Raw genomic sequence first — 55209 nt, 5'->3', positions numbered from 1 at the left:
AGTCGAGGTCGAGGAAGCCGTCGGCGTCGTGGCGTTCCTCGACCTCGTCCGCGGTGACGATCCAGGGGCCGATCGAGGTGGCGAAGTCCTTGCCCTTGGCCGGTCCGAGGCCCACCTGCATCTCGCGGGACTGGAGGTCACGGGCCGACCAGTCGTTGACGATCGTGTAGCCGAAGATCGCCGCGCGGGCCTCCTCCTCGGTGAGCGACGAGCCGCCGCGGCCGAGCACCACGCCGACCTCCAGCTCGAAGTCGAGGGCGCGGCAGGTTGCCGGTCGCGGGATGGGCGCGCCAGGGCCGTAGAGGGCGTGGGGGTTGGTGAAGTAGAACGTGGGCGCGTCGTACCACGCCTCCGGGACGCCGACCGCGTGGTCGATGCTCCGGCGCACCCCCTCGACGTGGCTCTCGAAGGTCACGAAGTCCCGGATGCTCGGCGGCTTGTAGGGCAGCTCGAGGGACACCGCGGCCAGGGGTACGCCGGGCCCGGCGAGCGCCGCCGCGCCGAGCTCGAGCGCCCGGCCGAGGCCGAGCGCGACCATGTCCCCGACGGAGTGGCCGGGCACCTCGTGCACGAGCCCGGCGGCCACCACCGCGGCGTACGCGCGTCCCTCGTGGCTGACGGTCGCCAGCCTCATGTCGCCAGCCTCATGACGGCCGCGTCGCGTCGGCGATGCCCTTGTGGGACACGTGTGCGGTCAGGCCGCCGTCGATGACGATCTCGGCGCCGTTGTAGTAGGCCGCGTCGTCGGAGACCAGGAAGACGATCGTCGGCGCGATGTCGGCGGGCACGCCCACCGGCCGAGCGGGATCTCGGCGAGCGCGGCCTCGGTGAACGCCGGTGAGGCCGAGGCCATCAGCGGGGTGTCGACGAGGCCGGGCATCACCGCGTTGACGCGGATGCCGCGCTCCCCGAGCTCCAGCGACGCCGTGCGGGTCAGGCCACGCAGCGCCCACTTGCTCGAGGTGTACGCCACGGCCGCGTGGCCGGCCATCGCGGCGACCGAGCAGATGTTGACGATCGAGGAGCCCGGCCGCATCAGTGGCACCAACGCCTGGATGCCGAGCATCGGCCCGGTGACGTTGATGTCGAAGGTGCGCTGCCAGGCGTCCAGCGAGACGTGGGGCAGCCGCTCGCGGGCGGCGACGCCGGCGTTGTTGACCAGCGCGTCCACCCGCCCGTGCACCGAGTCGATCCGGGCCGCCAGCGCGGCCCACTCCTCCGGGCTGCGGACGTCGAGGTGCCGGTAGTCGACGGCCAGCCCGTCGGCGGTGAGCTTCTCCGCCAGGACCTGCCCCTCCTCGTCGAGGACGTCGGTCGCGAGCACCGTCGCGCCCTCCCGAGCCAGCGCCTCCACCTCCGCCGCACCCTGCCCGCGGGCGGCGCCGGTGACGACGACGACCCTGTTGTCGAGCCTCATGGCTCAGACCGGCGGGGCGACGAAGACGCCCTTGTCGGGGGTTCGTTGAACGAGTCCCGGGCGATGATCTCGGACATCGGGTCGGCCGTGCCCCAGATGTCCTGCGTCATCGGGTCCGCGATGTCGTAGAGCGAGGGGTGCCACTCGTCGGTCTCGATCTTCGCGAGCTCGGTGGTGTACTCCATCGTGTTGCCGCTCGGGTCGAGGAAGTAGGTGAACGTGTTGTTGCCGGCGTTGTGACGACCCGGGCCCCAGATCTTCTTGATCCCGGCACGCATCACCCGACCGGTGCCGCGCATGTACTCGTCGAGGCCGCGCATCTCGAACGACACGTGGTGCACGGAGGTGAACGGACCCTTCGCGATGGCGAAGCTGTGGTGCCAGTCGTTGCACCGCATGAAGTGCATCATCTCGCCCATGTGCTCGCTCCAGAGCGTGTCGGAGAGCTTGAAGCCGAGCACCCCTGCGTAGAAGTCCCTGGTCCGGTTGGGGTCCTGGCTGTTCATCACCGCGTGCGAGATACGGACCGGGATGGCCTCTCCCTCCTCGATCGCCCGGTGCTGACGCGTCTCCACGTCGGCCGAGATCTCGACGGTCCGGCCGTCCACGTCGAAGAACCGGAAGCCGTACCCACCGCCGGCGGTCTGCAGCACGCCGGGCTCGCTGACGAGCTGGACTCCTCCGGTGCCGAGCTTCTGCGCGAGCGCGTCCACGGCCTGCGGGCTCTCGGCACCGAAGGAGATCAGGTCGAGGCGCTTGTCGTCCGTGCCGCGGAGGCGGACCACGTACTGCTCCGGGGAGCCCTCGGCGGCGAAGTACGACAGGTCGCCGTCCTTGCCGACCTCGGTGAGGCCCCACGTGTCCTTGTAGAAGGTGCGCTGCGTCTCGAAGTCGGGCACGGCGAGGTCGACGTGCCGCAGGTGGGTGATGCCGTGCTCGTTGAGGTGACTCATGGTTGCTGTTCCTTCTCTTGTGGCGGGGTGCTCAGCCGAGGACCGAGCCGCCCCCGTCGACGACGATGTTGGTGCCGCTGATCCACGAGGACTCGTCGGAGGCCAGGAAGATCGCGGCGTTGACCACGTCCTCGGGACGGCCGTGCCGTCCCAGGGGGATGCGGTCGAGGACGACCCCGGGGAAGCGTTCCGACGGGTCGGCCAGCAGTGGTGCGGTGTTGGGGGTCTCGGTCATGCCCGGGCTGATCACGTTGGCGCGGATCCCGTGCGGCCCGCCCTCGACCACCAGCTGCTGGGTCAGGGCGATGACGCCGGCCTTGGCGCTGGCATGGGCGTTCTGCGACATGAACTCCACGCCGCGCAGCGCCGCGATGGAGCCGACGTTGACGATCGAGCCGCCGCCGTACGCCTTGAGGTGCGGCCAGGCGGCGCGCACCGTGTAGTAGACGAGCGAGAGCTCGTTGCGCATCGTGAAGTCCCACTCCTCGACGGTGAGCTCGTCGATCGCGCCGAAGCGCTGGGTCGAGGCGTTGTTGTAGAGCACGTCGATGCCGTCGTACGTCGCCACCGCGGTGTCGACCCACTCGCGCGCGGCGGCCGCGTCCCCGAGGTCGACCCCACCCATCACGGTGATCTCGCCGCCCTCGGCGCGGACCAGCTCCTGGGTGCGGGCAGCGCCGTCCTTGTCGAGGTCGCAGCCCACGACACGGGCGCCCTCGGCCGCGAACATCCGCGCCGCGGTCACCCCCATGCCGCCGGCGACGCCGGTGATCAGCGCGATCTTGCCGGTGAGGCGCCCGGTCATCGTGCCGCTCCCGCGGACGTGCGGTCGAGCAGCTCGACCAGGTTGCCCTCCGGGTCGGCCACGTAGGCCATCCGCACCCCGGGCTCGGGTGAGGGCCGCGGCGACATCCGGTCGGTGGCGCCCGCGACGACCAGGGCGGTGTACGCCGCGTCGACGTCGGGCACGTCCAGCGCCAGGTGACCGAAGCCGCGGGTGAGGGCGGCGTCGACGGGGTTCGCGGCCTGGGGCCCGGCGGCACTGCCCGTCCGGTGCAGCAGCTCGATCGCCCACCCGTCGGGGTGGCGCAGCATCGTGCCGCGGAAGTCGACGTGGTCGAGGGCGAACTCGAGCTCCACCGTCAGGCCGAGCTGGGCGCAGTACCACTGCCGCATGGCTTCGAGGTCGCCCACGGCCAGGCCGACGTGGTCGAGCGTGCCGGTCATGCGACCACCACCGTCCGGACGTTGGTGAACTCCCGGACGCCCTCGGCTGACAGCTCGCGGCCGTAGCCGCTGCGGCCGGTGCCGCCGAAGGGCAGCCGCGGGTCGGAGGCGACCGGGGTGTTGACGAAGAGCGCCCCGGAGCGGATCCGCCGGCCCACGGCCAGCGCGTGCTCGGCCTGGCCCCACACCGACGCGCCGAGCCCGAAGTCGGTGTCGTTGGCGAGCTCGACGGCGTGGTCGTCGTCGCGGGCACGGACGACGGCGGCGACCGGGCCGAAGGTCTCCTCGGCGAAGGCAGCCATCCCGGGCAGCACGTGGTCGAGCACGGTCGGCTCGACGTAGCAGCCCGGCGCGTCGACGGCACGCCCACCGGTGACCAGGGTTGCTCCCTCGGCGACGCTGCGTTCGACCTGCGCGAGCAGGGCGGCGCGGAGGTCAGGGCGGGCCATCGGCCCCATCGTGGTGGCCGGGTCGGCGGGGTCGCCGAGCCGCAGCATCGCGACCTGCCCGACCAGCAGCGAGAGGAACTCCTCGGCGACGGCGTCGTGCACGATGAAGCGCTTGGCCGACACACGGCTCTGTCCGGCGTTGCCGAAGCGGGAGCGTGCGGCGGCTGCCGCAGCTGCCGTCAGGTCGGCGTCGGCGAGCACGACGAAGGGGTCGGAGCCGCCCAGCTCGAGGACGCTCTTCTTGACCGCGGCGCCGGCCGCGGCCGCGACCGCGGCGCCGGCCCGCTCGCTGCCGGTGAGGGTGACCGCGGCGACCCGGGGGTCGGCCACGACCCGCGCGCTCACCGCGGCGACCTCGTGCGGCGCGACGACCAGCGCGCGGAACAAGCCGGAGGGGGCACCGGCGTCGGCGAAGAGGTCCTCGATCGCCAGGGCGCAGCCGGTCACGTCGGGGCTGTGCTTGAGCAGCGCCGCGTTGCCGGCGGCCAGCGCCGCGCACGCGAAGCGGAGCACCTGCCAGAACGGGAAGTTCCACGGCATCACCGCGAACACGACGCCCAGCGGCTCGTAGGACAGCCACGAGCGGGAGGCGCCCGAGAGCACCTCGTGGTCGGCCAGCCAGCCGGGGGCGAGCTCGCCGACGACGGCGCAGTTCCAGGCGCACTTGTCGACCTCGGCGAGCGCCTCGGTGACCGGCTTGCCCATCTCGGCGGTGATCAGCGCGGCGTACTCCTCGCGACGCTCGGTGAGCAGCTTGCCCACGCCGCGCAGCAGGGTCAGCCGCTCCTCGAGCGCGGTGGTCCGCCAGGCCTCCGAGGCGGCGTACGTCGACGCGAGCGCGGACTCGACCGCGGCGTCGTCGTGGCCGGCGTACCGGCGCAGCTCCCGGCCGGTCGCGGGGTTGCGGGTGACGACCTCGGTCATGCCGACACCGCCGTGACGTCCGGCCGCACCCGCCGACGGGCGGGGACGCTCGCGGGCACGTCCTCGGTCGCAGCGACGACGGTGTTGCGGATCGAGCCGAGCCGCTCGATGGCCATCTCGACCACGTCCCCGACCTGCAGCGGCGGGGGCGTCAGCGCTCCGGTGCGTCCCCACGACTCGGCCAGCGCCCCGGAGGCGCAGGTGCCGGAGGCGAGCACCTCGCCGGCCTTGACCCACGACGCGCGGGAGGCGTGCGAGACCAGCTGCTCGAAGGACCAGCCCATGTGGCCCGACCGGTCGGCGCCGAGCTCGACTCCGTTGACCCGCACCGCCATCTCGAGGTCGAGGAAGCCGTCGTCGTCGCGGCAGTCCTCGAGCTCGTCGGGGGTGACGACCCAGGGGCCGATGGTGGTGGCGAAGTCCTTGCCCTTGGAGGGACCGAGCTTGAGCCGCATCTCCTTGCCCTGCACGTCCCTGGCCGACCAGTCGTTCATCACGCAGTAGCCGCCGATGGCCTCCCGGGCCTGGGTCGGCGTCACGTTGCGCACGTCGCGGCACACGATCGCCGCGATCTCCAGCTCGAAGTCGAGGCGCTCGGTGTCCGGCGGCATCGCGACGTCGTCGTGGGGCCCGGTCACCGCATGGGGTGCCATGAACAGGAAGACCGGGGCGTCGTACCACTCCTCCGGCGTCCCGGCGTTGCCCTGGCCACGCTCCATCCCCTCCACGTGGGCCTCGAAGGTGAGGAAGTCCCGCATCGCGACCGGGTAGACCGGCGGCAGGAGGACCACCTCGTCGGGGTGCAGGCCGTCACCCTGAGCGGCCACGTCCGCAGCGGCCTCCCGCTCGTCGCGGTCCGCGGCGAGCAGGGCGACGAGCTCGGTGCCGTCCGCGAAGGGGTGGATCGACCAGCCGGCCCCGTCGCCCAGCACGAGTCCCACGTGCCTGGTCGGGTCCGGCTCGCCGAGTCGGCGGAACGCGGCCAGTCTCATCCCAGCTCAGCCGATCGTCTCGAAGAAGGCGCGCTCGCGGCTGGCCAGCACGGGGATGGCCTGCCCGAGCGCATACTCGCCGAAGTGCTCGGACGCACCGTGCGCGGCGTACGCCGTCTCGTCGTCGTAGACCTCGAAGAGGCGGAAGACGGTCGGCTCGGCCGGGTCCTGGTAGGCCTGGTAGAAGCGGTTGCCCGGCTCCATCCGCGAGGGTGGGGTCAGCTTCTCGATCGCGTCCAGGACGACGTCCTCCTTGCCGGGTTGTGCGGTCCAGGTGGCGCTGACGACGTAGGCCATGGGTTCTCCTCGAAGGTGGTGTCTCAGTGGTGGCGCCATCACGCTAGGTCGCCGCGCGACCCCGGGGGAAAGAGCGGACGTCGATGGTTGGCATCACTCCGATCGGGGTTCCGGAGTGCCGGGACCGGGGGTTTCCTGTGACGGACCACACAGGCGGCCAGTCCGGTTCGCCACCGAGCTCCAGGAGTGACCATGACGTCCCTGACCACCCCGAAGCGGAAGACGGCGCTGGCCGCCGTGGCCGCCGGGAGCCTCATGCTCCTCGCCGCCTGCGGCGGCAACACGCAGCCCGCCGCCGGCGCCGACCCGAGCTCCGGCTCCGGCTCCTCGTCCAAGAGCATCGCCTTCTCACCCCTGGGCCTGCAGATCCCGGCCATGCAGGACCTCTCCAAGGGCGTCCAGGGCTACGGCCAGAGCAAGGGCTACACGGTCACCGTTCAGGACCCGGCCCTCGACCCGCAGAAGCAGTCCACCGACCTGCAGAGCGTCATCGAGTCCGGCAAGGTCGGCGGCGCGTGGGTCATCGCCGTTCAGCCGTCGGCGCTGTCGGCCCTGGTCAAGACCGCCCAGCAGAAGAAGGTCGCGCTGCTGCTCAACGGCGTGCCCGCGGACTACGGCCTGTCCGGCATGCAGCCCGGCATCACCTTCGACCAGATCGACTACGAGGCCCAGGGACAGGCAGCCGGCGAGGAGCTCGGCAACTGCATCAACGACAAGCTCGACGGCAACGCCCAGGTGCTCTTCGAGGAGTCCTCGCCCGGCACCGCCGGCAAGGACCAGTACGAGGGTGCGGTGAAGAAGGCCCTCGCCGCAACGGCCCCAGGCGCCAGCATCGTGGCCACCACCACGGTGACCGAGCGGGCCAAGGCGCAGACCGACGTGGGCAACGCACTGCAGGGCCACCCCGACATCAAGGCCGTGTTCGGCCAGAACGACGAGGGCGCGCTCGGCGCGATCGGCGCCTTCGCCTCGGCGGGCAAGGACCTGCCCTGCGTGACCGAGACCGGCGGCAACGACGAGGTCCTCCAGGCCGTCAAGGACGGGAAGATCTACGCCGTCGTGGCGCTGCAGTTCGCCGAGGACATGACGCAGTCCTTCGACACGCTGACCGCGATGATGGCCGACCCGACCAAGGACGGCCAGCAGCTCACCGTGCCGCAGAAGGTCATCAAGGCCGGGAGCTGATCGTGACCATGACGACCCCCGCCACCACTCCCGATCAGGCCGCCGCGGCCGCCCCCGACACCGGTGCCGCGACCGGTGCCGAGACCGGCCCCGAGGCGACCACCGTCCCCACCGGGCACGAGATGCCGCGCACCATCACCGCGCTGGTCTTCGTCCGCGACCGCGGGATCTTCATCCTGTGGGGACTCCTGATCGCGTTCTTCGCGTTCTGGTGCTCGCCGTACTTCTTCACCACCGACAACGCCATCCTGGTCGCGAATGCCGGGGCGCTCACCGCCCTCTTCGCGGCCGGGGTCGGCATCGGCGTGATGACCGGCGTGCTGGACCTCTCGCTCCCGGGCACGGCGGCCTTCGCCAGCTGCGTCTGCGGCTGGCTGCTCACCCACGGGGCGAGCACCTGGGAGGGCCTCGCCGCGGGCATGGTGTGGGGTCGTCGTGGGCCTGGTCAACGGGTTCATCGCCCTGCGCGGCTTCAACCCGATCATCATCACCATCGGCACGCTCTCGGTGCTGTCCGGTCTCGCGGCGGTCGTGGCGGGGGGCTACACGTTCCCCGGCCTGACCCAGCTGGAGTTCATGGGCACGCACCGCTACTTCAACGTGCCGGCGCCCGTCTACGTCGTCGCCGTCGTCTACCTCGTCGGCACGGTCTTCCTGACCCGCACCCGTGACGGGATCCGGCTGATGGCCGTCGGCGGCAACGCCGAGGCCGTACGCCGGGCTGGCATCCACAGCAGCCGCTACACGGTGCTCGGCTTCGTGATCTCGGGCCTGCTCGCCGCACTCGGCGGCCTGGTCACCACCGCCGTCGTCACCGAGGCCAACCCGGCCGCCAGCCCGTCGATCATCTTCACCGCGCTGACCGCGGTGGCGCTGGCCGGCGTCGCGCTGACCGGCGGGCGGGGCAGCCTGCCCCGCGTCCTGGTCGGAGCGCTGATCCTGGCCACCATCTCCAACGGCCTGACCATCCGCGGCATCCAGCCCTACTGGGCCACCGTCGTGACCGGCGCGCTGCTGCTGGGCTCGCTGCTCTTCGAGCGGGTCATCCAGGCCAGCGTCTCCAAGCGGCTGATGGCCACAGCCAACCTCTCCGTCCACCAGAAGAAGGTCTGAGATGACGACGACCCCTGTCGGGACCCCGGCCCTCGAGCTGCGCGGCGTCGACCTCCACTACGGCTTCGTCCGGGCGCTCGACCAGGTCGACATCCACGTCCTGCCCGGCGAGGTGGTCGGCCTCCTCGGCGACAACGGCGCCGGCAAGTCCACCCTGCTCAAGGTGATGTCCGGGGCCCACCGCCCCTCCGCCGGCACGATCCGGGTGCGGGGCGAGGCGAAGACCTTCCACGCCCCGAGCGACGCCTCGTCCGCCGGCATCCAGATGGTCTACCAGGACCTCGCGCTGGTGGAGGCCCAGGACATCTCGATCAACCTCAACCTCGGCGAGGAGAAGCTGCGCCGCGGCCCGCTCGGCTGGCTCGGCTTCGTCGACCGCAAGGCGATGCGCAAGAGCTCCGAGGCCGAGCTGGAACGCCTCGGTGTCCGCACCGCCCCGATGAGCCGGCCGGTCGAGATGCTGTCCGGCGGCCAGCGCCAGGTCGTCGCCCTGGCCCGCAGCGCGATCCGGGTGAACGGCGAGTCGCAGGGCGTGCTGCTCCTCGACGAGCCCACCGCCGCGCTCGGCTACGAGCAGACCCGCAACGTCGAGCGGTTGATCCGCCGGATGGCCGACCAGGGCATCGCGATCATCGTCGTCACCCACGACCTCCCGCTCTGCTACGAGGTGGCCGACCGGATGGTGATCCTCAACCGGGGCAGGAAGGTCGCCGACGTCCCGGTCGCCGGGACCGACCGCGACCACGTCGTCGGCTGGATCACCGGCTCGCGCGCGTCGATGTTCCCGGCCTCGACAGCGGTCTGAGGACACAGGGATGGGCATCCATGAGGCCGTCGCGTCACGCTTCCACCTGCTCGACGGCATCGCGTCGTTCGAGCAGCTGATGGGCGACCCGGCCCTCGAGGAGCGCTTCCACGCGTTCATGCAGCACCGCGACGCGGCGCCTGCGCCGGACACCACGACGTACGACACCACCGCGCCGGGTCCGCACGGTCCCGTGCCGGTGCGGGTGTACGGCGACACGTCGGCCGGCGGCAACACCGGCCGACCGTGCCTGGTGTGGCACCACGGCGGGGCGTTCGTCATGGGCGACCTCGACATGCCCGAGGCCGACCGGGTGGCCCGCGAGATCGCGGTCCGCGCGGACGCCGTCGTCGTGAGCGTGGACTACCGGCTCGCGATCGGTCCCGTCACCTACCCGGTGCCTCTCGACGACTGCGTGGCCGCGGTCCGCTGGGTCCGCGAGCGAGCCGGCTCGCTCGGCGTCGACGCAGGCCGCATCTCGGTCGGCGGTGCCAGCGCCGGCGCCAACCTCGCGACCGCGGCCACCCTCCGGCTGCGCTACGAGGACGCCTGGCTCCCGGCGGCGCTGCTGGCTGCCTACGGCGTCTTCCACCCCGAGCTCCCACCCGCCGGCCGGGCGCTGGCCGCGCGCATGGACGAGGTGCCCGGGCTGCTCCGCTTCCGCCCGGCGGCCGTCGCCGGCTTCAACGCCAACTACGTCGGTGGGCCTGCCACCGCCTGCGACGGCTACGCGATGCCTGCCCTCGCCGACCTCGCAGGGCTCTGCCCCGTGCTCCTCGCCAACGCGGAGTACGACGACCTGCGCTCCTCGGGCGAGTCCTTCGCGGCGGCGCTCGGCACCGCCGGCGTGGACGTGCAGCAGGTCGTCGCTCGCGGGGTGCTCCACGGCTTCCTCAACCTCCCGGCCGAGGTCGACCCCGTCGGCCGCGTGCTCGACCTGATGGCAGCCGCAGTCGCCGCCACCCCTGCCTCGATCCCCCACCCCGTCCCCGTCTCCTAGGAGGAGATCCCCCATGGCCGAGTCCCAGACCCCCCGTGTCGAGCGAGTCCTCGTCGTCGGCGGCGGCATCACCGGTGGCGTGCTGTCGCTCGCGCTGGCCCAGCGCGGCGTCGAGGTCGTCCTCGTCGACCTGCGCAGCGAGCTCGGCGGCGTCGGCCACGGCATCACGCTCCAGGGCAACGCGCTGAAGGCGTTCCGAGCCGTCGGCATCTACGACCAGCTCGCGGAGCACGGCTTCCCGTTCAGCCACCTGCGGCTCAAGACGGCCGACGGAAACGTGATCGCCGAGATCCCCACACCCCCGATGGGTGGTCCCGACCTGCCCGGCACCATGGGCGCGGTCCGGGGCGACATCGCCGACATCCTGGCCGACGAGGTCGAGAAGGCGGGTGTCGACGTACGCCTGCGGACCACCGTCACCGCCATCGAGGACCACGGGGATGCCGTCACCGCGACGCTCTCCGACGGCACCACCGAGACCGTCGACCTGCTGGTCGGCGCCGACGGGATCCGTTCCCAGGTCCGCTCGATGATCGGGATCGACACCCAGCCGCACCCGGTCGGCATGGGCATCTGGCGCACGGTGGCGAAGCGTCCGGCCGGGATGGACTGCTCCGAGCTCTACTACGGCGGCCCCAAGTACAAGGCCGGCTACACCCCCATCTCCGAGGACCTCTGCTACGCCTTCCTGCTGGAGGAGAACCTCGACCGCTCCTTCGTCGGCGAGGGTCCCCACGGCGCCGTGCTCAAGGAGCGCGGCCAGGGGTACGGCGGCCTCTGGGGCGAGGTCCGCGACAGCCTCGCCGACGACGCGATCGTCAACTACCAGTGGATCGAGGCGATCTGCGTCGACTCCCCCTGGCACCGCGTCCGGTCCATCGTCATCGGCGACGCCGCGCACGCCTGCCCGCCGCTGATCGCCCAGGGCGCGGCCATGTGCGCGGAGGACGCGGTGGTCCTCGCGGAGATGCTGACGTCCGGCGACAAGGTCGAGGACGTGCTGCCGGCGTTCATGGAGCGGCGCTACCCGCGCGTGAAGATGGTGCTCGACAACAGCCTCCAGCTCGCCGAGTGGGAGATCCACCCGGAGACCCCGGGCGCCGACCCCGGCCGGATCATGGGCCAGACGCTGCACGCGCTGGTCGCCCCGGCCTGATGGGCGTCGACCTGGACGCCCTGACCGGGACGCTGGTCCTGCGCGACGACCCGGCGTACGCCGACGCCCGGGTGGAGCGGATCTTCAACCGGCGGCTGTCCTCGCGGCAGCCGGCGGCCGTGCTGAAGGTCGCCGACGAGCGCGACGTGGTGCTCGGCGTCCGGCTCGCGCGGGAACGGGGCTGGCGGGTGGCGGTCCGCTCCGGCGGCCACAGCTGGGCGCAGTGGTCGGTCCGCGACGACGCGCTGGTGCTCGACCTCGCCGCCCTCCAGGAGATGGACCTCGACCCGGAGACCGGGATCGTCCGGGTCTCCCCCGCGGTCCAGGGCGGCGCCCGGCTCGCGCCGTACCTCGCCGATCACGGGCGCTTCTTCGTCGGTGGGCACTGCCCCACCGTCGGCCTCGGCGGCTTCCTGCTCCAGGGCGGCCAGGGCTGGAACGCGCGCGGCTGGGGCTGGGCCGCGGAGTACGTCGAGGCGATCGACGTGGTGACCGCCGGCGGCGAGCTCGTGCGCGCCGACGCCACCCAGCACAGCGACCTCTACTGGGCCGCCCGCGGCGCCGGGCCGGGCTTCCCCGGGGTCGTGACCCGCTTCCACCTGCGCACCCTTCCGGCGCCCGGCCATGTCGCGCAGACCGTGCAGGCCTTCCGTCTCGAGGACTTCGACGAGGTGATGACCTGGCTGCACGACAGGCACGCCAAGGTCGCCGACTCCGTCGAGATCGTGGCGCTGACCAAGACCGACCGGACCATCGCGGACGAGCCGGTGCTGCTGGTCACAGGCGTGACGCTCACCGACGACGCCGCCCAGGCGGACCGGGCACTCGCCCCGTTCCGGGACAACCCCGCCCTCGACCGGGCGATCCTGGTGCTCGACGCCGTGCCGACGACGCTCGAGGAGCAGCGGAAGCGGCAGCTCGAGGACAACCCCGAGGGGCACCGCTGGGCCGTCGACAACGCCTGGCTGAGCGGGCCGGCCGCGCGGGTGGTCCCGTCGATGCGCCGGGCGTACACGACCCTGCCCAACGACAAGGCGTTCACGATCTGGTTCAGCATGGCGCCGCTGCGGTCCCTGCCCGACATGGCGTTCTCGATGCAGTCCGAGGTCTACCTCGCGTCGTACGTCGTGTGGGAGGACGAGGCCGACGACGAGCGGCACCGGCAGTGGCTGGCCTCGGTGATGGCCGACCTCGAGCCGGTCACCGTCGGGCAGTATCTCGGCGACGGCGACCTCAGCCGGCGCCAGGTGCGCTTCATGGCCGACGACAGCTGGGCGCGGCTGCAGCAGGTCTGCGCCGAGCGCGATCCCGAGGGGCTCTTCGTGGGCTACCTCGCCGGCCCGGACGGGGCCACCAACCGCAACCACTGGGCCTAGCCGCCTCACCTGCGGCACGTACGACTCGGCCGGCGAGCTTGCCTACCGCGTCGGACTGTCGGCCAAGAGCGGCGTCGGCGGCGGCATCTTGGCCGTCATCCCCGACCGGGGTGTCGGCTGCGTGTGGAGTCCCACGCTGGTTGCTTCCGGAAGCTCTGCAGCCGGGCTGGCCGCGCTGGACGCGTTCACGACGTACTCCGACTGGACGGTCGTCTGACACCCGCCCCCTCCTCTGATGTGTCGAGGTCGGCGGTGGCGCGGCGGTCGACGTCTCATCCAAGTCGGGGATGCCTTCGGCCGCTGATCGCACGATGCTGCGACAAGAAGCCGGGGGATCCACCCTTTTGGCCCCGTTGAGAGGTCGCCTCATGTTCAACGACAACGGCTCGTTCCTGCTGGCCCTGTTCGAGTTCTTCCTGTTCTTCGCCTGGTTCATGTGCCTGTACTGGGTCCTTTCAGACATCTTCAGGAGCAAGGACCTGGGCGGAGGCATGAAGACGCTGTGGGTGATCTTCGTGATCGTCATCCCGTGGCTGGGCATCCTGGTCTATCTCATCGCTCGTGGGCACGGTATGCACGAGCGTCAGCTGGAGCAGGCCAAGGAGATCCAGGCGGCTCAGGCGGAGTACATCAAGTCGGTCGCCGCACCGTCCTCAGGCGACCCTGCCGGCCAGATCGCCAACGCCAAGGGTCTGCTCGACAGCGGGGCGATCACCCAGGCGGAGTTCGATCAGATCAAGGCGAAGGCGCTCGCTTCCTGAGGGCTGGAGCAGGGCCGTGAGGCTGGAGCCGTTGTACCGGATTCGCTTCACCTACCCCGAGAGCTGGGCGGTCTCCCTGGAGGGCGGCTGGGAGCAGCACCTCTACCTCGCTGAGGGCCGCTGTGAGGGCTCCGTCGTCGGTCGGTTCCGCGGCGCCAACTTCCCCTACCGCCGGACGTCGGAAGGGCCGTTCTGTCCCGACTTCCGTGCCGTCATCGTCACCGACGACGAAGCGACGATCATGGTCGATCTCCAGGGATACGGTCGCGCCTACCCGGCGGGCCGCCGGCAGATCGTCGGCTCAGTCCGCCACACCAGCGACAGCGATGCCTACCGCCGCCTCAACGATGTCGTGTGCGTGTGCGTCGGAGAGGTCCGTGCCCAGGACGACCCGGCGGACAGCCCGAAGCTCGTGGTCGACGTCGCCGAGCTCGTCTGGGAACCGATCGCCGACTGAGGCGGCGGCACCTGTCAGCGGACGAGGCGCGCCACCCGGCCCCCGCCGCCGGCTGCCCAGCAGGAACCGTCCCGCGTGCAGTCGAGGGCGTGGTAGCCCGTGTCGCTGATCCGGGTCCAGGTGCGACCGCCGTCGCTGCTGATGCTGGTGCCCATCACGTCGCCGGACTCCCCGGTGACGACCAGGCGGTCTCCGCGACCCGGCAGGTAGGCGACGTCCTCGCCGAGGTGGGTGAGGTCGCCGGCGTTGCGCCAGGTGTTGGCGTGCCGGGTCGTCGCGACGACGTCGTGGCCGTCGGCCGGGTCAGCGAAGTCGCCTCCCACGGCGATCCCCTGCGACGGCGTACGGAAGGCCAGGGCGAAGACGCCCGCGGCCTCGCCTGCCGGGATCGTGGACGGGCTGGCGGTCCAGGTCAGGCCGCGGTCGTCGGACCGGAAGACACGGGTGTCGCCACCGCCGGAGCCGAAGTAGGCCGAGTGGCCGGCCGTGACGAGGCAGTCGCCGCTGGCGGCGAAGCCGTACTCGGTCGGTGCCTCCGGCATGCCGTCGCTGGGCAGGACGGTCCACGAGCGGCCGAAGTCGTGGGTGGCGAGGATGCGGAACTTCCCGTCGACCGGGTCGCCCATCACCAGCCCGTCCCGGCCGCCGGGGTAGAACGCCATGCAGTCGTAGAACGCCGCCGGGTCGTCGTTGACGAAGGCCGAGTCCCAGGTCGCGCCACCATCGGTGGTGCGGTAGATCCGGGACGCGTCGCCCGGCCCGATCGCGAGGATCACGGCCTCCTCCGCGCTCCGGGCCTCGACGTCGCGGAAGAGCAGGCCCTCCGTTCCGGCGGGGCTCACGTCCGCCCAGGTCCGACCGCCGTCGGTCGTCCGGAACACCCGGCCCGGCGCACCCTCGGTGGCGCTGCCGCCGGTCACCCAGGCCGTGCTGCGGTCGACGGCATCGAGGCCGCGGAAGCTCTGGTCGGCGTCGATGATGCTCTGCTTCCACGACAACCCGCCTGGGGGTGTCGCACTACCGGCGGCCTGGGCTGCGCTGCCCAGGAAGGGAGTGGCGAGGAGAGCGGTGGCGAGGAAGAGGGTCCCGAGACGAAGCATGGCGGCACTCTGCTCCGCGTCGGGCTGTCTGTCCACACCTCTTTCGGCATGCGTCGTCAGCGGTCGGTCGCGCTGACCCAGGTCCGGGCCCTGGGCCCTGACCCAGGGCTCCCTCGTCACCGGTCGACAGCCAGCTCCAGGATCGAGCCATAGCCGACCGAGACAGCGAGACCTCGCGGGCCGAAACGGGGTGCGGTGATCATGGGCGAGTGGGGCCAGGCGCCGACCAGCCGGTGGCTCGGGTCGTAGATCTGGATCAGGTTCCCTGTCTCCTTGGTGGGGATGCAGCCTGTCACGTAGACGTAGTTTCCGGAGTCGACGGTCGTGTCGCAGGCGCCCTCGGGGAAGTCGGAGGCGTGACCGCTGGTCTTGCCGTGACCGAACGCATCGACCTCCTCCCCCTGGGGAGAGAGGTACACGATCCGGCTGGTGTCGTCGTTCGCCACGACCAGACGGCCGTGGCTGTCGAGACTCCCGAAGTGCGTGTGCCCGACGAGATCCGGCGGGGCACCGGTCCCCCTGGGCCCGCCCAACCGCCATTCCTGGTCGCCGTTGGGGGACAGCTTGGTCAGCGCCGTCCGGCTGTCGTCGCTGAGGTAGACCGACCCGTCCGGGCCGACGGCGATCGCGGTCGGGTACACGAACTGGCCCGCCCTTCCTCCGAAGCTGCCCATCTGCCGGATGAACTTTCCGGAGCTGGTGAACACCTGGACGCGGCCGTTCCCGGAGTCTGCGACGTAGACCCGACCCTGTTGATCCACCGCGATCCTCCCCCCTTCCGCGAGCCGGAACCGGCCCGGTCGTGCGCCATCTCCTCCCCAGGTGCGGACCACTCGTCCGGAGGTGGTGGCCTCGGTGACCGTCTGGTGCACGGAGTCGGTGATGTAGAGTTTTCCGTTGGGCCCGATCGCCGCCGCCTCTGGCTTGGCCAGGCCCAAGGAGGACGCCGAGAGCGTGCGAACGACGCGGAGGTGCCGGGCGGGCTCGGGGACCTGGTCCGTCTGACGGCCACTGAGCAGGTAGACCGCCGCGGCTGCGCCCGCGACCAGCGCGGCAACAGTCGCAGCGGTGAGCACCCGCCGGCCTCGGCTTCGCCGGAGATCGGATCGGGCGGTGGCTGCCCGGCCTTCCGTCGGGACCTGGAGCGCGTCCAGCCGCTGGTGGATGCCTCGCCGGATGACGTCGTCGATGTCGCTCATCACAACCCCTCCGCTCGTGAGACGCACGTCCGCAGGGACTCCCTCGCACGATGCAGATGCACCTTCACCGTCGACACCGAACATCCCAGCACGCCTGCCACGTCCTCGACGGACAGGTCTTCGTAGTAGAACAAAGCAACGACGGCGCGTTGTTGTGCCGGCAGTGACCGCACCGCAGCCCACAAGGCGTCGTCGGCCCCGACGGGCGAGAGCGCATCCGACACGGTGCTCGCGGCGGCGCGGCGCTCGAACCACGAGCGTCTCGCCTCCCGCTTGGTCACCTGCACGGCCTTGCGGATCGCAACCCGCCGCACCCAGGCACCAGGCCGGTCGTAGCGCGACACCCGCCCCCAATGGCGCAGGAGCTCGAGAAACGCCTCCTGAGCCACATCCTCGGCACGACCGATGTCCTGGCACACGACAAAGACGGCGCGGACCACGCCTGAGAACTCGGCGTCGAAGAGTTCCTCGAACTCACGATCGTCTACGCCCATGACTCCCCCTGAGCGCCGCCGCGCTCGGCTGGTCTTTCGAGGCTAGATCGCCTTCAGCCCGAGGTAAACCAGCCAGAGCACTCGTTGCTGTGTCTAGGTGACCACTCCTGAGGTGACGGGATGGCGGGGGTCGGTCCTTCCGCCCAAAGCACAGTCGAGGGGAATCCCATGAACAGATCCATGGCCCTGTTGACGGCGGTCCTCACTGGATCAACCGTCCTGCTGGCCGCAGCACCGGCCCAGGCCACGGCCCACGGGAAGGACGGACGAATCGCGTTCCGCCGCTACTACAACGCCGACCACACCCGTGGCGACATCTTCACGATCAGTCCTGACGGCACCGCCGAACGGCAGCTGACCCACTCCAGACGCACCCGGCTGGCCACCGAACCGGACTGGTCGCCTGGTGGCCGCTGGATCGAGTACCAGGTGGCCCGGCACGGGGACCTGGACAACTCCCGTCTGTACAAGCTCCGCCCCGACGGCACCCATCGGACCTTCATCGACGAGTCGTGCAACGCGCCCTGCCGGTCGGACGGGTTCGCACAGTGGTCGCCAGGCGGGCAGCGGATCGCGTTCCAGCGCGAATCCGGACCGGCAGACGATCCGACCGCGCTTGTCGCCGTGTACGTCATGCGGGCCGACGGGACCCACGTCCGTCAGGTCACCCAGCGGGGCGCCGACCCGAACGTTGATCACCGCTTCCAGGACAGGGGGCCCACCTGGTCGCCCACGGCCAAGCGTCTGGCCATCGAACGCCAGAACAACAGCACCGGCCTCCACGCCATCTGGACTGTCCGTCTGGACGGCACACGTCTACGGAGGATCACTCCCTGGCGGTTGGACGCCGCGCAACCGGACTGGTCACCCGATGGCCGGTGGATCCTGATGCGGTCCCAGGAGGAGTCCGATGATTCGGGGAACGTGTGGCTGGTGCACCCCGACGGGACCGATCTGCACCGGGTGACGCACACCGCCGCTGGAGCGGGCAAGTGGGGCTCGGGTTCGTTCTCTCCGAGCGGTCACGAAATCGTTGCCTCCCATTCCCCCGGGGTCGGTGCCGCTGGCAACGCCGACGTCTTCGTCATGAGGCTCGACGGCAGCCACAGGCGGAACGTCACCACCTCAGGGGCTTTTGAGAGCGCGCCCGACTGGGGACCCCGTTGACGACAGGTGCGGGGTTGGCCGAGATGCCCGGCATCGCCGGCCAGCACGAAGAGACAGGGGACACAGATGACCACTTCAACAGCCCACAGGATCCGTTGGTACGCGGCTCGGCATCGCCGCGCGATGTATGGCCTCGCCATCACCGGAGCGGTGCTGCTGAGCCTGACAACTGGCACGCCATCTGCGTCTGCGAAGCCGTCAGGTTCCAACGGTGAGATCACCTTCTTCCAGACAACCATGGCTGATCGCGGGCCGGCCTCGGTCTATACGGTCAACCCCGACGGCACCCACCAACAGCTGGTGCACCAGTCTGCGGACCTCCCGCATTGGTCGCCCGACGGGACGCAGATCGCGATGGAGTGCAACGGCAGCACCTGCGGCACCGCATCTGCTCTCATAGTCGATGTGGACACCGGGAGTTCCCGACTCCTTCCGAGCAGCGACCCCGCACTCGGTCTCGGCTGCTTGACGTGGTCCCCGGACGGGTCTCGGCTTCTGTGCGGCACCCTGGACGAAGCCGACCCGAGCCGCAACGGGATGTACACGGTCCGGGCCGCGGACGGCGGTGACCTGACCCGGGTGACGGACTTCGGCCAAACCCCGGGGGACTTCTCCCCGGACGGCACGAAGATCTCGTTCGTCGGGAACGACCCGAACGGCGATCTGCGCCTCTACGTCGCGAACGTCGGCGGCGGGAACCCCACGCCCATCACGCCCGTGGGGCTGGCTCTCGTCGATGACTACGGCGGCAGCTGGTCCCCCACAGGGAACCAGATCGTTTTTGTCGCTCGCCCCACCGCGGACAGCCGTCGGGCCCTCTGGGTGGTCAACGCCGACGGAACAGGGCTCCGTCAGCTTCCCGTCCCGGACTGCGGGGGACTCCTCGGCGCACCGGCATCGAAGTCCATCGCTTGCGACGCACCTTCATGGTCCCCCGATGGAACCAAGATCGCGTTCTCACGCTTCAGCGCGAAGACACACGTGAAGAACATCTACACCGTCAACTCCGACGGCACCGGCCTCTTCCAGGTCACAAGGACCGGATTCCAGGACTTCGCCCCGGACTGGGGGACACACGCCCTCGCGCACTAGATGCAGGATCCGCGGGCCGTTCCAGAGTCCTCACTCAGCCAGGTGCGAGCATGCCGCCGACCTCCTCGAGCCGGTCGAAGAACCACCGGTGCGCGGGGTCGGAGAGCCGGTCGCCTGCGAACCAGTAGCCCTCGGCGAGCACCACCTCGTCGAACGGCGGCTCCACCTGCACCAGCGGCCCAGCGCCGCGGACGTGGATGCGGGCGAGCATCTCGGGCACCATCGCGACCAGGTCGGTCCCGGCGATGACGAACGGCAGCGGCAGGAAGCCGGAGACCTGGAGCGCCACCCGGCGGTCGATGCCGACCTCGCCGAAGGCCCGGTCCGCCGGCGTCAGCACCCCGGGACCGAAGCTGGGGACGGCGTGCGGCAGCCGGGCGAGGTCCTCGAGCGTGAGCACGCCGTCGCGCAGCCGTGAGTTGCCGCGGTCGGCCAGGATCACCATCCGGTCGCGCCACAGCGGCCGCGACTCCCCCGGGAAGCCGAAGCCCAGGGGCGCGATCAGCACGTCGTGGTCGAGCAGCACCCGCTCGGAGGAGCGCGCGTCGGGGCCGAGGTTCTCGATGGTCAGGCGCACCCCCGGTGCGGCCTCGCGGACCAGCCGCACCAGCGGCTCGTGGACCACGGCCAACGCGTAGTCGCTCATCGCCATCCGGAACGACCGTTGGCTGGTCTCCGGGTCGAACTCGTCCTCGAGGTGCAGCGCCCGCCCGAGGAGGCGTACGGCGTGCTGCACCTCGGGCAGCAGGTCCCGGGCGAACGGCGTGATCTCGTAGTCGCGCCCGGCCCGGACCAGGAGCTCGTCGTCGAAGCGCCGGCGCAGCTTCGCGAGGGCCGCGCTCATCGCCGGCTGGCTCAGCTCGAGGCGCTGCCCGGCACGGGTCACGTTGCCCTCCTCGAGGAGGACCTTGAGGAAGAGCAGGAGGTTGAGGTCGGTGCCGCCGAGCGTCATCCGCACCCCTCCCTGCGGCTCTTTCGCCGCGCTCATGTGTCGACCGTCACTCTGCCACTAGAGTTGCCCCGCACGGCTGAGGAGGCACGGTGAGGGAACGACTGCGCGCGGTCGACGCCAACCTGCTGCTCGCGCTGCACGCGCTCCTCGAGGAGCGCAACCTCACCCGCGCCGGCGAGCGGATGTCGATGAGCCAGCCCGCGATGAGCGGCGCGCTGACCCGGCTCCGCAAGCACTTCGACGACGAGCTCCTCGTCCGGGTGGGCCGCGGCTTCGAGCTCTCGCCGCTGGCTGAGCGGCTGCGCCCGGAGGTCGAGGAGGCCGTCGAGGCGGCCGAGGCACTGCTGGGCAACCAGCGGGAGTTCGACCCGGAGTCGAGCAACCGGCGCTTCACGGTGAGCATGTCCGAGTACGCCATGACCGTCCTGGCCGAGCCGCTGACCCGGCTGCTGGCCGAGCAGGCCCCCGGCTGCAGCATCGCGCTGGACGCCGTCGACGTCGCCCCCACGCACTTCGAGACCCAGCTGATGCGCCGCGACCTCATCATCGGCCCGCTCGGCTTCGACTTCCCGGGCCGCCGTCAGCCGGTGTTCACCGACCACCTGGTCTGCGTGGTGGCCCGCGGCAACCCGCGCGTCGTCGACGGGCACCTCGGCCTCGACGACCTGCGGGAGATGCCGCACGCCGTGGCGGCGTTCGGTGCGGCCGGCGACCGCAAGCGGCCGCTCGAGGTGGTCCTCGAGCAGAGCGGTCTCGTCGACCGCTCGGTGATGGTGCAGGTCACCAGCCTGCTCACGCTGCCGTTCGCGGTCAGCGGCACCGAGATGTGCGCGTTCGTCCCGGCCCGGCTGGCCCGCCGCTGCCTCGACGTGCTCGGCCTCGAGATCGCAGCGACCAACCTCGAAGCCGTCCAGATCACCGAGGCCGCGCACTGGCACGTGCGCCGCGAGAACGAGCCCGCGGTCGTGTGGCTGCGCCGGCTGCTCTACGACGTCGCCGTCTCGGTCGAGGACGAGCTCAGCGCGGTCTGAGCGCCCGGTTCCACATCTCGTCGGCCGACCCGGCTCGCGGCGAAGCCGAGCACGGACGCCGCGGCCATGACCAGCGCCGGCACCAGCGCTGACTCCTCACCGCCGAGGCCGACCAGCGGCGAGACGGCCGCCCCCAGGGCGAACTGGCTGAACCCCAGGATCGCCGAGCCAGTCCCCGCCACCGCGCGCACCTGGCTCATCGCCATGGCGGCGGCGTTGCCCATGATCCCACCGTTGCACACGACGGCCACGAAGATCGCCACCGCGAAGGTCCACGGCGGCGCCTGGGTCGCGGCGAGGGCGACGTACGCGAGGGTGGCCAGGACCTGCGCGGAGATGCAGGCCCGGACCAGGACCATCGGGGCGACCCGGTCGACCAGCCGGGCGGCCACGCTGCCGGCCGTGATCAGCCCGATCGCGTTGACCCCGAAGGCGATTCCGTAGCCGACCGCCGACAGGCCGAGCACCCCCTGGTAGACGAACGGTGAGGCGGAGATGTAGGCCATCATCACCGCGAACGACAGCGCGAAGACCCCGACCGGCGGCCAGTAGCCCGGCGTGCGCAGCACGGTCCGCAGTCCCTCGGCGTACGACGTGTCGTCGTGCGCGCGGACCTGGATGGGGCGCGTCTCGGGCACCACGAGCAGCACGCCGAGGAGCATCAGGGTGCAGAGCCCGGCGACCGTCCAGAGCATCCCGCGCCAGCCGACCGGCCCGGCGAGGACGCCGCCGACGAGCGGAGCGAGCACCGGTGCCACGCCGCCGACGGTCAGCATCAGCGTGAACGCCTTCGCGGCGGCCCGACCGGTGACCAGGTCCGCGATCACCGCCCGCCCGATCACCATGCCGCCGGCGCCCGCGAAGCCCTGCACCAGGCGGGCCGCGGCCAGCACCGGCAGGGACGGGGCGACCGCACAGGCCACCGCGGCGAGGACGCAGACGACCGCGCTGACCACCAGCGGGCGGCGCCGGCCGTACCGGTCCGACAGCGGTCCCATGACGAGCTGCCCGAGGGCGAGCCCGACGAGGAACGTGGTCAGGGTCAGCTGGACCTCGCTCGCCCCCACGCCGAGGTCGGACCCGAGCTCGGGAAGCCCGGCAGGTAGAGGTCGGTGGCGACCGGGGCCACGGCGGCCAGCGAGGCGAGGACGACGAGCAGGGGCCAGCGGACGTGGCTCGCGCGGGATGATCCGACGGTTTGGCGCGAGGGCTGGCACGCGGCCAGTCAAACAGCGGCCGACCGCGCCCGGAACGAGCGATGCGGCGATGCCAACGATCGGTGCTGGCGATGGTCGAAAAGGTTGTCCCGGCGCGGCCGGTGCGGCTGACTGGGTGGCAGCAATCGCATCAGGAGGAGGGTCACGTGACCTGGGATGACGGCACCCCGTACGTCGAGGAGCTCGCCGCCGGCGTGCACGCCTACGTGCAGCCGGACGGCGGCTGGATGGTCAACAACTGCGGCGTGGTCGTGGACGGTGCCGGCACGGCCGTGCTGGTCGACACGACGTCCACCGAGCGCCGCAACCGTGCGGTGCTCGCCGAGGTCGCGAAGGTCTCGACCGGAGCACCCCGCGCGCTGGTCAACACCCACCACCACCCCGACCACACCTACGGCAACGGCTTCCTGCCGGCCGAGACGCTCGTGATCGGCCACGACAAGTGCCGCGAGATGGTGCTCACCGCGGGCCTGGAGGCCACCCGGGTCATCACGGCCCCCGACTACGGCGACCTCACGCTGCGCCCGCCGGAGATCACCTTCCCCGACCGGATGACCCTCCACCTCGCCGACTTCCCGGTCGAGCTGCACCACGTGGGCGGCCCGGCCCACACCACCAACGACGTGCTCGTGTGGCTGCCCGAGCAGAAGGTGCTCTTCAGCGGCGACCTGGCCTTCAACGGCGGCCAGCCGTTCGTGCTCGAGGGCTCCATCTCGGGCTTCCGCCGGGCGGTCGCTCAGATGCAGGAGCTCGAGCCCGAGGTGCTCGCCCCCGGCCACGGCCCGGTGTGCCGGGGCGACGACGTGGCGCGCCTGCTCGCCGACATGGATGCCTACCTGGCGTACGTCGAGGACGTCGCTGCCGCGTCGTACGCCGCCGGCCTGTCGCCGCTCGAGGCCGCGCAGAAGAACCGCGACAACCCGTACAGCACCTGGGCGGAGACCGAGCGCTTCGTCGGCAACCTGCACCGGGCCTACTCCGAGCTGGCGGGCAACCCGATCGACACCCGGCTCACCGTCCCGTCGGTCTGGCCGGACATGGTGACCTTCCACGGCGGCCCGATCGCGTGCCACGCATGAGCACCCCCGCGGTGCCGCGTCGCGTCGTCACCGGCCACACACCCGACGGCGTCTCCGTGGTGCTCTCCGACGGGCCGGTGCCGGTGAGCAGGGACCTGCCCGACGACGGTGTCTCCTTCCACGAGGTCTGGTGCACCGAGGGCGCCCCCGCCACGATCACCGCCGTCGAGGACGACCCGACGCGACGCGAGCTGGCCGTGCCCCCACCGGTGCGGGGCACGAAGATCCGGGTCAACGAGTTCCGCCCCGGCCACCTCGACGAGCGCGGTCTCCAGTCGCCGGTGCACCGCACCGCGACGATCGACTACGGCATCGTCCTCGAGGGCGAGATCACCCTCGTCCTCGACGACTCGGAGGTGACGCTGCGGGCGGGCGACGTCGTCGTCCAGCGCGGCACCGACCACGCCTGGGCGAACCGCGGCGAGACCACGGCCCGCGTCGTCTTCGTGCTCGTCGACGGCGAGTTCCGGCCCGACCTCGCAGCCACCCTCCCCGGCGGCCTCGCCGGCCTCATGCAGGCTGGACCACGAGACTGACCCTTGTCCTCGCGCCGCGCGCGGGTGAAGGATCGGCCTGCCTGCTCGGCGCTGGCACACCCCCGGGACCTGGTAGGCGTCCACCGGCGATCGCCGGCGCGACTCGGGCAACGCGGAGGTATCTCGGTGAAACGCATCCTCAGCACGACCACGATCGCCACCTCGGCCATCCTGGCCACTCTCGTCGGCGGCAGCGTCGTCGCCGCCACGACGGTCAGCCAGTCCAGCGACGAACAGGCGTTGGCGCCGGCCAGAACACCTGCGAGCAGGAGCATCGAGCAGAAGGTCGATGTGCTGCTGGCGAAGATGACCACGAAGGAGAAGCTCGAGCAGGTCCAGCTGCTCTCGGACGGCCAGATCAACGACGCCGAGGCCAAGAACGGCGTCGGCGGCGTCTTCAGCCTCACCGACCCGGCGCAGATCAACCACTATCAGCACGTCGCCGTGGACGACTCCCGGCTGCACATCCCGATCCTGTTCGCCTACGACACGATCCACGGCTACCGGACCATCTTCCCGGTGCCGCTCGGGACCGCGAGCTCGTTCGACCCCGACGTCGCGAAGTCCGACGCCACGATCGGTGCCCGCGAGTCGGCCACCGTCGGCCTGAAGCAGATCTACAGCCCCATGGTCGACGTCTCGCACGAGCCCCGCTGGGGCCGCATCGTCGAGGGCGCCGGCGAGGACCCCTACCTCGGCTCCGTGATGGGAGCCGCCCGCGTCAAGGGCGCCCAGGGCGACAGCTACAGCGACCGCGACAAGGTGGTGTCGAGCGTCAAGCACTACGTCGCCTACGGCCAGCCCGAGGGCGGCCGCGACTACAACACCACCGACATGTCCGAGGCGCGGCTGCGCAACATGTACCTGCCGCCGTTCAAGGCGGCGATCGATGCCGGCGCCGACACGGTGATGTGCTCGTTCAACTCGCTCAACGGCGTCCCGGGGTGCGCGAACAAGTACACCGAGACCCAGATCCTCAAGAAGCAGTGGGGCTTCGACGGGTTCGTCGAGAGCGACTACACGGCGGTCTCCGAGACCCGCGCCTGCCCGCCGAGGACCCCCGACGAGGGGCCCTGCGGCCACGGCACCGCCGCGGACGGCCCGCAGGCAGGCGCCAACGCGCTGATGGCCGGCACCGACTCCGAGATGGTCAGCACCAACATCCGTGACTACGGCCAGCAGCTGCTCCAGCAGCACCGGATCACCATGTCCCGGCTGGACGACGCGGTGCGCCGGATCCTCCGGGTGAAGTACCGCGCCGGCCTGTTCGCCCACCCGTACGTCAACCAGGCCAAGGCCACCGACCCGGCGAGCTTCCTCACCGCCGACGACCGGAAGGCCGCCCGCAAGGCCGCCGGTGAGTCGATGGTGCTGCTCAAGAACAGCAGCAGCACGCTGCCGCTCGACAAGTCCAAGAAGACCGCCGTCATCGGGCCGCTCGGCGACAGCAAGCACGACATGCTCGGTCCCTGGTGGGGCCGCGGCCAGGACTCCGACGCGGTCAGCCTTTACGACGGCATCAAGGCCGTGGATCCGTCCGCGACGTACACACCGGGCTGCACGATGAGCCACGCCGAGCCTCCGGAGGCCGCGACCGCCGACGACTGCAGCACGACGACCGGCTTCGCCGACGCCGTGTGCCGCGGCCCAGAGCGCGGACCAGATCGTGCTCGCCCTCGGCGAGACACGGGAGATGAGCGCCGAGGCGGAGGCACGCTCGACGATCGACCTGCCGGGCAAGCAGCAGGAACTGCTCGACGCGGTGAAGCAGGCCGTCCCCGACAAGCCCATCGCGGTGGTGCTGTTCAACGGGCGACCGCTGACCCTGTCGAAGGTCGACGAGACGGCACCGGCGATCCTCGAGGCGTGGTTCCCCGGCGTCGAGGCCGGCAACGCGGTGGCGGACGTGGTCTTCGGCGACGTGAACCCCAGCGGCAAGCTGCCGGTCACGTTCCCGCGGACGCTCGGCCAGGTCCCGATCTACTACAACCACGAGCCCACGGGTCGGCCCTGCGACGCGACCCAGAAGTACAACTCGCGCTACCGGGACCTCAACTCCTGCGACCCGCTGTACGAGTTCGGCTACGGGTTGAGCTACACCACGTTCTCGGTGTCCGACTTCTCCATCGACCAGTCGCGCATCGGTCCCGACGGCAAGGTGCACGCGACGATGACGGTCACCAACACCGGCTCCCGGGCCGGCACGGACGTCGCGCAGCTCTACCTCCACGACCCGGTCGCGAGCATCTCGCAGCCGGTACGACGGCTCCGCGGCTTCGAACGGGTGACCCTCGACCCCGGGCAGTCCCGGACGATCCACTTCACCGTGGACCGGACCGACTTCGGGTTCTACGACAACCGGGGCAAGTTCGTCGTGGAGCGGGGACGATCGAGCTGTACGCCGGTGACTCGTCGAAGGCGTCGCTGCGCCAGACGTTCACCGTCACGCGCTGACCGTCCGGCCTCGCAGCCACGTAGCGACCACGGACCCGGCCACCTCAGGCCGGGTCCGTGGTGCTGCCGGGACCGGGGCAAGTGGTCATCGAGTGACCCGATCAGGGCATGTCGGGGCGCGCGTGCCCGCCGGCTCAATCCGCGAGAGCCTCGATGACGTCCTTGCGGTGGGTGAGCGGGATCCGATTGCCCTCGAGCTCGATGCGGGAGCCGGTGGTGGTCTCGATGAGCTCCAGGACCCGGACGTTCACCCGATGGTGGACCTTGACCTGAAGGGTCTCCCGGGGCACCCGGAAGACGATCGGCCCGGCCGCGCTGTGGCGCGTGGCGGCGCCGAAGCCGCAGACGTGCGTGGCGGTCACGCCGACCAGCATCTTGCTCGGGAGCCCGCTGGCCGCGTCGTGGGCGTGCGCGCCGGCGAGCGAGCCGCCCACCGTACCCACCGAGTCGGCCACCCCCCGCCGAGCCGGCGAGGCTGTCGCCCACGAGGCCCCCGGCGAACATGCTCCCGGTGTGCCCGCGGCGGCATGAACTGCCCAGCCGCGGCCACCTCCTCGGGTACGCCGCTCTCGCGCAGCGCGGTCTCGATGATCGCGATCATCTCGTCTCGGCCATGACCTCTCCCTCCGACGGGCACCCTGCCCTCCGGCCATGCTGCTTCCCCCGGGCGCCGGCCGCCATCGCCGACGAGGGGATCGTCCAACCGAGCGGACCGGGATGGGTGGCGATGATTCGGGCGCCTGAACCGAGTCGGTACTGGTGTCGTGACAACAGATGAGAGAGGAGGTGGGAACGATGAACACCGAACGGCACGCCTGGTGGTCCAACCGGGTCGTGGAGCTGGCCGAGCGGCGCACGCCCCCGGTCTGCGGCTGCGGCCAGGACCTCGACACCTGCACCCGCACCCACTGCCCTCGGTGCGGCACCTCGCTCACCCGGCACGCCGCCTGACCGGTCAGCGAGCCCCCGCGCCACCGACCTCGGCGGACAGCAGGAGCAGCCGGTTGAGCAGGTCCGCGGCCCGGGCGACCTCCTCGCGCTCCCGTCACCAGCAGGTCGAGGAGCAGGCCCCGCGCGGCCCCGAGGGCGAGGCGCGCATGGGTCCCGGCCTGCTCCTCGGCAACCCGATCGCCCGGCAGAGCTCGGTCACCGACGGGAGCCAGGCCGCGATCAGCTCCTCGCGCAGGCCCGCGGCGTGCTCCCTGCCCTGCATGGCGTGCGCCGCGAGCTCGAAGAAGAGCGGGCCGTAGCGCAGCGTCGCCTCGACCGTCTCCTCCCAGTACCTCGCGCCCGCCTCCAGCGGCGGCAGGTCCGCGTCGTACGCCGCGGTCATCAGCGCGCGCGCTGGCGAGCCTCGACCTCACGGGTGACCTCGGCGAGCAGCCCCTCGCGCGACCCGAAGTGGTAGATCAGCATCCGGTGGCTGGTGCCGACCGCCTCGGCGATGCCACGCAGGCTGGTGTCCCCGATGCCGTGGCGCCCGAAGTGGTCGATCGCGGCGTCGAGCAGTCGTGCGCGTGGCGACGTGCCCGCAGCCGTGACCGACCGGCTCACGCAGCCGGCTTGCCGGTGACGCGGCTGTCCAGGCTCGCGGCCTCGAGCTCGATGTAGCGCTGGGTCAGCCCCCGCCACACCCGGGCGGCGAGCGCGCCCATCGGTCCGGTCTGCTCGATGCTGAGCGTGACCCGGGAGCCGTCGCCGTCGGGCACGACCTCGTGGCGCGCGATCGTCCGCATGCCCGGTCCGGTGGCCTCCCAGGTGAAGCTGCGGCCGTCCACGACCTCGGTCACCTCCCACTCCGCCCTGGGGAGCTTCGGCTGGCGGACCCGGGCCCGCGAGCCCACTCGGAACGGCCCCTCGTCGAGGCGTTCGACGTCGTCGATCGTCGGGGTCCACTCGGGCCAGCGGACGACGTCGAAGAGCACCTCCGCGACCGGCTGGGTCGGTGCGTCGATGTGTCTGGTTGTCTCGAATAGCGTGCTCATGTACCAAACGGTACAACCGTGGGCGGGGGCCGCCCATCCCCAGATCGAGCCATTTCGCCGTCGGGCGCGGTGGTCAGGCAGCCCGGCTCCGCAGCTCGTGCTCGCCCGGGCCGGCGGAGGTCGTCGTACCGTCCGGCAGCACCACCTCGGCCGAGCAACCCGGCGGCACGACGAGGTCCAGCACGAGCTCGTCGCCCTCGAGCCGCCACGCGACCGAGATCCGACCGTGCGGCGAGTCGTGATGGGTGCGCGCCCAGGTCAGCCCACCGCCGGGCCGGGGGGCGACCCGGAAGGCGCGCCAAGTCGGCGAGGTGCGCTGGAGGCCACACGTGTAGCGGTGCAGGAACGAGATCACCGCACCCTTGGAGTAGTGGTTGAGCGACTCGTGCGGGACGCCGTCGGCGTCGATGCCGTCCCACAGCTCCCAGACCGTGGTGGCGCCCCGGTCGATCATCGTCAGCCAGGACGGCGATGTGTCCTGCAGCAACAGCTCGTAGGCCAGGTCGAGGTGGCCGTGGTCGGCCAGCACCGGCAGCAGGTCGGGGGTGGCGAGGAAGCCGGTGCCGACGTGCTGGCCCGAGTCGCGGACCAGCTCCGCGAGGTCGTCGCCCGAGCGCTGCCGCAGCTCGTCGGGGACGAGCCCGAATCGCAGCGCCCGCACCAAGTTGGCCTGGGTCCGAGGCGTGATGCGACCGTCGTCGTCGATGAACTCGGTCCGCCACGCCTCGACGACCGACCGCGACAGCTCGTCGTACCGGTCGGCGGCGACCTTGTCGTCGAGCACACGCGCGATCTCGGCGGCGTGGCGCGTCGACCACGCGTAGAACGCGGTCGCGACCTCGGCCTTGTCGGCCGCGATGAACGCCGGGAAGTCGGTGGGCGTGCCACCCGGCTCGAGCCACTCACCCCAGTGGAAGCCGGTGTCCCACACGTACCGGTCGTGGGGGCGCGGCTGCGGGTGGCGGGCGATGCGGTCGGGGTGCCGGTCGTTGGTCGCCATCCGTTCCATGCGGTCCAGCCAGCGCACCATCGCCGGCCAGAGCTCGGCGAGCACGTCGCTGTCGCCGTACTCGCAGAAGAGCTCCCACGGCACCAGCAGCACGGCGTCGCCCCAGCCCGCCGAGCCGTTCACCTGCTCGAGGAAGCCCGTGCGCTCGGCCTTCGGGATCGGCGCCATGTTGTTGAGGGTGCCGTCCTCCCACTGGGTGGCGACAAGGTCGCGCAGCCACTTGAGCGAGAAGCCGGCGACGTCGTAGAGGTACGCCGCGGTCGGGACGTAGAGCTGCCAGTCACCGGTCCAGCCGGCGCGCTCGCGGGTGGGGCAGTCGGTGGGGATGTCGCAGGCATTGCCGCGAAAGCTCCACACCGCCGCCCGGTGGAGGCGGTTGAGCCGGTCGTCCGAGCACCGGAAGTCGCCCCGCTCCTCGAGGTCGGTGTGCACGACGACGCCGGTCACGGAGGCGGCGGGGATCGCCGGGAGATCGCCCTCGATGCGCACGTAGCGGAACCCGTGGGTGGTGAAGCGGGGCTCGAAGACGTCGCCCTCGACCCCGGCGGAGACGACCCGGTCGACCTGGCCGGCGTTGAGATCGGGCAGGAACGGCAGGTTGGGCACCAGGTGGTCCATGGTGACGTCGCCGTCCGCGCCGAGAGCCTCTCCGTGGGTCAGCGTGAGCTCGGTGCCGGCCGGCCCGAGGGAGGTGAGCCGCACGTGGCCGTTGATGTTCTGGCCGAGGTCGACCACGTGCACGCCCGGCCGCAGCACGGCCACCGAGACCGGGCGCAGCTCCTCGACCGCGCGCACCGGCGGGGCCGGCGACGAGGTGAGTGCGTCGTGACCGATGTCGGCGACGACGACAGGCCGCCAGCCCGTCCCGTCGACCAGCCGGCGGTCCTCCACCTGCCCGTCGATGAGGTCGGCGGCCAGGACGTGCGAGGTCGTCCACCGCCAGTCCGGTCCGGTGCCGTGCACCGACGTCGTCCCGTCCTCGTGCTCGACAACGAGCTGGGCGAGGTACGCCGTGCGCTCACCCCACTGGTCACTGGCCCGGGGCGCGCCGACCTTGCCCCGGAACCAGCCGTCGGCGAGCAGGGCCTCGACAACGTGCCTGCCCGGGGTCACCAGGTCGGTGACGTCGTGGACCCCCACGATCGTGTGCACGTCGTACTCGGTGTAGCCGGGCGCCAGCTGCTCATCGCCGATGCGGACCCCGTCGATCGAGGTCTCGTGCAGGCCATGGGCCGTGACGTGGAGACGGACACTGCGGACCGGGGCGTCGACCACGACCTCGCCGCGGAGGCGGTAGGCCGGCCGGTGGCCCGCGGGCGGCACCTCGTCCTCGGCCGGGCGGACCCAGTCGGCGGTCCAGTCCTCGGGGTCGAGCAGCCCGGCCTCGAGCGTCGTCTCCTCCGACCAGCCGAGGTCGCCCCGGTCGGTCCAGACCCGCACGCGGACGGTACGCCGCTCGCGCGAGCGCAGCGGCCGGCCCGGCCACGGGACCAGCACGTTGTCGGCCGAGTCCACCCGGCCGGTGGTGGTGCCGTCGTCGAGCTCGAGCTCGTACGCCTTCTGCTCCGCGACCCCCGCCGGCAGGGTCCAGGACAGCCGGGGTCGGCGGTCGCCGAGGCCCAAGGTCTCGTCGAGGTGCTCCACTCTCACGCGCATGCCGCCAGCCTCGGGCACCCCGGTGGCGGGCACCAATCACCAGCGCCGACGACAGGTATCGGCCGGGCCGATACGGGTGGCGGGCCCGTCAGGACCGCTGGGCGGCGAAGAACTCGTCGAGCAGCTTTGTCGACTCCTCCGCGAGCACCCCGCTCACGACCTCGGGCCGGTGGTTGAGGCGCCGGTCGCGGACCACGTCCCACAGGCTGCCGACCGCGCCGGCCTTCTCGTCGAACGCGCCGAAGACGACCCGCTCCACCCGCGCCAGCACCGCCGCACCCGCGCACATGGTGCAGGGCTCGAGGGTGACGACCAGCGTGCAGCCCGCGAGCCGCCACTCCCCGCGGGCCCGGGCGGCCTCTCGCAGCGCCACCACCTCGGCGTGGCCGGTGGGGTCGGCGTCGGCCTCGCGCACGTTGCGCCCGCGACCGACCACGGTCCCGGCCGGGTCCAGGACCACCGCCCCGATCGGCACGTCGCCGGTGGCCAGGGCGGCCCGTGCCTCCGCGAGCGCGGCGAGCATGGGCTCACGCCACGCGGCGTACGACGGAGGCATGCGGCGGGGAGGCTCAGGCGTTGGCGAGGCCGACGGCGTCGTCGAAGAGCTGGCCGAAGCCCAGCCGGCGCGCGACCTCGGAGAGCATCTCGTCGGGGTAGAGCTCGAAGTCGTCGATCAGCACCGCCAGGTCCATGGCGTGCATGCCGAGGTCACGAGGAGGTCGAGGTCGCCGGCCGGCACCTGGTCGTCCTCCTCCTCGACGTCGGGCAGCGCCAGGAAGTCGACCACCGAGCGGGCGAGCTCCCACTCGTCGGCGGCCGTGATGTCGGAGAGCAGCACGCGGGTGCTGGCGCCGGCGACGCGCACGACGATGAAGAAGTCCTCGTCCACGGCCACCATGCCGACCGCCCCGCCGTCGCCGGGGAAGCGGCGCAGCGCGTGCGCCAGGGTGTCGAGGTCCACGAGCACGTCGTGGGCGAGCTCCTGCACCTGCCAGACGCCCTCCTCGCGGTAGGCGGCGAGGGCGAAGTCGACTCCGTCGATCTGGTCGGCCATGTCGTTCCTCCGATCTAGCCGTCATCCTGCGAGCAGAGACCAGCCTGACAGACGACACGGAAGCGGCCAACCCCCTTTCGACCCATATCGGCGTGTCCCGTTGCGTAGGCCTCCACTAGGGTTTTCGCCATGCGCACCCACGTCGTCGACCACCCGCTCGTCGCCCACAAGCTCACCGTCCTGCGCGACGAGACCACGGACTCCCCGACGTTCCGCCGTCTCGCCGACGAGCTGGTGACGCTGCTGGCCTACGAGGCGACGCGCGACGTGCGGGTCGAGGACGTCGACATCGTCACCCCGGTCTCCCCCACCACGGGTGTCCGCCTGGCCACCCCCAAGCCGCTCGTGGTGCCGATCCTGCGCGCGGGCCTGGGCATGCTCGACGGGATGATGCGGCTGCTGCCGACCGCCGAGGTCGGCTTCCTGGGCATGGTGCGCAACGAGGAGACGCTGGAGGCCTCGACGTACGCCGAGCGGCTGCCCGAGGACCTCTCCGGCCGCCAGTGCTACGTGCTCGACCCGATGCTGGCCACCGGCGGCACGCTCGCCGCGGCGATCAAGTTCCTCACCGACCGGGGCGCCGACCACATCACCGCGATCTGCCTGCTCGCCGCACCCGAGGGCTGCGAGCGGCTCGAGAAGGACCTCACCGGGCTCGACGTGCCGGTGACCGTCGTGACCGCCGCGCTCGACGAGAAGCTCAACGAGAAGGGCTACATCGTCCCCGGTCTCGGCGACGCCGGCGACCGGCTGTACGGCGTCGCGGGCTGACCGCCCGGCGCCTGCCTGCCCCAGCGGTGAGCTGGCCACCGTTCCGGCCACTCATTCGGTGGCTGATCCACCGCCGCCCGGCGCCAGCCGGGCGGACTAGCCCGGGAAGATCTGGACGGTGCCGGTGGCGATCAGCACCAGCAGGACCAGCACGAGGATGCCGAGGACTGCGTACGTCCACTCCTTGCTGACCCGGCTCTCGTCGGACTCCGGCGCGTCGTAGCGGTGTCCGTCCGGGCGCCCCAGGCGGCTCTCGTTCTCGTCAGCCATGCCCGTTCAACGACGCGGGCGCCGAATGGTCACCAACTGCATGTCCCGGCGCCGAAAACTTGCCGTTTGGTCACCAACCGTGGGTCCGCGACCCGGCTCAGAGCGCCTTGACCGCGTTCAGCAGCTTGCCGAGCGACTCCTTGGCGTCGCCGAAGAGCAGCGTGGTCTTGGGGTCGAAGAGCAGCTCGTTCTCGATGCCGGCGAAGCCGGGCCGCATCGACCGCTTCATGAAGACGACCTGCTTGGCCTCGTCGGCGTTGAGGATCGGCATGCCGTAGATCGGGGCGCCCGGCGTGGTCTTGGCGGCGGGGTTGACCACGTCGTTGGCGCCGACGACCAGCACCACGTCGGTGTTCTTGAACTCCCCGTTGATGTGGTCCATCTCGACGAGCTGCTCGTAGGGCACCTGGGCCTCGGCGAGCAGGACGTTCATGTGGCCCGGCATCCGGCCGGCGACCGGGTGGATCGCGTAGTCGACCTTGGTGCCACGCTCGCCGAGCACGTCGACGAGCTCGCGCAGGGTGTGCTGGGCCTGGGCCACGGCCAGCCCGTAGCCGGGCACGATGATCACGCGGTCGGCGTACCCCAGCAGGATCGCGACGTCCTCGGGCCCGGCGGAGCGCACCGGCCGGTCCGAGGCCACGCCGGCGCCCAGCGTCGAGCCGCCCTTGAGGGCGCCGAAGAGGATGTTGGCGACCGACCGGCCCATCGCCCGCGCCATCAGCAGGGTGAGGAACGTGCCGGAGGCCCCGACCAGGGTGCCGCCCACCAGCAGCAGCGTGTTGGACAGGACGTAGCCGCCGGCCGCCACGGTCAGGCCGGTGAACGCGTTGAGCAGCGAGATCACGATCGGTACGTCGGCGCCGCCGACGGGCAGCACCAGGAGCACGCCGAAGAGCAGCCCGACCAGGCACAGCCCGATGCCGATCCCGATGGACGCGCTGGTCACGGTGAGGACCGACAGCACGATGCCGCCCAGCAGCAGCCCGCCGAACGCCACCGGCAGCCCCGGGAAGACCACCGGGCGCGAGGTCATCAGCTCCTGCAGCTTGGCGAAGGTGATGAGCGAGCCGGCGAACGACACCGACCCGACGAAGATCGTGAACGCCGTGGCCGCGTAGACGAACCAGCCGTAGGCGTCGACCTGAGGTCCGCCCAGCGCGTCGAGGGCGGCCTGGACGTCGAGCATGTGGTTGAGCTCGAGCAGGGCGACCAGCGCGGCCGCGCCGCCGCCGACCCCGTTGAAGAGCGCCACCATCTGCGGCATCTGGGTCATCTGGACCTTGCGGGCGCCGAACACGCCGCCGGCGGTGCCGACCGCGATCGCGCCGAGGATCAGCGGCACGTGCTCGAGGTGGTCGACGTAGATGAACGGCAGCGCGCAGCCGACGACGGCCGCGGCCGCCCCGATCAGGTTGCCCCGACGCGCGGTCTTCGGGCCGGAGAGCCCCTTGAGCGCGAGGATGAAGCCGACCGCGCAGATCAGGTATACGACCTGGACCCAGGTAGGCATCAGCGCGCCCCCTCCTTCTCGGACGCGGGCTTCTTGCGCACGAACATCTGCAGCATCCGGTCGGTCACCACGAAGCCGCCGACCATGTTCACGGTCGCCAGCACGATCGCCACCAGTCCGACGACGAGCGCGACGGTGGAGTGCGTGGACCCGGTCACGAGGATCGCGCCGAGCAGGATGATCCCGTGGATGGCGTTCGCGCCGGACATCAGCGGTGTGTGCAGCGTCGAGGAGACCTTGGAGATCACCTCGATGCCCACGAACACGCTGAGCACGAAGATCGTCAGCCAGACGACACCCTCGTTCATACCTGCTCTCCTTCGATCGCCTCGCGGGTCGGCTCGTGGCGGATGGCACCGTCGTGGGTCACGCAGGAGCCGGCCACGATCTCGTCCTCGAAGTCGGGCGCGAACGCCGCCGCGCCCTCCTCCTCGGAGGTCTGCGTCATCAGGGTGACGATATTGACGATGTTCTGGGCGTAGAGCTTGGAGGCCGGCCCGGGCATCTGGCTGGGCACGTTGCGCCCGCCCCACACCTGGGCGTTGCCGATCCGGACCACCTCGCCCGCCTCGGAGCCCTCGACGTTGCCGCCCGTCTCGGCGGCGAGGTCGACGACGACCGACCCCGGGCTCATCTGCTCGACCATCGCGCGGGTCACCAGCATCGGCGCCTGCCGCCCCGGCACCGCCGCGGTGGTGATCAGCGCGTCGGCGGCGGCGATGTACGGCGTGAGCATCTCGCGCTGCCGGGCGGCCCGGTCCTCGGTCATCTCCCGCGCGTAGCCACCGGCGCCCTCGAGGGTCTCCAGCTCGAGGTCGATCGCCTGGGCGCCCATCGAGCGGATCTCCTCGGCGGCCGCCGCCCGCACGTCGTACGCCTTGACGACGGCACCGAGCCGCTTGGCGGTGGCGATGGCCTGCAGCCCGGCGACGCCGGCGCCGAGCACCACCACCTCGGCAGGCGGCACGGTGCCGGCGGCGGTCATGTTCAGGGGGAAGAAGCGGCGCAGCATGCCCGCGGCGACGATCGCGCGCAGCGGTAGCCCGCCACCAGCGCCTGCGAGGACAGCGCGTCCATCGACTGGGCGCGGGAGATGCGCGGCACCAGCTCCATGGCGAACGCCGTGACGCCGCAGTCGCGCAGGTCGGAGACCACCGCGCGCTCCTGCATGGTGGGCAGAAACGAGATCGTCGCGGTGCCGCGCGGGAGTCGCCGGATCACGTCGGTGGCGAGCGGTTGGACCGACACCACGAGGTCCGCGCCCTCGAGGGCGGCGGCGTCGACGCTCGCGCCCGCGGCCACGTAGTCCTCGTCGCTGAGCAGTGCGTGCGTGCCCGCGCCGGGCTCGACCACCACGTCGTAGCCCAGTCCGGTCAGCTTGCCGACCAGCTCGGGCACCATCGCCACCCGGGCCTCGCCGTCCCGGGTCTCCCTCGCCACTGCGATCTTCACCCGTCGCAACCTAGGGCAGAAACCGCATGGCGAACAGGCATCTCACGTTCTCGGCGTGGTGATCGATGCCTCAGCGGTTCCCTCTGGACAGCTCGAGCTCCTCCACCACCTCGTAGCGCGGTCGCCCGCGCGGACCCTCGCCGAGGTACGACGCCACCAGGCTGATCCGGTCGGCGGTCCAGCTGGGGCCGGAGTAGCTGTCGAGCAGGCGGACCCAGCTGGTGACCTCGGCAGGGTGCCCGAGCCGGGCGAGCGTCAGGTGCGGCCGGAAGCGCTGGCCGTCGACGGCGATCCCGGTCCGTGAGGCGGCCGCGCGGGCCCCGGTGGCCAGCCGGTCGATCTCGGTGCGTGCGGTCTCGGTCAGGTCGAGGCCGGCCCACAGGACCCGCGCCCGGCCGACGTTCGGGAAGGCGCCGCCGCCGGCGATCCGTGCCTCGAACGCCGTACGCCGGGCGGCCGCGCGCGCCAGCCGCTCGACCAGCTCGTCGAGCCGCCGGTCCTCGACGGAGGCGAGGAAGGCCAGCGTGAGGTGCAGCTGCCCCGGGCCGGCCCACCGGAAGGGCGCCGCCTCCCGGCGCGGCTCCAGGAACCCCTCGAGGTGGTCGACGACCTCCTCGGGGGGCACCAGGGCCACGAACATCCGCACGCCCACCACCGTAGGCAGCCCGCGGTCGGGCTCAGCCCTTCGTGCCGCCCGCGGTGAGGCCGCCCACCAGGTGCCGCTGGGCGAAGAAGAACACCACGCCCGCGGGGATCGTGATCAGCACGGCGCCGGCCGTCAGGAGGTCCCACTGCGGGTTGTAGCGCGGCACGAACTGCTGGAGCCCGGCACCGAGCGTGAGGTTCTTGTCGGTCTGGAGGAAGGCGATCGCGTAGGCGACCTCGCCCCAGGCGGTGAGGAACGTGTAGAACGCCGTCACCGCCAGCCCCGGGCGCGCCAGCGGCAGGATCACCCGCCAGAAGGTCCCGAACGGCCCGAGCCCGTCCAGCGAGGCGGCCTCGTCGAGCTCCCTGGGGATGGTGTCGAAGTAGCCCCGCATCATCCAGGCGCAGAACGGCACCGCCACCGTGCAGTAGGCGATCACCAGCGAGGCCTTGGTGTCGATCAGGTTGAGCTTCGCCATGATCGTGTAGATCGGCACGATCAGGATCGCGACCGGGAACATCTGGGTCAGCAGGAAGACCCACATCAGTCCCCGCTTGCCGGGGAAGTTGAACCGGCTGAGTGCGTAGCCCGCGGTCGCCGACATCGAGATGCCGATCAGCATCGTGAAGGCGGCCACGACGACCGAGTTGAGGAACCAGCGGGGGAAGCTGGTGTCGAACAGGACGTGCCGGTAGTTGTCCAGCGACGGATGGTTGAACAGCTCGATGTGCGTGCTCTGGATGGCGTACGCCGGCTTGAGCGAGCTGAGCAGCACCCAGATCACGGGGAACAGCGCGATGAGCACGGCCACCAGGAGGGTGCCGTGGAGCAGCACGGAGGCCAGCACGCTGCGCTCGCGTCGCTGCTTCGGCGGGCGGTCGCTGGTGAGGTCGGCGACGACCTCGTTGCCGGGGATCGTGGAGATCGCCATCAGAACACCTCTCCCTGCTTGCGCAGCGCGCGCCGGTAGAACGATGCGTAGACCATCAGCAGCGACAGGATCAGCACGCCGTAGGTCGCCGCGAGCGAGTAGTTGCGGACGCCCTCGAACGCCGCCCGGAAGGCGCCGGTCACCAGGATCTCGGTCTGGCCCGCGGGCTGGCCGCCGGTCACGAAGTAGATGATCGGGAACATGTTGAAGGTCCAGATGGTGCCGAGCAGGATCACCGTCGAGCTGACCGGGCGCAGGCCCGGCAGGGTGATGTTGCGGAACTGCTGCCAGGGCGAGGCGCCGTCGATCGAGGCGGCCTCGTAGAGGTCCTGGTTGATTGACTGCAGGCCGCCGAGCAGCGCGACCATCATGAAGGGGACGCCCAGCCACACATTGGTGACGACGGCGGCGAACATGGCGGTCCAGCGGTGGTTGAACCACTCGACGCCGTTCAGGCCGACGTGCTCGAGCATCGAGTTGATCAGGCCGAACTTCGGGTTGAACAGGAACTTCCACGAGAAGGCGCTGACGAACGCCGGCACCGCCCAGGGGACGATCAGCAGCACCCGGTAGAGACTTCGGCCCCGGAACCTGCGGTTGAGCAGGATGGCGAGCCCCAGCCCGATCGTGAAGTGGAAGAAGACGCAGGCGATCGTCCACACGATCGTGTTCTCGAACTGCAGCCAGAAGCGCCCGCGCTCACCGGACAGGACGTCGGTGTAGTTCTTCAGCCCGACGAACTTCGCCTTGTCGGGGTTCGGCTTGCACTCCGTGCCACCGCCGAGGGTCTTGGTGCAGATCGTGTCGCGCTGGTTCGACTCGTTGAGGTCGGTGAAGGACTGGTAGATGCCCTGCACGAGCGGGGCGAGCACCAGCGCGCCGAGCACGACGACCGTGGGCAGCACCATCGCCCACGCGTACCAGTGGCGGTCGAAGCTGCGACGCAGGCGGCCCGGCTCCCGGGTCGGCGGGCGGGGGGCGTCCGGGTCGGACGGGGCGGGTGCGGGGGTGACGTCGGTGGCGGACATCGGGCCTCCAGGAACTGCCGGGACTACCGGGGGTGAGACGGGGGGACGCGTCGTACGACGCGCGGGTGCGCCGCCCGTGGAGCCACGGCTCGGGGCCGGGCTCCACGGACGGCGCGGTGGATCACTCGGAGGCGTAGTCCGGGACCACGTCGCTCTTGTACTGCTGAGCGGTCTCGTCGAGCGCCTTCTTCGGGTCCTCGCCCTGGACCATGACCTTGGTGGCCATCTCGTCGAGCGGGCCGAAGAACAGGCCGCCCTCGGGGATCCACGGACGCGGCTTGGCGACCTGGAGCGCGGACTTCCACGCGGCGACCTTCGCGTTGTCCTTCAGCAGGTCGTAGGAGTCGGAGTTGCCGGGCAGCAGGCCCAGCTTGTCGGCGACGAACGCCTCGGACTGGGCCGAGCTCATGAACTTCACGAACGCGATCGCGGCGTCGGCCTTGGACTGGTCCATGCCGGAGTAGATGACGTAGTTGTGGCCACCCACCGGGGCACCCTGACCGGCAGAGCCGCCGGGGACCGGAGCAACGCCGAGGTTGTCGAAGCCACCGAAGTTCGGGTCGGCGGAGATGTTCGCGACCTCCCAGGGACCGTTGATGATCATGCCGACCTTGCCGGCCTTGAACAGCGTCATCATCGTGCCGTAGGAGTCGCTGGCGTCGGGCTTGGCGGCCACGCCGCTCTTCACCATGTCCTGGGCGGTCTGGATGCCCTTCACGTTCGCGTCGGAGTTGACCACGATCTTCTTGGCGTCGGTGTCGACCATGTCGCCGCCCTCGCCGTACATGAACGGCAGCATGAAGTAGCCCGCGGCGTTCAGGTAGATGCCGTCGACGCCGGCCTTCTGCTTGATCAGCTTGGCGTCAGCGGCGACCTCGTCCCACGTGGTGGGGGCGGAGTCGATGCCGGCCTTGGCGAAGATCTTCTTGTTGTACATCAGGCCGAGGGTGTCGGTGACCTGCGGGACGCCGTAGGTCTTGCCCTCGTACTGGTCGCTGGACAGCGGCGTCGGGAGGAAGTTGTTGTCCTCGAGCAGCGGGGTGCCGTCGAGGGCGTAGAGGTAGCCCAGCGAGGCGAACTCGGGGACCCAGGCGACCTCGGCCCGCAGGATGTCCGGGGCGCCCGAGCCCGACTCAGCTGCGGTCTTGAACTTGTTCTGCGCCTGGTCGAAGGGGACCGACTGGTAGTTGATCTTGACGTTCGGGTACTCCGCGTTGAACTTCTTGATCAGCGCCTTGAACGCCGGCGCCTCGTTCGTCGGGTCCGAGGTGTCCCACCAGGTCAGGTCGGCCTTGAGGCTGGCCGGGTCGGCGCTGGCGTCGGACTTGGGGGACGAGTTGGCGGACGACTTCTCGCTGTCCGAACCGCCGCAGGCGGCGAGGACGAGGGCGAGCGCGGCGGTGCCGGCGAGAGCAGGCAGGGTGCGGCGCATGGGTGCTCCTTGGGTGTGTGATGCGGGCCACGGGAGGTTAGCAACGTTCTTGCAAGAAATGAAAGTCCTTGCAAGAACGCCGTCGAGGCGGTTACATACGCAGGTGGCAACCCTGGCCGACATCGCCGCCGAGGCGGGCGTGAGCGAAGCGACGGTCAGTCGCGTCCTGAACGACAAGACGGGCGTGAGCGAGACCGCGCGCCAGTCGGTCCTGGTCGCCCTCGACCTGCTCGGCTACGAGCGTCCGACCCGGCTGCGCCGCCGCAGCTCCGGCCTGGTCGGCGTCGTGGTCCCCGAGCTCGAGAACCCGATCTTCCCGGCGTTCGCCCAGGTCATCGACGACGCGCTCTCCAGCCGTCGCTACACCCCGGTGCTGTGCACGCAGTCGCCCGGCGGCATCTCCGAGGACGAGTACGTCGAGTCGCTGCTGGACCACGGGGTGGCCGGCATCCTCTTCGTCTCCGGCCGCCACGCCGACCGGGCCGCCGACCACGAGCGCTACCGGGCCCTGATCGCGCGCGGCCTGCCGGTGGTGTTCGTCAACGGTTTCGCCCCCGACCTCGACGCGCCGTTCCTCTCCACCGACGACCACGAGGCGATGACGCAGGCCGTCTCCCACCTCGTCCAGCTCGGCCACACCCGGATCGGCCTCGCCAACGGTCCCAGCCGCTACGTGCCCGCGCTGCGCAAGCGCGAGGGGTTCGTCGCGGCCATGGAGCGCTCGCTGGGCCTGCCTGCCTCGGAGTCGGGGGGGTGGATCGAGGAGGCGCTCTACACCCTCGAGGGGGGCGCGGCGGCGACCCGCAAGCTGCTCGACCGCGGCGCGACCGCCGTGGTGTGCGGCTCGGACCCGATGGCGCTCGGCGCCGTCCGCGCCGTGCGCGAGGCCGGCCTCCGGGTGCCGGAGGACGTGTCGGTGATCGGCTTCGACGACTCGAGGCTGACGCAGTTCTTCGACCCGCCGCTCACGACCGTGCGGCAGCCGGTGCAGACCATGGGGCTGGCCGCCGTGGCGGCGCTGGCCGACGCGATCGAGGGAGAGCCCAGCCCCTCGCACGAGTACCTCTTCCGGCCCGAGCTGGTGCTCCGCTCCTCCACCGGGCGCGCGCCAACTCGTTGAGTTGGGCCTGATTCGGCCACGAGTTGGGCCTCGTTCGGTCGCCTGCGCCGAATCCGGCCCAGCTCACCGCCGAATCAGGCCCAACTCAACAAACCGGGTCAGCCGATCTGGGTGCCCAGCGCCGCGCCGATCGCGTAGGTGACGGCCATCGCGAACAGGCCACCGCCCACGTTGCGGTAGACCGCCCGGCGGGTCGGCCCGTAGCCGAACCTCGCGCTCGCCCAGCCGGTGATCCCGAGCGCGACCACGACTGCCAGCACGGTGACCGGCACCCGGTAGCCGGAGGCGAAGAGCACGATCGTGAGCAGCGGGAGCAGCGCACCGACCGTGAACGACAGCATCGACGCCCAGGCGGCGTGCCAGGGGTTGGTCAGGTCGTCGGGGTCGATGCCGAGCTCGGACTCGGCGTGCGCGCGCAGTGCGTCGTGCTCGGTCAGCTCCGTGGCCACCTGGAGGGCGAGCTCCTCGCTCAGCCCCTTGGCCACGTAGATCCCGGCCAGCTCGGCCAGCTCCTCCTCGGGCTCCTCGACGAGCTCGCGGCGCTCCTTCTCCAGCAGCGCGTGCTCGGAGTCGCGCTGGGTGCTCACCGAGACGTACTCACCGGCGGCCATGCTCAGCGCACCGGCCGCGAGGCCGGCCACGCCGGCGACCATGATCGCGGTCCGGTCGCTGGTCGCCCCGGCGACGCCGACCACCAGACCGGCGGTCGAGACGATGCCGTCGTTGGCGCCGAGCACCGCGGCCCGCAGCCAGTTGAGGCGGTTGTTGATCCCGGTGTCGTGGGGCTCGTCCTCATGGGGCCCCACGGTGGCGTCCACGCCGTTGGCGTCGGTGGTCATGCCCCGATCGTCATCGTCCGCGGGCGGTTGCTGCAAGGAAGGCAAGGCTGCGCTATCCCCGCTCACAGGCCGAGGTCACGACCGATGAGCATCTTCATGATCTCGTTCGACCCCGCCCAGATCTTGGTGACGCGCGCGTCCCGCCAGGCACGGGCGACGCGGTACTCGTTCATGAAGCCGTAGCCGCCGTGCAGCTGGACGCAGTGGTCGAGCACGTCGTTCTGCACCTGCGAGGTCCACCACTTCGCCTTCGCGGCGTCGACCGGCGTGAGCTCCTTGCGGGTGTGCTTCATGATGCACTGGTCGACGTAGGCCTGCGTGACCTCGACCTGGGTGACCAGCTCGGCCAGCAGGAACTGGTTGTGCTGGAAGTTGCCGATCGGCTGGCCGAAGGCCTTGCGGTCCTTGGCGTACTGGATCGTCTCCTCGAGGATCTGCGCGGCGTGGGCGAGGTTGGTGATCGCCGAGCCGAGGCGCTCCTGCGGCAGGAACTGCATCATCGAGATGAAGCCGGTGTCGAGCTCGCCGATCAGGTCGTCGTTGCTGACCCGCACGTCCTCGAAGGACAGCTCGGCGGTGTCGGACTCGTCCTGGCCGACCTTGTCGAGGACCCGGCCGACCGAGAAGCCCGGCAGCGAGGTGTCGACTCCGAAGAGCGAGATGCCCTTGGCCTTCTTCTCCGGCGAGGTGCGCGCCGCGACCACGACCAGGTCGGCGCTGCCACCGTTGGTGATGAAGGTCTTGGAGCCGTTGATGACCCAGTCGTCGCCGTCGCGGACGGCCGTGGTCTTCAGGTTGGCCAGGTCGGAGCCGCCGCCCGGCTCGGTCATGCCGATGCCGGTGAGCAGGTCGCCGCTGCAGAACCTGGGCAGCCAGCGCTGCTTCTGCTCCTCGGTGGTGAGGTGCACGAGGTACGGCGCCACGATGTCGGCGTGGATGCCGACGCAGCTCGGCAGGGTCATGTTGACCTTGGCGAGCTCCTCGGTCAGCACGGCGTTGAAGCGGTAGTCACCCGCCTCGGAGCCGCCGTACTCCTCGGGGATCTCGAGGCCGAGGAAGCCCTGCTTGCCGGCGGCCGTCCAGAAGTCCCGGGTCAGCCCGTGGTTGTGCTCGTACTCCTCCAGGTGGGGCACCACCTCACGGTCCAGGAACTCCTTGACCGAGTTGCGGAAGGCCTCGTGGTCCTCGTCGTAGATCTCGCGCGTCATGCGTCGATCCTACTGTCGGGTAACCGCACGGCGAAGGGCTCGTGGTCCGTCTCACCACGCGCCATCGAGGCGTGGGTCCTCGACGCGTCGGCTTCCGACCTCAGCCGGTCGGCTCCACCACCCGGCGCGGCATCATCAGGCCCGCGGCCAGCAGCGCGACGGCCACGACGGCCGACGCCACGAACACCGTGTGCACGGCCGGCTCGAGGACCCCCGGCGGCAGGTGCTGGAGGTCGGGCGTGGCCCCGTGGAGGCGGGAGGCGACCACGGCGTTCGCGATCGCGCCGAAGACCGCGACCCCGACCGAGCTGCCCACCGAGCGGGCGAACATCGTCGCCCCGGTGGCGACGCCGCGGAACTGCCAGGTGACCGAGGACTGGGCCGCGACCACGGACGGGCTGGCGACGAAGCCCAGCCCGATCCCGATCACGAAGCAGGCGGCGGCGAGGTGCCAGACGCTGCTCGAGCCGTCGACGGTGAGCAGGATCGCCGAGCCGGCCACGCCGAAGGCGGCGCCCATCAGCATCGTGGCCCGGAAGCCGATGGTCAGGTAGAACCGGCCGGCGGTGGAGGCGGCGATCGGCCAGCCGATCGTCATCGCCGCCAGCGCGAAGCCGGCCACCACGGCGCCGGTGCCGAGCACGCCCTGGGCGAAGAGCGGGACGTACGACGACAGCCCGAGCATCAGCACCCCGACGACCAGCGCGCCGATGTTGGCGGCGTTGAGGACCCGGTTGCCGAAGACCCACAGCGGCAGCACCGGCTCGACGGCCCGACGCTCGACCAGGACGAAGGCGACCAGCAGCACGGCGGCGACCACGAAGAGCACCACGCTGGTGGGCGAGGACCAAGCCCACCGGACGCCACCCTCGAGCAGCCCGAGCAGCAGGAGCACCCCGCCGACCGACAGCAGGCCGGCCCCGAGGTAGTCGATGTGGTGCCGCTTGCGCTCGACCTTCTCGTGGAAGCTGCGCCACAGCGCCCAGGTGGCCGCGATGCCGATGGGCAGGTTGACGAAGAAGATCCAGCGCCACGACAGGTAGTCGGCGAAGACGCCGCCCAGCGTCGGCCCGACCAGCGAGGAGGCGGCCCAGACGCTGGCGATGTAGCCCTGCACCTTGGCCCGCTCCGCGGTCGAGTAGATGTCGCCGACGATGGTCATGCCGACGGGCTGCACCGCCCCGGCGCCGAGGCCCTGGACGGCCCGGAACGCGATCAGCGCGCCCATTCCCCAGGCGATGCCGCACAGCAACGAGCCGAGCACGAAGAGCGCGATGCCGACCAGCATCACCGGCTTGCGGCCGAAGAGGTCGGCCAGCTTGCCGTAGATCGGCACGGAGACGGCCTGCGCGAGCAGGTAGACCGAGAACAGCCACGGGAACTGGGTGAAGCCGCCGAGGTCGCGGACCACGGCCGGCACCGCGGTGGCCAGGATCGTGGCGTCGATCGCCACCAGCCCGGTGGCGAGCATCACGGCGAGGAGGACGGGGCCGCGCTCGCTGCGCAGTCCCACCGAGGCGCGGGTGATCGGCGCGGTCGAGGTCACGTGGCGTGGCAACAAGGGTCGGTGCGGGGTTGTTCCCGACGCGGCCGACGCTCCGGCGCGCGGGCTCATGCCGCCACCGGCACGCGCGCGCCCCGGACACCCAGGGAACCTGCGACCACGCAGACCCCGGCAACGGCGAGGGAGAACCACGGGAACACCGCAGCCAGGCCCCAGGTCGTGGCCGCCCACCCGGCCAGGATGGTCGGGACCGCGAGCGCGGAGTAGGCCAGGACGTAGTAGGCCGACATCACCTCACCGCGGTGTCCCGCCGGGACCACGCTGCCGAGGTGGCGCAGGCTGCCGCCGAAGGCGAGGCCGAAGGAGAGCCCCATCAGCACGGCCGCGGCGCCGACCAGGCTCGCGTGGTGGCTGTCGAGCGCCGCGACGCTCAGCAGCAGCGCCACCGCGGTGCCGAAGTCCCCGACCACCGCGGCCCGGCGTGCCACCACCCGCCCGGTGAAGGCCTGGGCGATGGCGCCGGCACCGGCCATGGCCGCCACCACCAGGCCGCCGAACACCAGCGAGTGGATGCCGGTGGAGACACCGGCGAAGGCCGGGAAGAGGGAGAGGTAGACCCCCAGCACCGACCAGGCCGCCATCACGCCGAGCACCGCGAAGCGGAAGTCCCCGGCAATGGCGGCGGGCACGCGGGGCCGGGAGAGGCGCAGCCGCCCGGACGCGCGGCCGGTCCGGCCCCCGTGGGGCTCACCCATCGCCACGAGGCCGACCAGCAACCCGGCGATCACCACGGTGACGACGGCGTAGGGGACGACGTACGGGTCGGGCCCGAACTGTGCGAGGACGGACGCGCCGAGCACGGTCACCGCCATCCCGACGTTGAGCATGATCCCGGTCAGGTGGCCGGTGCGCTGGCCGTGCTCGGGGCGCAGGTCGAGCAGCGCGGCGCTGCCCGCGACCACGGCGGTGCCCACCGCGGCGCCGTGCAGCACGCGCGCCACGAACAGCGCGGTCACCCCACCGGCCGTCATGAAGACCACGAGGCCGGCGATCATCGTGACCGCCGCGCCCAGCAGGAGCGGCTTGCGCCCGAACTTGTCCGAGGCCGGGCCCGCGACCAGCACGGCCACCAGCGCCGCTACGGCGTACGCCGCGAAGACCAGCGTGGTGGTGATCGGCGCGAGGTCCCAGCGCCGCTCGTAGAGCGCGTACAGCGGCGCCGGGGCGCCCGAGACCCCGAGCGAGGAGGCGAGCAGGGTGATCAACAGGGGGTAGGCCCAGGGCTGCCGGGCCGGTGCGGTGCGCATGTCGACTCCTCGGTGAGATGCTAGGTTCGATGCCGATCGAACTCTCGGTTCGATGTACGTCGAACCAGCCGCCCGTCCGGAACATTCCCGGGCATGTCCGGGACGTCCCCGACGTTGGGAGGACCATGACCGTGAGTCCCGCTCCGCAGGCCGCCGCCACCACGCGACCCGACGACGTCCTCCCCGTCGCCGGGCTGCTCGAGGTGCTCGAGGCGCTGGCCGACCCGGTGCGCCTGGAGATGGTGCGCCGCCTCGACCCCGACGGGACGCCGGCGCCGTGCGCGGCCCTCTACGACGGTGTCGGCAAGTCCACCGCGAGCCACCACTTCAAGATCCTGCGCGAGGCCGGGTCATCGAGCGCAGCGTGGTCGGCGGCAAGACCCACCACGCCCTGCGGCTCGACGCGGTCGAGGATCGGCACCCCGGCCTGCTGCGCGGCGTCCTGGCCAGCCGCTACTGACCCCTCGTGGTTTGATCGTTCCAACATCGGGTATCGATCAGCCGGACCGTGATGTGCGGGGGGAATAGGTGGGAGAAGCCTTGATGGAGATCTGGCCGGGATCGGCGTACCCCCTCGGGGCGACGTTCGACGGGAGCGGCACCAACTTCGCGCTGTTCAGCGAGGTCGCTGACCGCGTTGAGCTGTGCCTCTTCGACGAGGACGGCAAAGGAGACCCGCGTCGAGGTGACCGAGGTCGACGCCTACGTGTGGCACTGCTACCTGCCGACGGTGCAGCCCGGCCAGCGCTACGGCTACCGCGTGCACGGCCCGCACGACCCGGCCCGCGGCCTGCGCTGCAACCCGAACAAGCTGCTCATGGACCCCTACGCCAAGGCCACCAGCGGCGAGATCGAGTGGGACCAGTCACTCTTCGGCTACGACTTCGGCGACCCGGACTCGCGCAACGACGACGACTCCGCGGCGTACATGCAGAAGAGCGTCGTGATCACGCCGTTCTTCGACTGGGAGGGCGACCGCCGCCCCGACATCCCCTACAACGAGTCCTTCATCTACGAGGCGCACGTCAAGGGACTAACCGAGCTGCACCCGGACGTCCCCGAGGAGCAGCGCGGGACGTACTCCGGCCTCGCGCACCCCGCCGTCACCGAGCACCTCACCAAGCTGGGCGTGACCGCGATCGAGCTGATGCCGGTCCACCAGTTCGTGCAGGACAGCACGCTGCAGGAGAAGGGCCTGCGCAACTACTGGGGCTACAACACCCTGGGCTTCTTCGCCCCGCACGCCGACTACGCCGCGAACCGCGAGCACGGCCAGCAGGTCCAGGAGTTCAAGTCGATGGTCAAGGCGATGCACCTCGCGGGCATCGAGGTCATCCTCGACGTGGTCTACAACCACACGGCCGAGGGCAACCACCTCGGCCCGACGCTGAGCTTCCGCGGCATCGACAACGCGGCGTACTACCGCCTCGTCGAGGACGACGAGCAGTACTACATGGACTACACCGGCACCGGCAACACCCTCAACGTGCGCCACCCGCACTCGCTGCAGCTGATCATGGACTCGCTGCGCTACTGGGTGACCGAGATGCACGTCGACGGCTTCCGCTTCGACTTGGCCGCGACCCTGGCCCGGGAGTTCTACGACGTGGACCGGCTGGCGACGTTCTTCGAGCTCGTGCAGCAGGACCCGGTCGTCTCCCAGGTGAAGCTGATCGCCGAGCCGTGGGACATCGGCCCCGGCGGCTACCAGGTCGGCAACTTCCCGCCCCAGTGGACGGAGTGGAACGGCGCCTACCGCGACACCGTGCGCGACTTCTGGCGCGGCGAGCCGTCGCTCGGCGAGTTCGCCTCGCGCCTCGCGGGCTCCTCGGACTTCTACGAGCACTCCGGCCGCCGGCCGGTGGCCAGCATCAACTTCGTCACCGCCCACGACGGGTTCACGCTGCGGGATCTGGTCTCCTACAACGAGAAGCACAACGACGCCAACGGCGAGGACAACAACGACGGCGAGAGCCACAACCGGTCCTGGAACCACGGGGTCGAGGGCCCGACCGACGACCCCGAGGTGCTGCAGGCCCGGGCCCGGGAGCAGCGCAACTTCATCGCGACGCTGCTGCTCAGCCAGGGCGTGCCGATGATCCTGCACGGCGACGAGCTCGGCCGGACCCAGGACGGCAACAACAACACCTACGCCCAGGACTCCGAGATCAGCTGGGTGCACTGGGACCGGGCCGACACCCCGCTGGTGGAGTTCACCGCCGCGGTGTCCCGGCTGCGCAAGGAGCACCCGACGTTCCGCCGCAAGCGGTTCTTCACCGGGCAGCACCGTGCGCACCGGCGACGGCGAGCGGCTCAACGACATCGTCTGGCTGCACCTCGACGGCCGGCCGATGGAGGACGCCGACTGGAACGGCGGTTCCCAGGCGATCGGGATGTACCTCAACGGCAACGGCATCGCCGGCCTCGACGAGCGCGGGCAGGCGATCACGGACGACCACTTCCTGCTCTACTTCAACGCCGACGGGCCTGCCGAGGTGACCCTGCCGCCGGACGAGTACGCCGCCGCGTGGGACGTCGTCATCGACACCGGGGGCGGGGCCGACGACGCCTCGACCCACCAGGCCGGCAGCACCTTCCCCCTCGAGACCCACAGCGTGGTCGTGCTGCGCCAGCACAGCGCGCCGGAGGCCGAGATCGACCACTCGGTGGCCGCCTCGGTCGCCGCGCAGGCCAAGCGGGGTTGAGCGGCGGCATGCGCGTCCCCGTCAGCACCTACCGGCTCCAGATCAACACCGAGTTCGACCTGTTCGAGGCTGCACGTCGCCTGCCCTACCTGCACGACCTCGGCGTCGACTGGGTCTACCTGTCGCCGCTGCTGGCGGCCGAGCCCGGCAGCGACCACGGCTACGACGTCGTGGCGCACGACCGGGTCGACGCCTCCCGTGGCGGCGCCGAGGGCCTGGCCGCCCTCTCGGCCGAGGCGCGCCGGCTGGGCATGGGCGTGCTCGTCGACATCGTGCCCAACCACGTCGGCGTCGCCACGCCGGTGGAGAGCGCGTGGTGGTGGGACGTGCTGCGGCTGGGCCGCGACTCGGCGTACGCCCCCGCCTTCGACGTCGACTGGGCCGCCGGCGACGGCCGGCTGCGGGTCCCGGTGGTCGGCGACGACGACCTCGGACCCGACGGGCGGATCGCCCACCTGGCGGTCGTCGACGGCGAGCTGAGGTACCACGACAACCGGTTCCCGATCGCGCCCGGCACCGCCGACGATGGCGCCGACGCCGACACCGTGCACGGCCGGCAGCACTACGAGCTGGTCGGCTGGCGCACCGCCGACGACCGGCTCAACTATCGCCGGTTCTTCGCCGTCAACACCCTGGCGGGGATCCGGGTGGAGGAGCCGCGGGTCTTCGAGGAGTCGCACGCCGAGATCCGGCGATGGTTCGACGAGGGCCTGGTCGACGGGCTCCGGGTCGACCACCCCGACGGCCTGCGCGACCCGAAGCGCTACCTCGACGACCTTGCCCGGCTCACCGGCGGCGCCTACGTGCTCGTCGAGAAGATCCTCGAGCCCGGCGAGGAGCTGCCGACGTCGTGGGCGACCGCCGGCACGACGGGGTACGACGCCCTGGCCCACATCGACCGGGTGCTGACCGACCCGGCCGGCCAGGAGCCGCTCGACGCGCTGGAGGCCAAGCTGCGCGGCACCCCGGTCGACTGGCACGAGATGATCCACGGCACCAAGCGCGACGTGGCCGACGGGATCCTCCAGGCGGAGACGCGCCGGATCGTCCGCGAGGTCCTCGTCGCTCTCGACGGTCGAGAGGCCGACGAGGAGGCGCTCCGAGACGCGGTCGCCGAGCTGCTCGCCTGCTTCCCGGTCTACCGCTCCTACCTGCCCGAGGGGCGCGAGCACCTCGACGCCGCCTTCGCCTCGGCACGCCGGCACCGCCCCGACCTCGCCGCGACCCTCGACCTGCTCGAGCCGGTGCTGGCCGACCCGGACGCCGAGCCCGCGAAGCGGTTCCAGCAGACCAGCGGCATGGTGATGGCCAAGGGCGTGGAGGACTGCGCGTTCTACCGCTACTCCAGGCTCACCTCCCTCAACGAGGTCGGCGGCGACCCGAGCGTCTTCGCGATCCCGGTCGACGAGTTCCACGAGCAGATGGCCCGGCGGCAGGCCGAGTGGCCGCACGCCATGACGACCCAGTCGACCCACGACACCAAGCGCGGCGAGGACGTCCGGGCGCGGCTCACCGCGCTGGCCGAGGTCCCCGACGCCTGGGCTTCCGCACTGGAGCGTCTGCTCGAGCTGGCGCCGGTCCCCGACCCGGTCTTCGGCAGCCTGCTGTGGCAGGCCGTGCTCGGCGCCTGGCCGGCCGCGCCCGACCCGGACCTGCGCGACCGCCTGCACGGGTACGCCGAGAAGGCGATGCGCGAGGCCGGCGACCACACCACGTGGACCGCCCCCGACCAGGCCTACGAGGACGCCGTACGCGCCGCCGTCGACGCCGCGCTCGACGATGCCGGGGTCGGGACGGTGCTCACCGGGCTCCTCGACGAGGTGGCGGGTGCGGGCTGGAGCAACGCGCTCGCGGCCAAGCTCGTCGGCCTCACCGTGCCGGGCGTGCCCGACGTCTACCAGGGCAGCGAGCTGTGGGAGCAGAGCCTCGTGGACCCGGACAACCGGCGCCCCGTCGACTTCGACGACCGCATCGACCGGCTCGGGGCGATCCGCGAGGGGGCGAGCACCCCCCTGACCGACACCGCAGACGACCCCGGCACTGCCAAGCTCCGGGTGGTTCGGGCCGCGCTGACGCTCCGGCGCGAGCGACCCGACCTGTTCGCGTCGTACTCCCCCGTGCCCGCCACCGGCGCGGCTGCCGACCACGTCCTCGCCTTCGACCGCGGCGGCGCGGTCACCGTCGCCACCCGGCTGCCGATCGGCCTGGCCGCGCGTGGCGGCTGGGCGACACCGCGCTGGGGCTGCCCGAAGGCCGCTGGCGCGACGTGGTCTCCGACCGCGTGGTCACCGCTGCCGACGGGCGGCTGCCACTGGCCGAGGTGCTCGCCGACCTGTCCGTGGCGCTGCTGGTGAGGGAGGACTCGTGATGCGCGGACCGTTCGACGTCTGGGCGCCGCGCCCCTCCCGGGTCCGGCTCTCCCTGGGCGAGGAGACCGTGGACATGGTCCGCGCCGACGGCGGCTGGTGGACCCCGGCCGAGGCGATCCCGGACGTGTGGGACCAGGACGTCGACTACGGCTACCTGCTCGACGACGACCCGGACCCGCGCCCCGACCCGAGGTCGCGGCGGCAGCCCGGCGGGGTGCACGACCGGTCGCGCACCTACCGTGCGGACTCCCACGCGTGGGCCGACCGCGGCTGGACCGGCCGCCAGCTGGCCGGCTCGGTCATCTACGAGCTGCACGTCGGCACCTTCACCCCCGAGGGCACCCTCGACGCGGCGCTGACCCGGCTCGAGCACCTGCGCTCGATCGGCGTCGACTTCGTGGAGCTGCTGCCGGTCAACGCGTTCAACGGCACCCACAACTGGGGCTACGACGGGGTCGACTGGTTCGCGGTGCACGAGGGCTACGGCGGCCCCGCGGCGTACCAGCGCTTCGTCGACGGCTGCCATGCCGCCGGCCTGGGCGTGATCCAGGACGTCGTCTACAACCACCTCGGACCGTCGGGCAACTACCTGCCACTGTTCGCGCCGTACCTCAAGAGCGGCGCCAACACCTGGGGCGACCTGGTCAACCTCGACGGCGAGGGGTCGGCGGAGGTGCGCCGCTACATCCTCGACAACGTCCGGATGTGGCTGGAGGACTACCACGTCGACGGGCTGCGGCTCGACGCCGTGCACGCGCTGGCGGACGAGTCCGAGCCGCACCTGCTGGAGGAGATGGCGATCGAGGTGGCCGCGCTGTCGGCCCACCAGCGCCGCCCGCTCACGCTGATCGCGGAGTCCGACCTCAACGACCCGCTGCTGATCACTCCCCGCGAGGCGCGGGGCTACGGCCTCGACGCGCAGTGGAGCGACGACTTCCACCACGCGGTGCACGTGGCGCTGACCGGAGAGGTCGGCGGCTACTACGCCGACTTCGCGCCGCTCGGCGCGCTGAAGAAGGTGTGCGAGCGGGGCTTCTTCCACGACGGCACCCACTCCTCCTTCCGCGGGCGCGACCACGGCGTGCCGATCGACACCGATGCGATGCCGACCTGGCGGCTGGTGGTGTGCAGCCAGAACCACGACCAGATCGGCAACCGGGCGATCGGCGACCGGCTCACCGAGACCCTCGACGACCACCAGCTCGCCTGCGCGGCCTTGCTGACGCTGGCCGGCCCGTTCACACCGATGCTCTTCCAGGGCGAGGAGTGGGCGAGCTCGTCACCGTTCCAGTTCTTCTCCTCCCACCCGGAGCCGGAGCTCGGCAGGGCCACCGCGGAGGGACGGATCAAGGAGTTCGAGCGGATGGGCTGGGACCCCGACGTGGTGCCCGACCCGCAGGACCCGGCGACCTTCGAGCGGTCCAGGCTGGACTGGACCGAGGTCGGCGAGGGACGGCACGCGCGGATGCTCGAGGTCTACCGTCAGCTGGCGGCGCTGCGTCGCAACCGGCCCGAGCTGACCGACCCGGCGTTCGGGTCGACCTCGTGCCGCGTCGACGAGGATGCGCGGCTCTTCCGGATGCGCCGCGGATCCCTGGAAGTGGTCGTCAACTTCGCCGACGCCGACACCACCGTCGACCTCGACGGCTGCCCCGACGGCCGCCGAGAGCTGCTCTTCGCCACCGGCGACGGGATCGCCCTCGACGGCACGCGACTCGCGCTGGTCGCGCATGCGGGTGCTCTGGTCGACACCGCGTCATGATCGACATGTGACGTCCCCGAGCCCCGGCTGGACGCGCCGCGGTGTCCTGGCCGCCGGCGCGGCCGGGGTGGTGTCCGCCTGCACCCCGAGCCACAGCTCGTCGCCACCCCGGGCGCTCACGTCCACGCCGTCCTCCCCCACCGCGGTCGGCGCCGCGCGGGTGACCGACGCCGCCTGGTCGCGGCTGGCCCGGCACGTGTCGGGCACCCTCGCGCGGCCCGGGGACGCGTCGTACGACGCGGTGCGGCTGGTGGAGAACCCGCGGTACGACGCCGCCCGGCCGCTCGCGGTGCTGTCCGTGGCCTCGGCGCAGGACGTGGCGACGGCGCTGGCCTTCGCGCAGGACCACGGCGTGCCGGTGGCGCTGCGCTCGGGCGGGCACAGCTATCCGGGCTGGTCGGCGGGCGACGGCGACGGGGTGCCCCGCTCGCTGGTCCTCGACTGCCGGCCGCTGTCGCGGGTGTCGCTCGGCTCCGACGGCGCCGCGACGATCGGGCCGGGTGCCGCGCTGGCGCACGTCTACGACGTGGTCGGCTCGCACGCCGGGCGGTCGCGGGCGGCTCCTGCGCGACCGTCGGGGTCGGCGGCCTCACCCTGGGCGGCGGGGTCGGGGTGCTGGTCCGGGCGATGGGGCTGACCTGCGACGCGGTCACCTCCATGCGCGTGGTCACCGCCGACCGGCGGGTCCGCACGGTCACCGCCGACGAGGACGGCGACCTCTTCTGGGCGCTGCGCGGCGGGGGCGGCGGGCACCTGGGCGTGGTCACGTCGTTCACCATGAAGACCTCCACGGCGCCGACGGTCAGCACGGTCTTCCTGCAGTGGCCGCTCTCGCCGCGGACCGACGTCGTACCGGTCTGGCAGCGTGGGCGCCGCACGCCGACCCCCGGCTGTGGTCGACGCTCAAGGCGCTCGGCGGGCAGCGGCACCCCGCCGGGCCGGTGCTGGAGCTGGCGGCCACCTGGGTCGGCCCGCCCGCGTCCTTCGACCGTCGGCTGCGGGGGCTGCTGGACCACGTGGTCGCGCCGGGGGTGCGGGTGCCGCACGTGCGGGGCTACCGCGAGGCGATGCTGGCGTACGCCGGCTGCCTGGACGTCCCGGCGGCGCAGTGCACCACCGGCCCGGGTGGCGCGCTGACCCGGGAGCGGTTCAGCGGCACCTCGAACGTGGCCTACGACCCGCTGTCCACGGCCGGGGTGGCCGACCTGGTCGCCGGGGTGCGGTCGGTGCCGGCGGGCCTGGTCGAGGCCGGGGTCTCGCTCGACGCGCTCGGCGGCCGGGTCCGCGACCTGGCACCCGGTGACACGGCGTTCGTGCACCGCAGGGCGCTCGCGACGGTGCAGTACACCGCGACGTACGCCTCCGGGCCGGCCGCCACCGCCGACTCCTACGTGCGCGGCTTCCGGCGCCGGATGACGCCGCACTGGGGCGACCACGCCTACGTCAACTACTCCGACCCGACGCTGCGGCACCCGGGCACGGCGTACTTCGGCGCCAACCTGACCCGGCTGCGGTCGGTGGCCCACACCTACGACCCGGACGGGTTCTTCACCCAGCCGCAGGACTACTGAGCGCGACCGGGCGCGAGCAGCTCCTCGACCCACGCCGGCACCAGCTCGCCGGCGAGACCCTGGCGGGACTCGTGGAAGAGCAGGCTGACCTCGCTGGGCTGGAGGTTGAGCTCGAGGGTGCTGGCGCCGTGGGCGAGGGCGTACTGGACGAAGCCGGCGGCCGGGTAGACCGCGCCCGAGGTGCCGATCGAGACGAAGAGGTCGGCGCCCTCGAGGGCGACCTCGATCCGATCCATCTCGTAGGGCACCTCGCCGAACCAGACCACGTCGGGGCGCAGCGCGCCCACCCCGCAGGCGGGGCAGGGCGGGAAGTCGCCGAGGTCGCCGACCCAGCGGCTGCGCCCGCCGCAGGCCCGGCAGCGCGCGGAGAGCAGCTCGCCGTGCATGTGCAGCACCCGCGTGGAGCCGGCGCGCTCGTGGAGGTCGTCGATGTTCTGGGTGACGACGAGCAGGTCGTCACCGAGGTGCTCCTCGAGCCGGGCCAGTGCGTGGTGGGCGGGGTTGGGCTCGACCGCGAGTGCCGCACGCCGGGCGTCGAAGAAGCGGTGCACCACGTGCGGTTGGGCGACGTACGCCTCCGGGGTCGCCACGTCCTCGACCCGGTGCCCCTCCCACAAGCCGTCGGCGTCGCGGAACGTCGGCAC

At 71.5% G+C, this 55209-nt stretch carries 57 protein-coding genes and 4 pseudogenes (2 of these 61 only partly in view); 25 read left to right on the top strand and 36 right to left on the bottom strand.

Annotated elements, in window-relative coordinates:
* The 8 genes and pseudogenes from H0S67_RS01670 to H0S67_RS01635 all read right to left on the bottom strand — a co-directional run.
* Positions 1-634, bottom strand: the 5' portion of a protein-coding gene (locus H0S67_RS01670) for a fumarylacetoacetate hydrolase family protein (protein ID WP_180935184.1). 281 nt of this gene lie to the left of the window's left edge; 634 of the gene's 915 nt are visible here — the first part of the coding sequence; the start codon lies at positions 632-634; its stop codon lies beyond the left edge, outside the window.
* A 10-nt stretch (positions 635-644) separates the two neighbouring features.
* A pseudogene (locus H0S67_RS01665) lies at positions 645-1417 on the bottom strand (SDR family NAD(P)-dependent oxidoreductase).
* On the bottom strand, positions 1414-2370 hold the full coding sequence (locus H0S67_RS01660) for a VOC family protein (RefSeq protein WP_180935183.1): 957 nt from the start codon (positions 2368-2370) through the stop codon (positions 1414-1416). Before H0S67_RS01660 ends, H0S67_RS01665 begins: the two are co-directional and overlap by 4 nt.
* Before the next feature lie 31 nt (positions 2371-2401).
* Positions 2402-3175, bottom strand: coding sequence for an SDR family NAD(P)-dependent oxidoreductase (locus tag H0S67_RS01655; RefSeq protein WP_180935182.1), 774 nt, complete (start codon positions 3173-3175; stop codon positions 2402-2404).
* Complete coding sequence (locus H0S67_RS01650) at positions 3172-3597, bottom strand: VOC family protein (RefSeq protein WP_180935181.1); 426 nt, start codon at positions 3595-3597, stop codon at positions 3172-3174. Before H0S67_RS01650 ends, H0S67_RS01655 begins: the two co-directional genes overlap by 4 nt.
* Positions 3594-4970: an aldehyde dehydrogenase family protein gene (locus H0S67_RS01645; RefSeq protein WP_180935180.1), complete on the bottom strand. Its 1377-nt coding sequence runs from the start codon at positions 4968-4970 to the stop codon at positions 3594-3596. The genes H0S67_RS01650 and H0S67_RS01645 overlap by 4 nt, the downstream gene beginning before the upstream one ends.
* On the bottom strand, positions 4967-5962 hold the full coding sequence (locus tag H0S67_RS01640; RefSeq protein ID WP_180935179.1) for a fumarylacetoacetate hydrolase family protein: 996 nt from the start codon (positions 5960-5962) through the stop codon (positions 4967-4969). The genes H0S67_RS01645 and H0S67_RS01640 overlap by 4 nt, the downstream gene beginning before the upstream one ends.
* Positions 5963-5968: 6 nt before the next feature.
* A complete protein-coding gene (locus H0S67_RS01635) occupies positions 5969-6259 on the bottom strand; it encodes a putative quinol monooxygenase (protein WP_180935178.1) in 291 nt (96 codons plus the stop codon).
* Between the two features lie 192 nt (positions 6260-6451).
* On the opposite strand from H0S67_RS01635, the gene H0S67_RS01630 reads away from it, so the two are divergent.
* Positions 6452-7444 (top strand): sugar ABC transporter substrate-binding protein, encoded by a 993-nt coding sequence (locus tag H0S67_RS01630; RefSeq protein WP_180935177.1) that lies wholly within the window; start codon positions 6452-6454, stop codon positions 7442-7444.
* A gap of 34 nt (positions 7445-7478) precedes the next feature.
* Here the strand turns inward: H0S67_RS01630 and H0S67_RS01625 are convergent, their stop codons facing one another.
* Positions 7479-7826 (bottom strand): hypothetical protein, encoded by a 348-nt coding sequence (locus H0S67_RS01625; protein ID WP_180935176.1) that lies wholly within the window; start codon positions 7824-7826, stop codon positions 7479-7481.
* A gap of 53 nt (positions 7827-7879) precedes the next feature.
* Here H0S67_RS01625 and H0S67_RS01620 point away from each other — a divergent pair, with 53 nt between their 5' ends.
* From H0S67_RS01620 to H0S67_RS01585, 8 genes are all read left to right on the top strand, one after another.
* Entirely contained in the window at positions 7880-8557 is a 678-nt protein-coding gene (locus H0S67_RS01620) for an ABC transporter permease (RefSeq protein ID WP_180935175.1), read from the top strand.
* Between the two features lies 1 nt (position 8558).
* Positions 8559-9362: an ATP-binding cassette domain-containing protein gene (locus H0S67_RS01615; protein WP_180935174.1), complete on the top strand. Its 804-nt coding sequence runs from the start codon at positions 8559-8561 to the stop codon at positions 9360-9362.
* A 10-nt stretch (positions 9363-9372) separates the two neighbouring features.
* The gene (locus tag H0S67_RS01610) at positions 9373-10362 is read left to right on the top strand and encodes an alpha/beta hydrolase (protein WP_180935173.1); all 990 of its coding nucleotides are present in this window, start codon (positions 9373-9375) and stop codon (positions 10360-10362) included.
* Positions 10363-10375: 13 nt separating this feature from the next.
* On the top strand, positions 10376-11518 hold the full coding sequence (locus H0S67_RS01605) for an FAD-dependent monooxygenase (RefSeq protein WP_180935172.1): 1143 nt from the start codon (positions 10376-10378) through the stop codon (positions 11516-11518).
* Entirely contained in the window at positions 11518-12894 is a 1377-nt protein-coding gene (locus tag H0S67_RS01600; RefSeq protein ID WP_180935171.1) for an FAD-binding oxidoreductase, read from the top strand. The genes H0S67_RS01605 and H0S67_RS01600 overlap by 1 nt, the downstream gene beginning before the upstream one ends.
* Positions 12824-13111 (top strand): glutaminase, encoded by a 288-nt coding sequence (locus H0S67_RS26355; RefSeq protein ID WP_180936679.1) that lies wholly within the window; start codon positions 12824-12826, stop codon positions 13109-13111. Before H0S67_RS01600 ends, H0S67_RS26355 begins: the two co-directional genes overlap by 71 nt.
* Before the next feature lie 151 nt (positions 13112-13262).
* Positions 13263-13655, top strand: coding sequence for an SHOCT domain-containing protein (locus H0S67_RS01590; protein ID WP_180935170.1), 393 nt, complete (start codon positions 13263-13265; stop codon positions 13653-13655).
* 31 nt (positions 13656-13686) lie between these two features.
* A complete protein-coding gene (locus H0S67_RS01585) occupies positions 13687-14112 on the top strand; it encodes a hypothetical protein (protein WP_180935169.1) in 426 nt (141 codons plus the stop codon).
* Between the two features lie 14 nt (positions 14113-14126).
* Here H0S67_RS01585 and H0S67_RS01580 read toward each other — a convergent pair whose 3' ends face one another.
* From H0S67_RS01580 to H0S67_RS01570, 3 genes are all read right to left on the bottom strand, one after another.
* Positions 14127-15212 carry a WD40/YVTN/BNR-like repeat-containing protein gene (locus H0S67_RS01580; protein ID WP_180935168.1) on the bottom strand — a complete coding sequence of 362 codons (1086 nt, stop codon included), beginning with the start codon at positions 15210-15212 and terminating at the stop codon, positions 14127-14129.
* 116 nt (positions 15213-15328) lie between these two features.
* Positions 15329-16411, bottom strand: a complete 1083-nt coding sequence (locus H0S67_RS01575; protein WP_180935167.1) for an NHL repeat-containing protein — start codon at positions 16409-16411, stop codon at positions 15329-15331.
* Complete coding sequence (locus H0S67_RS01570) at positions 16411-16905, bottom strand: RNA polymerase sigma factor (protein WP_180935166.1); 495 nt, start codon at positions 16903-16905, stop codon at positions 16411-16413. The genes H0S67_RS01575 and H0S67_RS01570 overlap by 1 nt, the downstream gene beginning before the upstream one ends.
* 120 nt (positions 16906-17025) lie before the next feature.
* Between H0S67_RS01570 and H0S67_RS01565 the strand changes: the two genes are divergently transcribed.
* Together H0S67_RS01565 and H0S67_RS01560 are read left to right on the top strand one after the other, a co-directional pair.
* Positions 17026-18072, top strand: coding sequence for a TolB family protein (locus tag H0S67_RS01565; RefSeq protein WP_180935165.1), 1047 nt, complete (start codon positions 17026-17028; stop codon positions 18070-18072).
* A gap of 123 nt (positions 18073-18195) precedes the next feature.
* The gene (locus H0S67_RS01560) at positions 18196-19164 is read left to right on the top strand and encodes a PD40 domain-containing protein (RefSeq protein ID WP_180935164.1); all 969 of its coding nucleotides are present in this window, start codon (positions 18196-18198) and stop codon (positions 19162-19164) included.
* 34 nt (positions 19165-19198) lie between these two features.
* Here H0S67_RS01560 and H0S67_RS01555 read toward each other — a convergent pair whose 3' ends face one another.
* Positions 19199-20152 (bottom strand): LysR family transcriptional regulator, encoded by a 954-nt coding sequence (locus H0S67_RS01555; protein WP_246355042.1) that lies wholly within the window; start codon positions 20150-20152, stop codon positions 19199-19201.
* 53 nt (positions 20153-20205) lie between these two features.
* Here H0S67_RS01555 and H0S67_RS01550 point away from each other — a divergent pair, with 53 nt between their 5' ends.
* Positions 20206-21147, top strand: coding sequence for a LysR family transcriptional regulator (locus H0S67_RS01550; protein ID WP_180935163.1), 942 nt, complete (start codon positions 20206-20208; stop codon positions 21145-21147).
* Here H0S67_RS01550 and H0S67_RS01545 read toward each other — a convergent pair.
* Positions 21102-22364 (bottom strand): multidrug effflux MFS transporter, encoded by a 1263-nt coding sequence (locus H0S67_RS01545; RefSeq protein WP_281368940.1) that lies wholly within the window; start codon positions 22362-22364, stop codon positions 21102-21104. The genes H0S67_RS01550 and H0S67_RS01545 overlap by 46 nt on opposite strands.
* A 146-nt stretch (positions 22365-22510) precedes the next feature.
* Here H0S67_RS01545 and H0S67_RS01540 point away from each other — a divergent pair, with 146 nt between their 5' ends.
* The 4 genes and pseudogenes from H0S67_RS01540 to H0S67_RS27730 all read left to right on the top strand — a co-directional run bounded on the left by H0S67_RS01540 (position 22511) and on the right by H0S67_RS27730 (position 26590).
* Positions 22511-23443, top strand: a complete 933-nt coding sequence (locus H0S67_RS01540) for an MBL fold metallo-hydrolase (RefSeq protein ID WP_219635431.1) — start codon at positions 22511-22513, stop codon at positions 23441-23443.
* A complete protein-coding gene (locus H0S67_RS01535; RefSeq protein WP_180935160.1) occupies positions 23440-23979 on the top strand; it encodes a cupin domain-containing protein in 540 nt (179 codons plus the stop codon). The genes H0S67_RS01540 and H0S67_RS01535 overlap by 4 nt, the downstream gene beginning before the upstream one ends.
* Before the next feature lie 306 nt (positions 23980-24285).
* Positions 24286-25569: pseudogene (locus H0S67_RS27735) on the top strand (glycoside hydrolase family 3 N-terminal domain-containing protein); the annotation flags it as partial.
* A 103-nt stretch (positions 25570-25672) separates the two neighbouring features.
* On the top strand, positions 25673-26590 hold the full coding sequence (locus H0S67_RS27730; RefSeq protein ID WP_425489953.1) for a glycoside hydrolase family 3 C-terminal domain-containing protein: 918 nt from the start codon (positions 25673-25675) through the stop codon (positions 26588-26590).
* Here H0S67_RS27730 and H0S67_RS01525 read toward each other — a convergent pair.
* Positions 26568-26867, bottom strand: a complete 300-nt coding sequence (locus H0S67_RS01525) for a hypothetical protein (protein WP_180935158.1) — start codon at positions 26865-26867, stop codon at positions 26568-26570. The genes H0S67_RS27730 and H0S67_RS01525 overlap by 23 nt on opposite strands.
* A 361-nt stretch (positions 26868-27228) precedes the next feature.
* Between H0S67_RS01525 and H0S67_RS01520 the strand changes: the two genes are divergently transcribed.
* Positions 27229-27384, top strand: a complete 156-nt coding sequence (locus H0S67_RS01520) for a hypothetical protein (protein ID WP_180935157.1) — start codon at positions 27229-27231, stop codon at positions 27382-27384.
* A gap of 94 nt (positions 27385-27478) precedes the next feature.
* Here H0S67_RS01520 and H0S67_RS01515 read toward each other — a convergent pair whose 3' ends face one another.
* The 7 genes from H0S67_RS01515 to H0S67_RS01490 all read right to left on the bottom strand — a co-directional run bounded on the left by H0S67_RS01515 (position 27479) and on the right by H0S67_RS01490 (position 32137).
* Positions 27479-27766 (bottom strand): hypothetical protein, encoded by a 288-nt coding sequence (locus H0S67_RS01515; RefSeq protein WP_180935156.1) that lies wholly within the window; start codon positions 27764-27766, stop codon positions 27479-27481.
* Entirely contained in the window at positions 27766-27987 is a 222-nt protein-coding gene (locus H0S67_RS01510; RefSeq protein WP_180935155.1) for a TetR/AcrR family transcriptional regulator, read from the bottom strand. The genes H0S67_RS01515 and H0S67_RS01510 overlap by 1 nt, the downstream gene beginning before the upstream one ends.
* Positions 27984-28418: an SRPBCC family protein gene (locus H0S67_RS01505; protein WP_180935154.1), complete on the bottom strand. Its 435-nt coding sequence runs from the start codon at positions 28416-28418 to the stop codon at positions 27984-27986. The genes H0S67_RS01510 and H0S67_RS01505 overlap by 4 nt, the downstream gene beginning before the upstream one ends.
* A gap of 73 nt (positions 28419-28491) precedes the next feature.
* On the bottom strand, positions 28492-31083 hold the full coding sequence (locus tag H0S67_RS01500) for a family 78 glycoside hydrolase catalytic domain (protein ID WP_180935153.1): 2592 nt from the start codon (positions 31081-31083) through the stop codon (positions 28492-28494).
* A gap of 88 nt (positions 31084-31171) precedes the next feature.
* Positions 31172-31606 (bottom strand): nucleoside deaminase, encoded by a 435-nt coding sequence (locus tag H0S67_RS01495; protein WP_180936677.1) that lies wholly within the window; start codon positions 31604-31606, stop codon positions 31172-31174.
* 46 nt (positions 31607-31652) lie between these two features.
* Positions 31653-31775, bottom strand: coding sequence for a hypothetical protein (locus H0S67_RS26350; RefSeq protein WP_281368939.1), 123 nt, complete (start codon positions 31773-31775; stop codon positions 31653-31655).
* The gene (locus H0S67_RS01490; RefSeq protein WP_246355041.1) at positions 31757-32137 is read right to left on the bottom strand and encodes a tRNA adenosine deaminase-associated protein; all 381 of its coding nucleotides are present in this window, start codon (positions 32135-32137) and stop codon (positions 31757-31759) included. The genes H0S67_RS26350 and H0S67_RS01490 overlap by 19 nt, the downstream gene beginning before the upstream one ends.
* 129 nt (positions 32138-32266) lie before the next feature.
* Here H0S67_RS01490 and upp point away from each other — a divergent pair, with 129 nt between their 5' ends.
* A complete protein-coding gene (upp, locus tag H0S67_RS01485; RefSeq protein WP_180935152.1) occupies positions 32267-32908 on the top strand; it encodes a uracil phosphoribosyltransferase in 642 nt (213 codons plus the stop codon).
* A gap of 96 nt (positions 32909-33004) precedes the next feature.
* Here upp and H0S67_RS01480 read toward each other — a convergent pair whose 3' ends face one another.
* The 9 genes from H0S67_RS01480 to H0S67_RS01445 all read right to left on the bottom strand — a co-directional run bounded on the left by H0S67_RS01480 (position 33005) and on the right by H0S67_RS01445 (position 40180).
* On the bottom strand, positions 33005-33178 hold the full coding sequence (locus tag H0S67_RS01480; protein WP_180935151.1) for a hypothetical protein: 174 nt from the start codon (positions 33176-33178) through the stop codon (positions 33005-33007).
* A gap of 97 nt (positions 33179-33275) precedes the next feature.
* Positions 33276-34694: an NAD(P)(+) transhydrogenase (Re/Si-specific) subunit beta gene (locus H0S67_RS01475; RefSeq protein ID WP_219635659.1), complete on the bottom strand. Its 1419-nt coding sequence runs from the start codon at positions 34692-34694 to the stop codon at positions 33276-33278.
* A complete protein-coding gene (locus H0S67_RS01470; RefSeq protein ID WP_180935149.1) occupies positions 34691-34999 on the bottom strand; it encodes an NAD(P) transhydrogenase subunit alpha part 2 in 309 nt (102 codons plus the stop codon). The genes H0S67_RS01475 and H0S67_RS01470 overlap by 4 nt, the downstream gene beginning before the upstream one ends.
* The gene (locus H0S67_RS24180; RefSeq protein ID WP_246355040.1) at positions 34996-35703 is read right to left on the bottom strand and encodes a Rossmann-fold NAD(P)-binding domain-containing protein; all 708 of its coding nucleotides are present in this window, start codon (positions 35701-35703) and stop codon (positions 34996-34998) included. The genes H0S67_RS01470 and H0S67_RS24180 overlap by 4 nt, the downstream gene beginning before the upstream one ends.
* The gene (locus H0S67_RS24175) at positions 35679-36143 is read right to left on the bottom strand and encodes a Rossmann-fold NAD(P)-binding domain-containing protein (RefSeq protein WP_246355039.1); all 465 of its coding nucleotides are present in this window, start codon (positions 36141-36143) and stop codon (positions 35679-35681) included. The genes H0S67_RS24180 and H0S67_RS24175 overlap by 25 nt, the downstream gene beginning before the upstream one ends.
* Positions 36144-36213: 70 nt before the next feature.
* Entirely contained in the window at positions 36214-36783 is a 570-nt protein-coding gene (thpR, locus tag H0S67_RS01460) for an RNA 2',3'-cyclic phosphodiesterase (RefSeq protein ID WP_246355312.1), read from the bottom strand.
* Between the two features lie 37 nt (positions 36784-36820).
* Positions 36821-37720, bottom strand: coding sequence for a sugar ABC transporter permease (locus H0S67_RS01455; protein WP_180935147.1), 900 nt, complete (start codon positions 37718-37720; stop codon positions 36821-36823).
* Positions 37720-38748, bottom strand: coding sequence for a carbohydrate ABC transporter permease (locus H0S67_RS01450; protein ID WP_219635430.1), 1029 nt, complete (start codon positions 38746-38748; stop codon positions 37720-37722). The genes H0S67_RS01455 and H0S67_RS01450 overlap by 1 nt, the downstream gene beginning before the upstream one ends.
* Positions 38749-38869: 121 nt before the next feature.
* A complete protein-coding gene (locus H0S67_RS01445) occupies positions 38870-40180 on the bottom strand; it encodes an extracellular solute-binding protein (protein ID WP_180935146.1) in 1311 nt (436 codons plus the stop codon).
* Between the two features lie 103 nt (positions 40181-40283).
* Here H0S67_RS01445 and H0S67_RS01440 point away from each other — a divergent pair, with 103 nt between their 5' ends.
* A complete protein-coding gene (locus H0S67_RS01440; protein ID WP_246355038.1) occupies positions 40284-41300 on the top strand; it encodes a LacI family DNA-binding transcriptional regulator in 1017 nt (338 codons plus the stop codon).
* Positions 41301-41398: 98 nt separating this feature from the next.
* On the opposite strand, the gene H0S67_RS01435 is transcribed toward H0S67_RS01440, so the two are convergent.
* The 4 genes from H0S67_RS01435 to H0S67_RS01420 all read right to left on the bottom strand — a co-directional run bounded on the left by H0S67_RS01435 (position 41399) and on the right by H0S67_RS01420 (position 46158).
* Positions 41399-42139 carry a VIT1/CCC1 transporter family protein gene (locus tag H0S67_RS01435; protein WP_180935144.1) on the bottom strand — a complete coding sequence of 247 codons (741 nt, stop codon included), beginning with the start codon at positions 42137-42139 and terminating at the stop codon, positions 41399-41401.
* 62 nt (positions 42140-42201) lie between these two features.
* Positions 42202-43347, bottom strand: a complete 1146-nt coding sequence (locus tag H0S67_RS01430; RefSeq protein WP_180935143.1) for an acyl-CoA dehydrogenase family protein — start codon at positions 43345-43347, stop codon at positions 42202-42204.
* 100 nt (positions 43348-43447) lie between these two features.
* Positions 43448-44893 (bottom strand): MDR family MFS transporter, encoded by a 1446-nt coding sequence (locus H0S67_RS01425; RefSeq protein WP_246355037.1) that lies wholly within the window; start codon positions 44891-44893, stop codon positions 43448-43450.
* A 65-nt stretch (positions 44894-44958) separates the two neighbouring features.
* Positions 44959-46158, bottom strand: a complete 1200-nt coding sequence (locus H0S67_RS01420) for an MFS transporter (protein ID WP_180935141.1) — start codon at positions 46156-46158, stop codon at positions 44959-44961.
* A 131-nt stretch (positions 46159-46289) separates the two neighbouring features.
* Between H0S67_RS01420 and H0S67_RS01415 the strand changes: the two genes are divergently transcribed.
* From H0S67_RS01415 to H0S67_RS27135, 6 genes and pseudogenes are all read left to right on the top strand, one after another.
* On the top strand, positions 46290-46670 hold the full coding sequence (locus H0S67_RS01415) for an ArsR/SmtB family transcription factor (protein WP_219635429.1): 381 nt from the start codon (positions 46290-46292) through the stop codon (positions 46668-46670).
* A gap of 31 nt (positions 46671-46701) precedes the next feature.
* Positions 46702-46779 (top strand): annotated as a pseudogene (locus H0S67_RS27145) (hypothetical protein); the annotation flags it as partial.
* Positions 46780-46843: 64 nt separating this feature from the next.
* On the top strand, positions 46844-51217 hold the full coding sequence (gene glgX / locus H0S67_RS27140) for a glycogen debranching protein GlgX (RefSeq protein WP_343050280.1): 4374 nt from the start codon (positions 46844-46846) through the stop codon (positions 51215-51217).
* Positions 51218-51230: 13 nt separating this feature from the next.
* Positions 51231-52994, top strand: a complete 1764-nt coding sequence (gene treZ, locus H0S67_RS01400; protein WP_180935140.1) for a malto-oligosyltrehalose trehalohydrolase — start codon at positions 51231-51233, stop codon at positions 52992-52994.
* Positions 52963-53627 (top strand): annotated as a pseudogene (locus tag H0S67_RS24170) (FAD-binding oxidoreductase); the annotation flags it as partial. The gene treZ and the pseudogene H0S67_RS24170, both read left to right, overlap by 32 nt.
* Positions 53628-53815: 188 nt before the next feature.
* On the top strand, positions 53816-54565 hold the full coding sequence (locus H0S67_RS27135) for a BBE domain-containing protein (protein ID WP_180935138.1): 750 nt from the start codon (positions 53816-53818) through the stop codon (positions 54563-54565).
* On the opposite strand, the gene H0S67_RS01385 is transcribed toward H0S67_RS27135, so the two are convergent.
* On the bottom strand, positions 54559-55209 hold the 3' portion of the coding sequence (locus H0S67_RS01385; protein WP_180935137.1) for an NAD-dependent deacylase. The gene runs 48 nt beyond the window's last position; only the last 651 of its 699 coding nucleotides appear in the window; its start codon lies beyond the right edge, outside the window; the stop codon is at positions 54559-54561. The genes H0S67_RS27135 and H0S67_RS01385 overlap by 7 nt on opposite strands.

Source organism: Nocardioides ungokensis (assembly GCF_013466985.1).
Classification (GTDB): domain Bacteria; phylum Actinomycetota; class Actinomycetes; order Propionibacteriales; family Nocardioidaceae; genus Nocardioides; species Nocardioides ungokensis.
The sequence above is the reverse complement of the archived record's forward strand: the minus strand, read 5'-3'. Positions and strand labels throughout refer to the sequence as shown.

What these genes read in the sequence shown, in the direction of transcription:
- upp (WP_180935152.1), top strand. Translation starts at nt 32,267, where the DNA reads ATGCGCACCCACGTCGTCGACCACCCGCTCGTCGCCCACAAGCTCACC.
- H0S67_RS01435 (WP_180935144.1), bottom strand. Translation starts at nt 42,139, where the DNA reads ATGACCACCGACGCCAACGGCGTGGACGCCACCGTGGGGCCCCATGAG.
- H0S67_RS01515 (WP_180935156.1), bottom strand. Translation starts at nt 27,766, where the DNA reads ATGACCGCGGCGTACGACGCGGACCTGCCGCCGCTGGAGGCGGGCGCG.
- thpR (WP_246355312.1), bottom strand. Translation starts at nt 36,783, where the DNA reads ATGTTCGTGGCCCTGGTGCCCCCCGAGGAGGTCGTCGACCACCTCGAG.
- H0S67_RS01630 (WP_180935177.1), top strand. Translation starts at nt 6,452, where the DNA reads ATGACGTCCCTGACCACCCCGAAGCGGAAGACGGCGCTGGCCGCCGTG.
- H0S67_RS01580 (WP_180935168.1), bottom strand. Translation starts at nt 15,212, where the DNA reads ATGCTTCGTCTCGGGACCCTCTTCCTCGCCACCGCTCTCCTCGCCACT.
- H0S67_RS01505 (WP_180935154.1), bottom strand. Translation starts at nt 28,418, where the DNA reads ATGAGCACGCTATTCGAGACAACCAGACACATCGACGCACCGACCCAG.
- H0S67_RS01650 (WP_180935181.1), bottom strand. Translation starts at nt 3,597, where the DNA reads ATGACCGGCACGCTCGACCACGTCGGCCTGGCCGTGGGCGACCTCGAA.
- H0S67_RS01455 (WP_180935147.1), bottom strand. Translation starts at nt 37,720, where the DNA reads ATGGCGATCTCCACGATCCCCGGCAACGAGGTCGTCGCCGACCTCACC.
- H0S67_RS01450 (WP_219635430.1), bottom strand. Translation starts at nt 38,748, where the DNA reads ATGTCCGCCACCGACGTCACCCCCGCACCCGCCCCGTCCGACCCGGAC.
- H0S67_RS01520 (WP_180935157.1), top strand. Translation starts at nt 27,229, where the DNA reads ATGAACACCGAACGGCACGCCTGGTGGTCCAACCGGGTCGTGGAGCTG.
- H0S67_RS01575 (WP_180935167.1), bottom strand. Translation starts at nt 16,411, where the DNA reads ATGAGCGACATCGACGACGTCATCCGGCGAGGCATCCACCAGCGGCTG.
- H0S67_RS01610 (WP_180935173.1), top strand. Translation starts at nt 9,373, where the DNA reads ATGGGCATCCATGAGGCCGTCGCGTCACGCTTCCACCTGCTCGACGGC.
- H0S67_RS01635 (WP_180935178.1), bottom strand. Translation starts at nt 6,259, where the DNA reads ATGGCCTACGTCGTCAGCGCCACCTGGACCGCACAACCCGGCAAGGAG.
- H0S67_RS01480 (WP_180935151.1), bottom strand. Translation starts at nt 33,178, where the DNA reads ATGGCTGACGAGAACGAGAGCCGCCTGGGGCGCCCGGACGGACACCGC.
- H0S67_RS01590 (WP_180935170.1), top strand. Translation starts at nt 13,263, where the DNA reads ATGTTCAACGACAACGGCTCGTTCCTGCTGGCCCTGTTCGAGTTCTTC.
- H0S67_RS01600 (WP_180935171.1), top strand. Translation starts at nt 11,518, where the DNA reads ATGGGCGTCGACCTGGACGCCCTGACCGGGACGCTGGTCCTGCGCGAC.
- H0S67_RS01640 (WP_180935179.1), bottom strand. Translation starts at nt 5,962, where the DNA reads ATGAGACTGGCCGCGTTCCGCCGACTCGGCGAGCCGGACCCGACCAGG.
- H0S67_RS26350 (WP_281368939.1), bottom strand. Translation starts at nt 31,775, where the DNA reads ATGGACCTGGCGGTGCTGATCGACGACTTCGAGCTCTACCCCGACGAG.
- H0S67_RS01495 (WP_180936677.1), bottom strand. Translation starts at nt 31,606, where the DNA reads ATGCTCGCCGCGCTCGCGGAGGCACGGGCCGCCCTGGCCACCGGCGAC.
- H0S67_RS01660 (WP_180935183.1), bottom strand. Translation starts at nt 2,370, where the DNA reads ATGAGTCACCTCAACGAGCACGGCATCACCCACCTGCGGCACGTCGAC.
- H0S67_RS01420 (WP_180935141.1), bottom strand. Translation starts at nt 46,158, where the DNA reads ATGCGCACCGCACCGGCCCGGCAGCCCTGGGCCTACCCCCTGTTGATC.
- H0S67_RS27730 (WP_425489953.1), top strand. Translation starts at nt 25,673, where the DNA reads ATGAGCGCCGAGGCGGAGGCACGCTCGACGATCGACCTGCCGGGCAAG.
- H0S67_RS01555 (WP_246355042.1), bottom strand. Translation starts at nt 20,152, where the DNA reads ATGAGCGCGGCGAAAGAGCCGCAGGGAGGGGTGCGGATGACGCTCGGC.
- H0S67_RS01570 (WP_180935166.1), bottom strand. Translation starts at nt 16,905, where the DNA reads ATGGGCGTAGACGATCGTGAGTTCGAGGAACTCTTCGACGCCGAGTTC.
- H0S67_RS01445 (WP_180935146.1), bottom strand. Translation starts at nt 40,180, where the DNA reads ATGCGCCGCACCCTGCCTGCTCTCGCCGGCACCGCCGCGCTCGCCCTC.
- H0S67_RS01615 (WP_180935174.1), top strand. Translation starts at nt 8,559, where the DNA reads ATGACGACGACCCCTGTCGGGACCCCGGCCCTCGAGCTGCGCGGCGTC.
- H0S67_RS01430 (WP_180935143.1), bottom strand. Translation starts at nt 43,347, where the DNA reads ATGACGCGCGAGATCTACGACGAGGACCACGAGGCCTTCCGCAACTCG.
- H0S67_RS01565 (WP_180935165.1), top strand. Translation starts at nt 17,026, where the DNA reads ATGGCGGGGGTCGGTCCTTCCGCCCAAAGCACAGTCGAGGGGAATCCC.
- H0S67_RS01490 (WP_246355041.1), bottom strand. Translation starts at nt 32,137, where the DNA reads ATGGCCGACCAGATCGACGGAGTCGACTTCGCCCTCGCCGCCTACCGC.
- H0S67_RS01605 (WP_180935172.1), top strand. Translation starts at nt 10,376, where the DNA reads ATGGCCGAGTCCCAGACCCCCCGTGTCGAGCGAGTCCTCGTCGTCGGC.
- H0S67_RS01655 (WP_180935182.1), bottom strand. Translation starts at nt 3,175, where the DNA reads ATGACCGGGCGCCTCACCGGCAAGATCGCGCTGATCACCGGCGTCGCC.
- H0S67_RS01535 (WP_180935160.1), top strand. Translation starts at nt 23,440, where the DNA reads ATGAGCACCCCCGCGGTGCCGCGTCGCGTCGTCACCGGCCACACACCC.
- H0S67_RS01645 (WP_180935180.1), bottom strand. Translation starts at nt 4,970, where the DNA reads ATGACCGAGGTCGTCACCCGCAACCCCGCGACCGGCCGGGAGCTGCGC.
- H0S67_RS24180 (WP_246355040.1), bottom strand. Translation starts at nt 35,703, where the DNA reads ATGCTGCGCCGCTTCTTCCCCCTGAACATGACCGCCGCCGGCACCGTG.
- H0S67_RS01470 (WP_180935149.1), bottom strand. Translation starts at nt 34,999, where the DNA reads ATGAACGAGGGTGTCGTCTGGCTGACGATCTTCGTGCTCAGCGTGTTC.
- H0S67_RS01560 (WP_180935164.1), top strand. Translation starts at nt 18,196, where the DNA reads ATGTATGGCCTCGCCATCACCGGAGCGGTGCTGCTGAGCCTGACAACT.
- treZ (WP_180935140.1), top strand. Translation starts at nt 51,231, where the DNA reads ATGCGCGGACCGTTCGACGTCTGGGCGCCGCGCCCCTCCCGGGTCCGG.
- H0S67_RS01500 (WP_180935153.1), bottom strand. Translation starts at nt 31,083, where the DNA reads ATGCGCGTGAGAGTGGAGCACCTCGACGAGACCTTGGGCCTCGGCGAC.